The following is a 51,496-nucleotide window of genomic DNA, read 5'->3' on the forward strand; positions in this document are numbered from 1 at the left end:
CCCAGCCTTCGCCGGAAAACCCGTCCTCGTCGAAATCCACGTCACGATAGGTGACATCCACACCGTAAAAGAACAGGGGATAGGTCGTCCAGACGGGCTTGATAAAGCGTGCCTGGGCCATGAAGCCGTCGTAATCGGTATCGTTCAGTTCGCCACTCTCATACCCCACGGACAAGCCAATGGCGTAGGGCGGCAGCTCTGTCGCCGCGTCCTGGGCCTGGGCGGTGCCCACAAGCCCGACACCGGTCAGACTGGCAACACACACTGCAATCCTGATCTTCTGCACGACACTCTCCTCTGCTGCGTGACGCAATAGAGGTAGGCAATGCTCCCGCACTGCGGGACCGGGAAAAACCGCCTAAGGGTTATGCGGGCTCACGCCTCGGCCCAGATCCACTCTTCCGCGCGCTCGCGCACAGCCTCTCGCCGGACCTTCCAGTCAGGCATCACCCGTGTCACCTGGGCCCAATAGGCCGGGGAATGGTTCATTTCGACCAGATGAGCCGCTTCATGGGCACAGACATAATCGATCAGGTCTTCGGGAAACCCCATCAATCGCCAGTTCAGTCGAATGGTGCGATCGGAGGCACAACTACCCCAGCGTCGTTTTTGATCCCGAACGACGACCTTTCGGACGGATTGACCCAGGGCCCGGGCATAGGCTTCCACCTTAGGCGCCATCAGCCGTTCACCCTCCCGCTTGTAGTGGCGGACCAGAGCATTGCGGATCGTCGCGCGACGCAGCGGCCCGGTCAGTTCTCCATCCACCGATACCGTAATGATATCCTCCTGCCGGGTGACCCGCGTGCGCACGCCTCGCTCAACCAGGCGCAATTCAAGCTCACCGCCCAGCCAGGGCAAACGGTCACCCGTCTCAAACGCCAGACGCCGGATCTGGGGACGCGCTTCCCACTGGGCGAGCTTGGCGCAGATCCAAGACGACTTGCTCTGCAGGGCGGCTTCGATCTCTTGCCGCGAGACCCGCTCGGGTGCAGTCACGCTGAGACCGTCCGCCCCGATGGCAAAACCGATTGTGCGCCGCCGTGAACGCTTGAGACGAAAGGCAACCGGCTGCCCGAGTAAGACGACGTGTTCTACTGACATGACGCTGTCAGGGATCTCCTCGCGCTGGCTTGAGCTGATCGGCCAAACATGATGGCTGGTCAGGCCGTCTGGAGACTCCCATGCCTGAACCGCTCAAAAATCTATACTCCCGCGACCTTATCGACCAGATGGGCGCGCACATCCAGCGCGTCCACAGTAACTTTGATGCCCGAGCCTTTGCTCACCAGGCGTCTCACAATCTCGAACAGCTTGAGCTGAAACAAAGATCCGAGCAGATCCGCATCGCGTTGGATGCGCATTTGCCCGCCCGGTTTGAAGAGGCGGTTGAAATCCTCCTGGCCGCGCTTCACCCGGACACAGAGGTCGAGCTCTCCGACAAGAGTATGGATCCGGACGGCATTCGCGGCTGGGCAACCATGCCGCTATCGGATCTGGTCGGGTTACGGTGTGAGGAGAATTTCGAACTGGCCCTGTCGGTCCAAAAAGCGCTGACCTGCCGTTTCAGTTCCGAATTCGGGATCCGACATCTCATTCTCGCCCGCCCGGAACAGGCCATGGCCGAACTCGAAAAATGGGCGCACGACACCAATTATCATGTCCGCCGCCTGGCCTCGGAAGGCTGTCGACCCCGTCTGCCCTGGGCCATGCAATTGCCAGACTTTATCCGAAATCCCGCGCCCATCCTGCCGGTTCTCGAACCACTCAAGGATGACCCCTCGGAATATGTCCGTCGTTCGGTTGCCAATAATCTCAACGACATCGCCAAGGACCATCCCGACACGGTCGCGCAAATCGCCAGCACCTGGATGACCGGGGCGAGCAAGACGCGTGAGAAACTCGTTCGCCATGCCTGCCGCACCCTCGTCAAACAGGGACATTCCGGGGCCATGGCAGCCTTGGGAGTCGGCCCTGCGGAGGTGGAGACGGCTCCGCTCACCATCCATACGCCGGTCGTACCGTTTGGTTCAGCCCTGCGCTTCAGCGGCGCGATACAATCGACCGCGGCCCGGGAACAGACCCTGATTGTGGATTATGTGCTGCATTTCAAGAAGGCCAAGGGTGGTACCGCCCCCAAGGTTTTCAAGTTGAAGACTCTGACCGTCAAACCCGGTGAGCGCGTGGTCCTGGAGCGCAGCCACCCCATCCGTCCGATCACAACCCGGCGCTATTATGCCGGTGTGCAAGCTGTGGAATGGCAGATTAATGGCCAGCCCCAGGGGCGTCACACCTTCGAATTGACAATGACCGACACCGAGACTGGCTAGTCGATTGTCAGGAGGTCGGCGCAGATCGCTTCCAGCCCGGCCTTGTCATCAAGATCAAAGGCGCCGAATTCGGTCGAGTCGACATCAAGGACCCCGGCAAGCTTGCCGTCCTGATCAAACACGGGAACAACGATCTCCGAATTGGAGCGGCTGTCACAGGCGATATGGCCGGGAAAAGCGTGCACATCCTCGACCAGCTGGGTTTCACCGGACTCCGCAGCGGCACCACACACACCCTTGCCAAAGGGGATGCGCAAACAGCCCATCGTGCCCTGATAGGGGCCCACGACAAGTTCACGAGGCTTGTCCTCTGCGACCAGGTAGAAACCCGTCCAGAAGTAACGATTACCGAACATTTCGCGCAGCAAGCAGCTGGCGGTCGCATAACGCGCCGTGCGGCTGCTCTCACCGGCAATCACCGCCGCGATCTGTTTGCGGACATCGGCATACTGCTCGCTCTTGCTCTGGCTCATCGTTTCAATCCTGATCATGAGGGGGTTGGCCTGCGCCCCTGCCGGGGCTGAGCGGGAATGTGGCCTCTCAACGGGCAAGTTCAAGCCCGCTTGGCAGACACGCCTGTGTTACGCGTTGAGTCAGTCAGCACGCTACCAGCGTACAAACCCGCGCAGGGACTGCTGTATCGTACGTTCCAGCATACGGTCCGGTGACGACGCGACCGTGCCATCATCGGAGGGTTCCGTGGTTGGCGGTGCCGTACCACCATGCTGTTCCTGCTGCTTGGCCAGGGCCTCATCTTTTTCAATCCGCGTATTGATCATGCGAATACGCGCGTCGACATATTCGTAGACGCTCTTCATGAGATCATCCTTGAGCGTGACATTCACACCCAGATCATGCGCGTCCTTGGCCGATATCGCCTGACTGTGGGACATCTTGCCAGCAGACAGGTGATCCGCCAGGAAATTCTCGGGCTTGTCCTCAGCCTTGTGGTGCTCGTTGATAATCTCTCGGGAGACCTGTTTGGCATACTCTTCGTATTTGCCGGCCTCGTGCGCGAGCAGGACAAACAGGTCCTGCGTGGCCAGAATACCCTTTTCATCCACCAAATGCTTGTAGGCCTCAGCCGGAAATGATCCGAAAATCGTGTCAATCGGACCCAGCGACGCCGACCGCCCCATGACGATCTTATCGCAGGCCAGGGCAATCATCGTTCCGCCTGACATCGCCACGTAGGGCACATAGGCCACGACACGGTCCTTGCGGATCTTGGACTTGCGCAAATGATCCTTCAGCGCTGTCGCCAGCATCTGAGCCGGACGAGCATATCCCCCCAGCGTGTGCAGGATCACAATGATACGCGAATGCTCGTCGACCTCACGGATGACCGACATGTTTTGAAGCGCTTCATCGAAGGCAATCTGTTGCTCGGCCTGATCCCGACCCACAAAATCATCGCCCAGATCATGGATCAGGTCGATAACCACCGTATTGTGCTTCTCCAGCTTTCTACGGGCATCGTCGAGATCATCTTCTGCCGTGTCGTAATCGCGCTGACGCTTCTCATTCAATGAGAGGTATTTCTTCTTGCGCTTGGCCTGTTGGCCCGCATGGCTGACACTGGAAATGGCAAAGCCGAGCATGACCGACGCGATCACCGCGACGACCACTACACCAATCCAGATTTCGGTCTGGTTGAATTCCGGCATGCAATCCCCCTTGTGCCAGATCCCGGACAAGAAGGCGTCTCACGTCCTGACCGACTCCAGCGTGAGCATATTAACCAAACATCAACCTTGAAAACAACGCGCTGGAGGCCCGAGTGAGCAGATGCAACACACAACCAGCGCGTTCTTTCACACGACTGTGTCTTTTCTGCCAGCGTTCGGGCGAGCATCCGGAGCCCACGCGTTCGTCAAACCGGTCCAATTCGCACCCAATGATTCGACTATACGGCCTTGACTGTACCGTCTGGACGGTTTATGTGCAGTGCACAAGATGTTCACGGACTGACCCTGCTGCCAGTCCGGCGCTCCGAGCGCCTGCTTCCGAGCCGGGCCCGCCTCTGCGTCACAATCAGGACGAAGACTTTCATGAGTGAAACAGACGACAGCCCGGCCCGTTCGACCCCCGATCGGATCCTTGATGCGGCAGAGAATGTTGTCTCCACGGAAGGCGGCGCGCGCCTCACGATTGATGCGGTCGTGACGGAAAGCGGTCTGTCCAAGGGCGGTGTGCTCTACCACTTCCCCAACAAGACCGCCCTGCTCAAAGGCATGATGCAGCGGATGATTGATGTCTTCGCGAAAGACCTCGACACGATCCGCGCCCGGGCTGAAACGGCGGGCGAGCCGATCCTGCCCGCACTGATTCCGGCGATTATTGAGCATCGTTACAATAAACCCGATGTATCCATGGCCATTCTGGCCGCCTCGGCAGAACAGCCCGACCTCCTGGACCCGGCACGCGCCTACGTCTCGGAGTTCATCGGACGCACTGTTGCAACCTGTCCGGACCCGACACTTGGCCTGATTGGCTTTCTGGCCCTCGACGGGCTCCTTTTTTCTCGAATTCTGGGCCTCGATTATGTGACGCCCGAACAGGAAACTGATATCCATCAACGCCTGATCGGCTTGATGCAGGAGATGTATTCATGACCCGCCCCCTTTCTCTCGCTCTGTCTGCGGCATTGGCCCTGACGCTGGCCGCGTGTTCCCAGCCCGAGATTGAAACCGAGACGCCCGCACCGCGCGTGCTTCTCCAGACCATCGCCGACAGTGACGCCGAAACCGAGATCAGCTTCGTTGGCCGGGTCGAGGCCCGCCAGGCCGTGGACCTCGCTTTCCAGGTGGGCGGACAGCTTGCCCGGATTGATATCAGCGAAGGTGATGCCGTGACGGCGGGTCAGGTCGTGGCCCAGCTTGATCGCACCGATTTCGACCGCGCTGTGCGCGAAGCCCGGGTCCAGCTGGACCAGGCGCGCACGGACCTCACCCGCCAGCAAACTCTGTTTGACCGGGGCATTGCCTCCCAGGCCGCACTGGACGACGCGCAGACCGAGTTCGACCTGCGCGAGGTCTCCCTGGCCAATGCCCGCCAGAATCTGGACTACACCTCGCTGCGGGCGCCCTTTGATGGGCTGGTGAGCCGCCGGATTGTCGACACGTTTACTGTCGTTTCTCCGGGGCAGCCGGTGATGCGGATCCAGGACCTGTCTGAACTGCGTGTCTCCGTGCCGGTGCCCGAATACCTGATCGCCAATGTGGATAGCGAGGATGTCGTCCAGAGCTGGGCCACCTTCCCCTTCCTGCCGGGCCAACGCTTTGAACTTGAACCGCGCGAAACCGTGACAGAAGCCGACAGTGCCTCACAGACCTATCGTGTCATCCTGGCCCTGCCCAATGACATGCCAGCCAATATCCTGCCGGGCATGACCGCCTCCGTCACGGCAGAATTCCTGCTCGACGAAAACGAGATCCACATCCAAATCCCGATCAATGCGGTGGCCTATACGCCGGAGGAGACCCCGCAAGTCTGGGTCTATGACGCGGAAACCGGCACGGTTGGCAAACGTGATGTCGAACTCAATGGCCTGGTAGAGGACGAAATCGTGGTCCTGGATGGCCTGGCCCCGGGCGAACGCATCGTCATTGCCGGCATCCACGCCCTGCATGAAGGCATGAGCGTGCGTCCGTTCGAAGAGGAGCGCGACTGATCATGACGTCCTCTGCCTCTCCGGCCATGTCCCTGGCACGGCTGTCCATCGAACGCCCGGTTTACACCTGGCTCATCATTCTCACCTGCCTGTTGGGCGGGCTGAGTGGTTTCTTCGGCGTCGGGCGCCTTGAAGATCCCGCCTTCACCATCAAGGAAGCCATTGTCTTCGCGCCCTATCCCGGCGCCAGCGCCGAGGAGGTGGAGTCCGAAGTTACCGAACTCCTCGAGATTGCCATCCAGCAGATGGCGGAAGTCGATCGCATCACATCAGAAAGTTCACCGGGCCTGGCCGAGATCCACGTGACCGTCGATGACACGCTTGACGGCCATGAATTGCCCGAGGTCTGGACCAAATTGCGGGCCCGCGTGCGCGACGCTGTCAGCGATCTGCCGCCCGGCGCCGCCCCGCCTGTGGTCTATGATGATTTCGGCGACACCTATGGACTGTTTTATGCGGTCACGGCCGATGGGTATTCCGATGAACAGATCCGCGACATCGCCCGTGATCTGCGCCGCGAATTGCTGGTTGTCGAAGGTGTGGCAAAGGTCGCGGTTGATGGTGAGCCGGAAGAACGCATCTTCATCGAGATCTCGCAGGACGAGCTCTCACGCTTCAACCTGTCCTATCAACAACTGCTCTCGGCCGTGAACCGCGAGAATGCGGTGATCATCGCCGGCTCGATCGAGCGCGCCGGGCGTTACATGCGCTTCGAAGTGCCCCAGACGCTCGACGGGATCGAGCCGATTGAAAACACGCTCATCACGCTGGGCAATGACGGCGATACCCTTCGCCTGTCCGACATCGCCACGGTGAGCCGTGCTCCGGCCGAGCGCCCTCAGAACTTCATCTATCATAACAATCAACGCGCCTTCACGATCGGCGTCGCCGGTCAGACTACTGCGAACATTGTGGATGTCGGTCATGCGGTGGATGCCCGCCTTGCCGAGCTGTCGGCTGAATTGCCGCTGGGTATCGAACTCGAGCCGATTTACCAGCAGCACGTCGTGGTGGACAACGCGATCAATGACTTCCTGATCAGCCTCGCCATGTCCGTGGGTATCGTGATCGGCGTCCTGTGTATCTTCATGGGATGGCGCGCCGGCCTGACCGTCGGTTCGGTATTGCTGCTGACCGTTATGGGTACGTTCTTCTTCATGAACATGTTCGCCCTGGAGATGGAACGCATTTCCCTGGGCGCCCTGATCATCGCCATGGGCATGCTGGTGGATAATGCCATCGTGGTGACTGAGGGCATGCTCACGGGCGTTCAACGGGGCAAACGCCGCCTGGACGCCGCTGTGGATGCGGTTCAATCCACGCAATGGCCGCTGCTCGGTGCAACAGTGATTGGCATCATGGCCTTCTCCGGCATTGGACTGTCACCCGATGCCACAGGCGAATTCCTGTTCTCGCTATTCGCCGTGATCGGCATTTCCCTGCTGCTGAGCTGGGTGCTCGCTGTGACCGTGGTCCCGATGATCGGCTTCTATCTGTTCGAGGCCGAACGCAAGAAGGCCATGGAACGCGATGACCATTCCGACATGGAAGCCGATCTGTATTCGCGTGGCATGCTCGGACGTTATGCCGGGCTGCTTTCGCTGGCCCTGCATCACCGGTGGGCTGTGCTCGGCGGCCTGCTCATCGTGACCCTGGCCTGTTATGTCGGCTTTGGTTCGGTGCGTAATTCCTTCTTCCCGAACACCAATACACCGATGTTCTTTGTCGACCTTCAATATCCCGAGGGCACAGACATCCTGACCGTCAACGAGGCCGCACAGGCTGTGGGTGAGTTTGTCGGGGAGCAGGACGAAACCGTCAGTTTCGACACCTTTGTCGGCGCTGGTGCCACGCGTTTCATGCTCACCTACACCGCCGAGCAACCCAGTGCTTCCTACGCCCAGATTATCGTTCAGACCGCCAGTCTTGACGTTATTCCCGACCTGGCGGACCGGATCCTTGAGCATGTGGGTTCAGCCCACCCGGATGCGGAGATCCGCGCCACCCGGATCGTGTTTGGCCCGCCGGCCGGCGCCAAGCTGGCGGCCCGTTTCTCCGGACCAGACGCGAATGTCCTGCGTCAATTGTCAGAGGAGGCCATGGAACGCCTCTATAGCGACGCGGATGTCCAGGATATCCGCACAGACTGGCGCAATCGGACCAGCGTCATCGTTCCCGAGATGATCGAAAGCCGCGCCCGTGCGACCGGGGTCACACGCGAGGATATCGGGGCGGCCCTGGCCTATGCGGCGGATGGCAGCCAGGTGGGGCTCTATCGCGATAATGAGGACCTGATCCCGATCATCGCCCGTGCTCCGGCGGGTGAGCGCGGTTCTTCCCACCAGCTGGGCGATCTCCTGGTCTGGAGCAATGCCCAGCAGGCCTATGTACCGATCAGCCAGGTCGTCTCGCGCTTCACCATCCAGAGCGAGGACGCTCTTATTCAGCGTCGCGACCGGGTGCGCACCATCACCGTGCTGGCCAATCCCCACGACGGCGAGACGGCCATGGAAGGATTTGTCCGCTTTGCCCCCGTGATCGAAAGCATTGATCTGCCGCCGGGCTATACGATGGAATGGGGCGGTGAATATGAAAGCTCAGCGGACGCCAATGAGGCGCTGGGCGGACAATTGCCGGCCACCTTCATCATCATGATCGTGATTTCCTTCCTGCTGTTTGCCAAAGTGCGTCAGCCGTTGGTCATCTGGTCGATTGTGCCAATGTCGCTCAACGGCGTGGCCATAGGTCTTCTGGCGACCGGTGTACCGTTCAGCTTCACCGCGCTGCTGGGGCTGCTGTCCCTGTCAGGCATGTTGATCAAAAACGCCATCGTTCTGGTGGACGAGATCGATCTGCGCATCCGTCGGGGCGATGATCCGTTCCAGGCGGTGCAATTCGGTTCGGCTTCACGTCTGCGCCCGGTCCTATTGGCCGCCAGCACGACCATTCTGGGCATGGCTCCCCTCTTCTGGGATGCCTTCTTCCAGGCCATGGCCGTGACCATTGTGGGCGGTCTGGCCTTTGCATCGATCCTGACCATGATCGCCGTCCCGGTGATCTATGCCCTCTTCCTGGGCATTCGCCCGGCGGGTCAGTCCAAGGCTGAACCCACCCAGGAGGATGCTGCGGCCTGACAGCGCCGTTAAGCTCGGCTCGACATCGTCAGGCTTGACCCCATGGGCCGCAACCGGGACTTATGTTTCATGTCTCTTATTGCGGCCCATAATATCTTTGACCTTCGGCGCATGGCGAAACACCGCCTGCCCCGCATGGTGTTCGACTATATCGATGGTGGCTCGGATGATGAGCGCACCTTGCGCGCCAATAACGACCGTTTCGCCGATTATTCGCTGATCCACCGTGTGCTGGTCGATGTCAGCGAGGTCGAAACCCGAACACGGGTGATGGGCGATGAGATGGCCGCCCCGCTCATCCTCTCGCCCACGGCCGCACAACGTCTATTCCATCCGCGCGAGGGCGAGCTGGCCGTGGCCCGCGCCGCTGCCCGCTACAATCTGGCTTATGGGCTCTCGACCCTGTCCTCGACCCCGATCGAGACCGTGGCAGAGGCGCACACCGGACCCAAATGGTTCCAGGTCTATGTCTGGAAGGATCGCGATCTTGTCCTGCAATCCCTCGAGCGAGCGCGATCAGCCGGCTTTACGGGACTGATCCTCACCGTTGATCTGCCGGTGGCCGGCCATCGGGAACGGGATTTGTACAACCACTTCTCCATTCCCCCCACGATCAATCTATCGACCATCGGCCAGGCCCTCTCGCGTCCGGGCTATCTGCTCGACATGGCGCTTACCCCGCGCATCGCCCCGGCTCAATACATAGACATGGACCTGCAGGGCGAAGGCATCATGGCCTTTCTCAACCGGCAGTTTGACCGCTCCCTCACCTGGGAGGATGTGCGCTGGATGAAAGAGGCCTGGACGGGCGCCTTTGCGATCAAGGGCATCGCCCGCCCGGATGACGCCCGGCGTGCCCTGGATGCGGGTGCGGATGCGGTCTGGATTTCCAATCATGGTGGGCGACAGCTGGATACCGGCCCGGCGACGATCGATCTTCTGCCCGCGATCACAACCGCCGTGCGCGGACAGGCCGAGATCATCCTGGATGGCGGCATCCGCCGCTCAACAGATATCATCAAGGCGCTCGCCCTGGGCGCGGATGCCGTGGCTGTCGGCCGGGCCTATCTGTACGGATTGGGCGCGGCTGGACAGGCCGGGGTCGAGCGGGCGCTAGGCCTCCTCACCGAAGGTCTGGAGCGTGACATGGCCCTGTGTGGCGCCCGTACGCTCGCCGAGATCACGCCGGATCTCATCCATTCCCTGCCGGTGAGGCCAATGAGTTGAGACCGGCCCAACGTCTCAGACACCAGACACCGATAAGGGACATACCGATCACATAAGGTTCCTGGCTGTTGTCATAGTGCGGCAACAGGGCAAATGCCGCCCATTCGGCAATATCGAGAAGAATGACGACAAAATAGGCGATATAGGCCCATCGCCGACGTCGGAGGGTCACCCACCAGGCCGCCAGAATGAGCAAATCCAGCAGGATGAAGCTGATCAAGAACGCGGTGGGCGTCAGATCAACAAAATTTGCAAGATTGACCTGTCCGGCGATCTGGCCGTCATACAGGCCCGACCAGGTCAGAAGAATCAACACCGTCCATGTGGAGAACCAGGCCGTAAAAACGCTCTGGATGACCATGCCGGCCCAATAATATCCGCCACCTGCCATACGACCCCCGAACATAGTCTCATGACGATACCCGATGTCACGGCCAGTGCAATGCTCTTGTCCGGGAAGTGAATGGCGATGTTCGGCACTGATCTGCGGGTTAGAGAGGCTTATCGGCCGCCGAGCCGACGTTCCAGATCCTGGAAATACGTCTGCATATCGCGAATAAGGGCAGAGCGCTGACGCTGGACTTCGCCCGGTCGCATCGCCTCGCCGTCCTGCAATTGCTGGATCCGATGACGAATGGCCGCGCCGTCGACTGCGGTCTCGTCCAGGACATCCGGAAACTGGGCAGAGAGGATCGCGTCAATCTGGTCGAGCTGGCGCAAGGCCAGGTCGAACACCGGGAGGGATCCCTGCCCCTGCCCCAGGGTCTGGAGATGATCGGCCGCCAGACGAAAGACCAGCGTATCGGTCTGTGCCCAAAGATCATCAACACGTGCGGTCTGAGACATGGCGTCCTCCTGAATAGCCACGGTCTGCGGGCCCCAAATCACCCGGTACCAGTGAGCCGCAAGGGGATAAAGCAAGCCTTAAGATGACGCCAAAAACGTCGATGCGACGCGGAAAAACACCTTGGCCTGTCTCGCAGTGCAAAACCGAGACAGGCAATGGTAGGCCCGGAGGGACTTGAACCCCCAACCAAGCGGTTATGAGCCGCCGGCTCTAACCAATTGAGCTACGGGCCCCCGATGCTCTTTGGAGAGGCGAAGAGATAGGCAGTGCACCGGGCGATTGGCAAGGCCCGGCTGCACGCCTTGGTCAGCTTGATCTCTGCTGGACCTGACGCGTCAGTCGTCATCCCGCTGCGCGTCGCCGGTGGATTGCGTGCCTGATTTGCGCGGCCCGATCCGGAAGATGATCAGGTGGGCCAGCACGATCAGCAGCAGGATAATCCACTCGGTCCGGTCCTGCAGCCAAAAATCCGGGCTGGCGATTGTCGCCCGATAGGACGCAGCCATGCGATGAAACCCGCTATCAGGCTCCGGCACCACGGTCGCCACGGTCGTGGCAGCGCCTTCCGGGCTGATGAAATCATACCCCATATCACGCAGGCCTGTGACCAGCTGGTCCAGCTCCTGTGTGTCGAGATACCAGTGATAAAAGAAGCCGGCATAGGCCTCACGCAGCACCAAATTGCGCCGGGCCGTGGCCAGCATCTCGTCTACAGAACGCCCGTGAATACTGCCATCGGGAGCAAAATTACCCAGTGTTTCCGGCAGGATGATATCACCGCGGATGTCCCGCACTGGATAGGGGAAAAACTGTTCGCCATAGATACCATGGCTGTCGCCCTGGCCTTCCGCCTCACCACCGAAATACAGCACGCGCTCGAAACGCACCGGCATGAATTCACTGATGGCCTGATACGCACTCAGGGATCCGGCATAATGCGGGAAGGTGAAGATGAAGGGGCGCGGCAAATCCGCAGCCTCCCAGCCCTCCAGACCCGCATTCATGGTCCGGCGCCAGCGATACAGGGTGTCGTCTTCCACGGGCGCATCCAGAACAAACTTGCCCTGGCCGTCCAGGCTCGCCTTGAAGAATTCATAATCCTGGCCACTGGGACCAAAGGGGTTCATCTGCTGGTCCAGCTGATGCGTGTGGCCATGCATGATCAGCGTGCCCCCGGCGCGCACCATGTCGCGCAAAGCCCGCGCCACATGCGGCCGGTCCTGCAGGGTAAAGCTCTCGCCCACGCCGTTGTTGTACATGCCCTGAGGGTCGCGATACGTATCATACACCGTTGCGGAAAAGGGCAAGGCCGCCTCTTCCATATAGTGGGCCATGACCCGCAATTGTTCGGGATCTGCCTCGGGGCCAATATCCTCGATCCGCAACAGCGCGTAATGACCGCCGTCGGCCTGTGGTGCCAGCGCCCGGGACAGGATGTCAGTAAAGACCAGATAACGATCATCCGTGCCGGCATACGCCATCGGGCTTTCCGCCACATAGGTCAGGGCGCCGGACCGGATCGCCCAGGGGCGGGTTTCTCCGGTGGATGTACGCATTTCCGCCAGAACGTCCACACGGGTCGGGTCTGTCACCTCGATCGCCGCCATGGTGTGTGTGGAGTCAGGATTGCGTGGAAACCGCTCGCCCGCATAGAGAACTTCATTGAAGTCCTCACCCGTCACCTGTTCGGCCAGCCAGCCGGCCTGGGCAAAGGAGTTGGCGACGGGACTGGCAACAGGGGCGGAGGACTGCAGGTCATCGGGACCGCCCTCGATCCAGATCGTCGTCTCTTCAGAGGCCACGACGTCCTCGATCAGCGCCGCCGGCAGCTCGGGCTCCCAGGCGGTGTTGACCACGACCAGGGCGTCATGGGCATCGCGATCATCCGCCTCGTATTCGCTGATCCCCATCAGGGCCGCTTCGGCATGGCGCCCCACCAGATTGGCCACATTCACGGCATGCAGCGCGCCGTATTCGGCACCCTCGCCCGTGTCTGGATAAAGCACGAGCACAGACGACGGATCTGTGGCGTCGGTCTGCACCAGACCGTCCCCCTCATCCGCGATAAGTGCTCCATGCAAGGGATATAAAAATGCTGCCGCCCATAACGCGACCAGGATCAAGATCCTCAACATCATCACTACACCAAGCCCCCTCGGTGCCTTCTGCTCTCATGGCCCATGGTTAAGAATGAGAGAGGCTTCCGGCCAAACCGGGACGCAAATGCGGCGAAAATGGGCCATGCCGGGTCCATTTGGCGGCGCACGCGTTCAGCAAGTATTCAGGCTGCGCTGAGTGTGCTGGACGTCCGTCAAACGGGCACACGCCCGACGCGCAGTCATTGATGCGACACGCCGGATCCTTATAGTTCGTTTCACACGGACCGAAGGGTCCAGATCGTGATCCAAGGAGTTTCCGATGCGACACATCTTTCTCGCCGCTTCCACCCTCGCCCTGCTGGCCGCCCCGGCCTTCGCCGATGAGGATAGTACCCACGGCACACTGACCCTGTCCGCACAGGCCGAACTGGCTGTGGAGCCGGAATTTGCCAGCCTGAGCGGCGGCGTGGAAAGCCGTGGGGACACCGCTGCGGCGGCTGTGCGGGCCAATGCCAATGCCATGGACCAGGTGATGTCCAGCCTGCGTCGCGCCGGGATTGCCGGAAATGACCTGCAGACCACGCGCCTGTCTGTGACGCCCGAGTATGAATGGATCGAAAACCGGTCCCAGCGACGCCTGACCGGCTATGTCGCGCGCAATACCGTCACCGCACGGATCCGGGAGCTGGACGAGACCGGCGATGTCATCGACGCCATGGTCTCCGCCGGTGCCAATACGATCGACAGCCTGACGTTTGGCGCAGACGACGTTGCCGACGCCATGGACGAAGCACGATCGAACGCGCTTGAGCGCCTGCTGGAGAAGGCGAACCTGTTCGCCTCGGCGACAGGACAAGAGCTGTGCGGCATCAATCATCTGCGCGAAGGCCAGGCCCGCACACCCGTCCAGCCCTATGATGACGTCGCATTTCGCGCGGAAGCGAGTTTGATGGACAGCGCCACCCCCATCGCTGCGGGTGAATTGAGCCTGTCCGCCACCGTGTCCGCCGAATTCTGCATCCGGCCCGCTGACTAGGCGCAAACCCCAGCTTCAATGCAAAGAGCCCGGCCAGGCCGGGCTCTTCTTGTATCAGCGTGTTGTATCAGCGTGTGTCACCGCACGAACTCCGTTCACCAAGGCGAACCGGAAAACGGGTCCTGATCGTCGCAGAGACGCGATATCAGGCCGCCTTGGGCTGGCTCACGATCTGATTGTGCTCGTCAAACAGAACGACGGTTGGCTCGAAGACTTCGGCTGCGGCCGCATCCATCCCGGCATAGGCCACCACGATGATCCGGTCGCCGGGCTGGGCGAGGCGCGCCGCGGCGCCATTGATGCCAAACGTGCGGCTGCCGCGCGGCGCCTTGATGGCATAGGTGGTGAAACGCTCACCATTATTGATGTTGAGCACATCAACCTGTTCGTTTTCGAGAATGCCCGCTGCGTCCAGGAAATCCTGGTCGATTGAGATCGAGCCTTCATAATGCAGATCGGCCTGGGTCACGACGGCCCGGTGAAGCTTGCATTTCATCATGGTGAGGTGCATGGCGCACGACTCCTTACTCAACGTGTGCCGTGCACATACGGTGGCTTCGACATTTTTTCAATAATGAACGCTGTGTGACGGCCATGCACAGATGTGGTTCAGCCCTGCGCCCTCACACTCCATTTCAATCCTGACCGGAAGTGTTGGCCAGTTGTCACCTGGTTCTGGTAAGCTACCGGTCATGAAGCGGGATGGGAGGGGTTCATGAGACGAACCTGTGCGTTCATTGTGTCGGTGAGTTTATTGGCGCTGAGCTTGGCACCGACAGGTCTGGCGGCTGTGACCGCCCAGACCTCACAGCAGGACCCGAGCCCCGGCACATCACCCACCACTGGACAAGTGCCCTCGCTGCAAGCTACGCCGATACAGACAACACCGGTACAGATCGACCCCAATCAGGTGCAGGCCCTGCCCTCGCGCACCTTGCAGATTGATCCCGAAGTGCTTCAGCGCTTCCAGGCCGCGCAGAACGAAGAGCCCGACGAACGCGATCCGCGCGCTGTGCCCGTTGACTGGAACCGTGTCTCCACGGACATACAGATTCAGCAGCGCCAGTATTTCAACCCGACGGTGGGCAGCGAGATTCAGATTCGCCCGTTCATCCTTCCGCGTAATCCTGATGCCGGCAATGCACCGGTGGCACGCCTGCCCATCCTTATCCCGACCCTGAGCGCATTGGGCATTCGCCAGGACGCACCGGCCTTCCTGTTTCCCCAGCGCTATTTCTACACCTATTCCGTGAGTGATAACGGCCTGCTGGTGGAGGTTTTCGGTACACGCCTGGCGCATAATCGCGCACCGGACGATCGATCCGGGCGGCGCTTGCGGGTCACCGATGGCGAGGGCCTTCGCGTTGAGCGAACCGAATACGGGTTTGATGTCAGTTTCAACCGCTTTGGTGTCGCCTACACGGTGACCGTTGAGTGTGACATTCCACGCGCCGATACACGCTGTACGGGCGAGACGTATGCCCGAGACCTTGCCCGCACGCTGTATATCGCCGGCGGAACGCCGGATTAGGGAGGCTGAACTTGTCCCGGACTGTCGAAAAATCCCTCGCTGCCATCATCGCCGTCGCGGGTTTCGCGGCCGGTGCCCTGTATTGGCCGGAAGACAACCCGGCGCCCTCCGATCCGGCTCCGCTTCCCGCGCCCGAAGACCCGGTGGAGCCCGAAGAACCTGCGGAACCTGAAGCACCCGCTGAGCCTGAAGCACCCGCTGAGCCTGAAGAGCCTACGGAACCTGAAGCGCCTGCGGAACCTGAGGAGCCTGCTGAGCCCGAAGAGCCCGAAGAGCCTGCGGAACCTGAGGAGCCCGCCGAACCGGCAGAGCCCGCTGAGCCCACCGATCACGCCGGTGACGTCTTCACCTGGCTGCCAGCCGGTGATCTGGTTGAAGACAGTGGCACCGGTCAGACCGTGGCTGTGAATTATGTACCGGACATGCGTTTCCCGATGGAGATCGCTCGGGCCTTTGCCAACAGCCAGGTCTATGGCGCTGGAGGGTATATGGGCCCGGCCGGTGGCCAGTGTGCCGACAGCAATTACAGCTATGCCTGGCGTGACAATTTCTGCGAGACGCGCGGGTATGGCACGCCGATGTGTCCGGCGGGTACGGGCCACCAGGGACAGGATATTCGTCCCGCCACCTGTACCGATGCCGTCCACTGGGCGGTGGCCGCCGATAGCGGCACCATCACCTCGATCGGCTCCTATTCCGTGCGTTTGATGAGCGATGACGGCGTGCGCTACACCTATCTTCACCTGGACAAGAGCGCGCTTGAAGTGGAGGTCGGCGATACGGTCTCAAAAGGCGATCGGATCGGTCTGGTGTCCAATGAGTTTGGCGGGACAGCCACCACTATCCACCTGCATTTCGAGATCCGCATGGCTGTTGATACAGGTGGTGGTGCAATCGAGAATACACATGTGCCGCCATACATGGCTTTGGTTGAAAGTTATCAAAGGCTTATCGATGGAACGGACAGCTGAAACTCCGCTTCGGACAACCGTATTTTAACGTCACTGCGCTAAGCCTCCAGACTGTGTTCTGGAGGATTGGCCGTGGATCGCCGTTACTTGCTGCCGTTTGCATCAGCTCTGTCGTGCCTGGTTTTGTTTGCGTCTGTCGCAGGATATCTGCGCGCACGTGAAAACTATGCAGCCGCCCTGAGGCTGAAAGAGATGGCCGACCATGTCGCCACCACACTCGACACCCGCATCACCACAGACATGGATATTCTCAACCGCATGGCCCTGCGCTGGTCTCTGGCCGGGGGGACGGAGGAAGCCATCTGGCGTGTCGATGCCAACAGCCTGGTGACATCGAGACCCGAAATTCGTGCCATTTCCTGGGCCGATGATCGTTTCCGCGTCCGCTGGACCCAGACCAGCAACGGGGCTTCGGGCGCTCGTGGCATTGATTTACGCTACGAAGAACGGCGCGCAGACGCTGTCGAGCGGGCCGTCGCCACCCGGACATCGCAGACAACACACGCCGTGACCCTGTTTGACGGACAGACGGGGTTTCTCGCCTTCTATCCGATCTTCATTGATGACACACATCAGGGAACGCTGGTCAGCGTGCATGAACTACAAGCCTTGATGGATCTGGTCGTCCATCCCGATATCGCGCCGCTCGCCCAGATCACGCTGCACGAAACCGGGCAGGTGGTGTATTCGGAAGCCGATACGGCCCGGGGCACACTGGCCATCGAGCGCATCATCGAGTTTCCGGGATCGGTGTGGATTCTGGAGGCGCGCCCGACACGCCAGCTCTATCGACAGGAGCACTCCGCCGTTCCACTCATTCTGGTCCTGATGGGATGTGTCACCTCGATCGCGGCCGGCTTCGCCGTTTATGCGCTGCAACGGGCCCGGGCGCGCCGCGATCGCCTGATGAAAGAGAAAGAGGCCGCGCTGGAAGAATTGCAGACCAGTGAGGAACGCTTCTCCCTGGCGGTTCAGGGCTCGGCCGACGGTATCTGGGACTGGAATATCGAAACCGGTGACACCTTCTTCTCACCCCGCTTCAAATCCCTGCTGGGCTATGAAACCGACCGGTTCGGCGCACATATCACGGCGTTTGAGGAAGCCATCCACCCAGACGAGAACGCCCATATCAATCGCCGCCTCGGGGCGCACCTCAAACATGGCGGCGAGTTCGACGAACACTGTCGCCTGCGCTGCGCGGATGGCCGGTTTCGCTGGTTCCGCCTGCGCGGCACCGCGGTCCGCGCCAATGGTCGCGCTGTGCGGATGGCCGGTTCCATCTCGGACATCACGGATCTGGTCGACGCGCGCACCCAGGCTGAGGAAGCCAACACGCTCAAGAGCGAGTTTCTGGCCAATATGAGCCATGAGATCCGCACCCCCATGAATGGTATTCTGGGCATGGCCCGGGCTCTGGAAAACAGCGCGCTGGAACCCGCCGACCGGGACCGGGTTGATCTGATCGTGAAGTCGGGCGACACGCTGCTGCATATCCTCAATGATATCCTGGACCTGACCAAGATCGAGGCCGGACAGCTGGATCTTGAAAACACTGATTTCACGCTCGAACAGATCGCCGAACGGATTGAGGCTCTGTATGCCATCTCCGCCCAGGAGAAAGGCCTCAGCCTGACTGTGCGTCAAACGGATGAAATCGGCCGTGTCCGCGTCGGAGACCCGCTGCGCCTCAGCCAGATTGCCAGCAATCTTCTGTCCAACGCGATCAAATTCACCGATGCCGGCGAAGTGACCCTGGAAATCGGACCGGATCCAAGCGCCAAAGACCCCGCTCACGTCATCATGACCGTCACAGACTCCGGTATCGGCATGACTGCGGATCAGTGCCAGGCGGTGTTCGACAAATTCGTCCAGGCCGACACCTCAACCTCGCGCCAGTTTGGCGGTACAGGTCTGGGCCTGTCGATCTGTCATGGACTGGTGACCCAGATGGAGGGCATGATCGAGGTCGAAAGCCATCCGGGCGAAGGGACGCGCTTCACGGTTCATCTGGAATTCCCGCTCTCAACCGGGGAGGCCGTCCACACCTCCGCACCGGTCAATGATCTCAGCGATGCCGACCTGCTGCGCGAAGGACCGGTACGTCGCATCCTTGCTGCTGACGACAATCTGACGAACCGCCTGGTGGTCAAGGCCTTCCTTGAACCGCTCAATGTCGATCTCGTGGTGGTGGAGAACGGCGCAGAAGCCCTGGAACAGCTCAAGACCAGCGAGTTTGACTGCGTGCTGATGGATATCCAGATGCCGGTTATGAATGGCGAAGACGCCATGCGCGCCTTCCGACAATGGGAAGAGACCGAGGGCCGTCCGCGCACGCCGATCATTGCCCTCACCGCCAACGCCATGGTGCACCAGATCCAGCATTATACGCAGAGTGGTTTCGACGCCCATGTCGAGAAACCGCTGGTCCCTGAAGTGCTTCACCGTACATTGCGCCAGCTCATCCAGCGACGCAGCGTGGTCCAGGCCAGTCGCGGCGCCGCCTAGGCCCTGATAAGGCGGGTCAGGTTTTGGATGGAGCGCGCCGGATCCAGTCGCGATTGCGCATCACCAGAAAAACCGGGACCACGACCAGAACGGCAATCATCAAACTCGTCATAAAGTACGGGGGCAAGACCATTTGCGCCTGGGCTGAAAGCGGAAAAACCCAGCGGCGCAAAACCACGAGGATCAGAGCCAGAATGTAATAGATCAGCAGCGGATAGGTGTTGAAACGGCGCGCGAGCGGGAAGCACATCCATCGAACCAGCCGAAACATCAGCGCTCTCCCATAAGCTGACACACGACCTCACGCCGATGCGGCGCGCAGCGGTGCTCGAACAGATAAATCCCCTGCCACGTCCCCAGGAGCGGACGTCCCGCGTCCACCGGTATACCCAGCGAGGTGGCTGTCAGGGCCGACTTGATATGCGCCGGCATGTCATCGGGGCCTTCTGTTGTATGCCAGAGCCACGCCATGGACGGGTCATCGGCATCGGGCACAAGGCGTTTGAAAAATTCGTTGAGGTCGCGCTTAACATCCGGATCGGCATTTTCCTGGATCACAAGAGAGCAGGAGGTGTGACGCACAAAAACCGTCAGCAATCCCTCGCGAACACCGCTGGTCTCAACCCACTGGCGCACCTCATCAGAAATCTCGTACAGGCCAGGGCCGGAGGTTGATACAGTCAGACGGGTCAGCGGCATGGAGAATCCAGGGGCGGGTCACACAGAGGGCTCATAGCATCATGATGTGGTGGAAGACGCAATGCACCGCCCCGCCCGCAGGACGTGCACGATGACGTCCCAGTGCCCTTGCTCATCAGCCCTCGGCCTGTCTAGCCCTCCTCCCACGCTGAACAGGGGGCATCCGGCTCAAGATGACAGCCCGCCTCGATATAGGGTTTCAGTCGGGTTCCGATGAAATGCTGCCAGACCTGCCGCACGGTGCGGGCAAGGTCTTCATCGATCTCACCATGCATGGACAACTCGACCGTGAAGCGTGTCGATGTGTCGGTGAGTTCGGTCAGGGTCCAGCTGGAGACCAGATCGACCGAACGCCCGGACAGGCCAAGCGGTCCATGCAGCCGCAAGGATTGAGGCGCATCGACATAGATCACCGTGGCATGCAGGGCACCGTCAGAGGAGCCCGCCTCCAGACGTTCATAGAAGCGGCCCCCAAATTCAGCCTCGATATGCAGCTCGGCCGGCTCAAGGGCAAAGGAATGATCCCACCAGGGGGAGACATCACCCGTAGCCGCGTCCCAGACCTCCTCGCGCGGAGCGTTGATGTCGATAAACACCATCGAGCGAAAGCCCTGCACCTCATACTGGGTCAGTTCGGGCGGCGGCAGAACGGCCGTCGCAGCGGCGAAGATGAACGGTGTCAGCATGGGGGTCCCCTCGTCCTGCCAGTCTTCACGCCCGTGCGGCACACGGATCACGCGAACTATATCACCGTCGATGCGATAGAGAATGATGTGGGCGCGAAATTTGTGATGCGCACTCGGCCATCCACAAACGTCAGGCCGACAATGATCCGGGCCGTGACTGATGCGGTGTTCTGCCTGAATGGTGGACGAGGCCCTTCCCGGACTTGGACGCGGACATAGAAAAAGCCGGACCTGACAGGCCCGGCTTTTTCTGGTGTGTCATTGTGCCGGACCCGGTCCGCGCTTTTAGCAATCGCGCTCGCGGATCAGTTATCCAGGAAAGAGCGCAGCTTGCGCGAACGGCTCGGGTGTTTGAGCTTGCGCAGGGCCTTGGCCTCAATCTGACGGATACGTTCCCGCGTCACCGAGAATTGCTGGCCCACTTCTTCCAGAGTGTGGTCCGTATTCATACCGATGCCGAACCGCATGCGCAGCACACGTTCTTCGCGCGGCGTCAGGGACGCCAGAACCCGCGTCGTGGTTTCACGCAGATTGGACTGGATGGCCGCATCGATCGGCAGGATCGCATTCTTGTCCTCGATGAAATCGCCCAGATGTGAGTCTTCCTCATCACCGATCGGCGTTTCCAGAGAGATCGGCTCCTTGGCGATCTTCATCACCTTGCGCACTTTTTCCAGCGGCATGGCGAGTTTCTCGGCCAGTTCTTCCGGCGTCGGTTCGCGACCGATTTCGTGCAGCATCTGGCGCGATGTTCGGACGATCTTGTTGATCGTTTCGATCATGTGCACCGGAATACGGATCGTCCGGGCCTGATCCGCGATGGAACGCGTGATGGCCTGACGGATCCACCAGGTGGCATAAGTCGAGAATTTGTAACCGCGACGATATTCGAACTTATCGACGGCCTTCATGAGGCCGATATTGCCTTCCTGGATGAGATCCAGGAATTGCAGACCGCGATTGGTGTATTTCTTGGCGATGGAAATCACGAGGCGCAGATTGGCCTCCACCATTTCCTTCTTGGCGACACGCGCCTCGCGCTCACCCTTTTGCACCGAGCGCACGATACGGCGCAGATCTTCAATAGGAACACCGGCGCGCTGGGTCAGCTCGGCGATCTCATCACGAATGGCCAGCGCATCCGTGGCTTCACGCTCAATGAAACGATCCCAAGCCTTGGACGTCCCGCCCATGGAGTGCGGCCAGTCCGGTGCCAGCTCATTGCCAAAATAGCTGTCGAGGAATTGCGCACGCGGCACACCATGCGCATCCGCCATGCGCAGGAGCTTGCCTTCCAGAGACATGCGCTCCTTGTTGATGGTGTAGAGCTGCTCAACGAGCGCCTCGATCCGTGCATTGTTGAGATGCATGGTCGACAGGCTGGTCACAATCGAATTGTGGAAGCCTTCATACTTCTCGCGGCTCTGTTTCGTGAGGTCCTTGCCCTCGATACGGGCGGCCACGAGCTTGTCCTGCAGCTTGCGGAATTCAGCAAAATCGCGGGCGATGCTGTCGAGCGTCTCCATGACGCCCTCGCGCAGCTCGGCTTCCATCGCGGACAGGGAGAGAGACGCACCTTCGTCGTCATCATCCTCATTGTCCTCGCCGTCTTCGTTCTCGCTGTCGCTCTCACCGTCTTCACTGTCGGAATCCGATTCGTCGTCAGACTTTTTCTCATCAGACGGAGCCGCACCGGGCGCAGCGCCGGGGATCACACCCTCTTCGCCCTCTTCACCCTCAGTGTCTTCGCCTTCCTCACCGGCCTGCTGACCGCCATAGGTGGCATCCAAATCGATGATGTCGCGCAGGAGGACCTGGCCTTCTTGCAGCTCCTCACGCCAGACCATGATGGCTTCGAAGGTCAGCGGGCTTTCGCACAGCCCACGGATCATGGCATTTCGACCGGCCTCGATCCGCTTGGCGATGGCGATCTCGCCTTCACGAGACAGGAGTTCGACCGATCCCATCTCACGCAGATACATGCGCACCGGATCATCGGTCCGGTCGGCAGATGCATTGGTGTTCTGGCCGGTAACAGCGGTCTTGGCGGTGGTCGCAGCGACCTCGCGGCTTTCGCTCTCTTCAGGAGCCGCCGCGTTGGAGTTGTCGTCGTCCTCGGCCTCGGACTCATTGTCGACGACATTGATGCCCATTTCGGACAACTGGGCCAACACGTCCTCGATCTGCTCGGAGGAAAACTCCTCGCTCGGCAGTACGGCGTTCAGCTCATCATGGGTCACATAACCGCGCTTCTTGGCGGTTTTGATCATGTTTTTGACCGACTGATCCGTAAGATCGAGCAGGGGTCCGTCCTGATGTTCCGAAGCGTCGTTGGCTTCTGCCGGTTTGCTCATTTATTCGCCCTTGTTCACACTGTTGCGCCGCAGCGTGATTGTCAGTTTGTGGATTCATCCGGTCGGCTTATCTCGCGTTTATTGGCCTCAACCAGCAAACGCACGCTTTCCGAATCATCCTTCCCGATTTCCTCGAGCAGCCGGGCGCGGACTTCATCGCGCCGCTGACGGCTCTCACTCTTTTGAATATAGGCGTCTGCCAAGCGGGTCCAAGCCTCGGACCTGACCTCCAGCAAAGCGTCTGCCCCACCCATGGCTGCCAGCATGGGCTGTTTATCCTTATCCAATTGTTTTAGTGCCGCAGTGAAACCTCGTGCTTCAAGTACTGCACGAACCTCCGCCACGGACACATCCTGCCCAGAAGAGCAGGCGTCTAGAACGGCGTCACGCAGGCTGTCAAGCGTTCCGAAGGAAAGTTCTGACAGCTTCTCCATCTGATCATACGCCAGATCGGGCCATTCCACAGCGGCGCGTAGCAGTAGACGCCCATTGGGATGAAGGCGATCGCCGGTCTGGGACCGTGTCTTGAGCAATTCCGGTGTCGCACCGGCCGGCAAACCCCGCGGCTGCCATTTGCCTCCAGCGCGCTGAAACCCGCCCCCACCGGACCGGCTTGCCGGGCCTGCCCCGGTCTTGCGGGGTGGCGCCGTGCCAAAGAGCACATCCATGCGCTGATCAAACTCGCGTTTATACTCCGCCTTGATATCCCCGTCCTCGATCTTGGCCAGGAGGGTGCGGACGCGACGACGAAAACCGGCCCGGCGGTCGGGATCATCAAGCGGTTCAAACGCCACCTCACGCTCCCACAGCATGTCGGCGAGCGAACGTGTCTGGGAGAGCATGCTGCGCAGCGCCTCTGCCCCCTGATCGCGCAGGACATCATCGGGGTCCGCGCCATCGGGCAGGAACACAAATCGGATAGACCGCCCCGCCTTGAGCAGTGGCAGCGCCCGGTCTGCAGCCGAAAACGCGGCCCGACGCCCCGCACTATCGCCGTCAAAGCACAACACCGCCTCGCCCCCGGCCCGCCACAATAATTGCAGCTGCCCCTCCGTGAGCGCTGTTCCCAGCGGCGCAACGGCATGCCCCAATCCCGCCCGCGCGAGCGCGATGACATCCATATAGCCTTCCGCGACGATCAGGCCGCGAATACTCTCGGTCGGATTGGACGCCGCCCGCCGCGCTTCCGGATAGCGATACAGGCAATCGCCCTTGTGGAAGATCGGTGTCTCTGGCGAGTTGAGATATTTCGCCCGGACATCCTTGGACATCGCCCGCCCACCGAATGCCACCAGGCGGCCTCGCGGATCGTGAATGGGAAACATCACACGTCCGCGGAAGCGATCATAAGGTCGGCCGCCATCATCCGGTGCGATCAGCAGGCCGCACTCCACCAAATCCTTGATCGGCGCCCCCGCTGTCGTCAGCTCGTCTTTCAGGGCACCACGACTGTCCGGCGCAAAGCCGATACCAAAACGTTTCCAGTCCGCAGGCGACAGCCCACGCCGTTGAAGATAGGCCCGTGCCTCCTCGCCGCGGGGCGACATGAGGCTGCGCTGAAAGAAAACCTGCGCGGCGTCCATCCATTCCACCAGGGATCTGCGACGCTCGGCCTTCTCCGCAGCTTTGGGGTCCGCCGCGGGCAGCACAATACCGGCTTCACCCGCCAAGCGCTCGGCCGCCTCCATGAAGGACAAACCCTCGATTTCCTGCAGCCAGGAGAAGACATCACCATGCTTGCCCGAGGCAAAACAGTGGTAGAATTTCTTTTCGTCATTCACGAAAAAGGACGGCGTCTTTTCCTTTTTGAAGGGTGACAGCCCCGCGAACTCCCGACCCTGACGCTTGAGCGCGACCGTTCGCCCGATCAGATCGGACGGCCGGACACGGGCCTTGATCTCGTCAATGAAGTCTTCACCTAAACGCATGCGTCTCTTGGGATCATCGGACAAACCCCGAGTGTGCGCGCAAAAGCGCCCCGCGTCACTAGGGGGATGTCAATCAGCTCACCGCGCAGACACCGACAGGAGACACGGCCCTGCCCGTCCGCACGGTCAAAACGGATCAGGTCAGGCCGTCGCCGTCAGCAGAACTTTGAGATTGGCGCCCGCCTTGCCGAAGTCCATGCGACCGGTATAGCGGGTTTTGAGCTCACCCATCACCTTGCCCATGTCCTTGAGGCCCGACGCCCCTAGCTCGACCACCACGGACTTGGCCGCCTCGGCAATCTCGCCATCATCCATCGGTGTGGGCAGGTATTCACGGACGATCTCCGCTTCCTGACGCTCACTTTCGGCGAGATCAAACCGGCCGGCCTTTTCATAGGTCTCGGCACTTTCCTCGCGCTGTTTCACCAGTTTCTGCAGGATCGCCAGGATCTCTGTTTCCTCGCAGCCGGTGCAGCGGTCTTCCGCGCGCGCCGCGATATCGCGATCCTTGATCGCCGCGTTAATCAGACGCAGCGTGCTCAAGCGGGCGGTATCCTTGGCCTTCATGGCCGTCTTCATTTCGCTGCAGATACGCTCTCGAAGCGACATGTTCAAATCAACCATTTCTGGCGCCCGAGGCGCCCTTCCTAAATACAACCCAAATGGGATGGAGGAAATTTCGCTGACAGTTCAGACCTTGGCGATTTTTGTGGCCGGTTCAAGATGTCCGGCCTCAAATGTGATCGCGTCCAACCGTGTGGTTCAGTTCAAAATCCGTTCGTGGTTCCACGTTATCTCGTGCCGGCTCAGCAAAACATCTCGTGCGGGCACAGCAAAACTCGCCTGCACCGATCTGCCTCAGCCCGCTCTGCGGGACCCTGGCACCAAGATATGACCATATCTTCAAATTCAGGGCCGCGGAAATATGCCTTTGTGGAAAAAGAATCAAGTCCCGTGATCAATACGTAATGATTTGATTGACCCGGCGTCGGGAGTCCATTAGAGACGCGGCCGTTTACCCGCAGCCCAGCGGAATCATCCGAGGAGATATTCATGAGCACGACCGGAACTGAAACCCCGACAGGCATTCTCGTTCTGGCCGACGGCAGCGTGTTTTATGGCCGCGGCACCGGTGCCCAGGGCATGACCACCGCCGAACTGTGCTTCAACACCGCGATGACGGGGCACCAGGAGATGCTCGCCGACCCGTCCTACGCCGGACAGGTCATCTGCTTCACCTTCCCGCATATCGGCAATGTCGGTGCCAATGAAGAGGATGAAGAAGCCGCGTCCGACCCCGCCCGCAAAGCCGCCGTGGGCATGGTGTCGCGCGCCGACATCACGCCACCCGCGAGCTGGCGCGCCACCTCGACCTTTGATGAATGGCTGCGCACACGGGGCATTATCGGCCTGACCGGTGTCGATACCCGCGCCCTGACCCGCCATATCCGCGAACACGGCATGCCGATGTGCGCGATCGCCCATGATCCTAATGGCCAGTTTGATCTGGACGCTCTCAAAGCTGCAGCGGCCGGCGCGACACCGATGGAAGGCCGCGAACTGGCCGCTGACGTGACACGCGCCAGCGAGGACAGCTGGACCCAGGCCGGCTGGTCTATCTCGGAGGGGTATGCCACGGGACCGGAAGAGGGGCCGCACGTCGTAGTGCTCGATTATGGCGTCAAGGCCAATATCCTGCGCCTTCTGGCCGATGCCGGGGCCCGCGTGAGCGTTGTGCCCGGCTCAACCTCGGCCGACAGCGTGCTGGCGCACAAGCCGGACGGGATTTTGGTCTCCAACGGGCCGGGCGATCCGTCTGCAACCGGTGAATATGCTCTCGCAACACTGAAAACGCTGATCGATAGCGATCTGCCGATACTGGGGATCTGTCTGGGTCACCAGATGCTGGCCCTGGCAATCGGTGCCAAGACGATCAAGATGGCCCAGGGTCATCATGGAGCGAACCATCCGGTGAAGAATCACGAGAGCGGCCAGGTCGAGATTGTCTCGATGAATCACGGTTTTGCTGTTGATGGATCCAGTCTTCCCGCCAATGCCGAGGAAACCTTTGTCTCCCTGTTTGACGGCACCAATTGTGGCTTCAAACTGACCGACAAGCCCGTCCAGGCCGTGCAGCACCACCCCGAGGCCAGCCCCGGCCCACAGGACAGTTTTGGTGTGTTCAAACGGTTCGTTGCATCGCTGAAAACACCCGCCGAGGCCTGAGACACAGATATCCCGCCGCCAGGCCGACCAGGCGGCGCGGAGCGGTGAGCGAAGCGAACTCCCGTAAGATCGAAGCCATGGCGCGCCGGGGAGGGTTTAGTTCAAACCCCACAGCCTTGAGCGCGTTCCATGTGAGCATCGACCCCGACACCGAAAGCGGCGACAAACTCGGGTCGAGCGGAGCGGGAACAATGAAAGACATGGCGGACCGGGCAGGTTTTCAACGCTGCGGCCCGGGCCAGGACTCCACATTGTCGGATGAACCGCTAAGACTGATCGCATGATGGATCGTCGCCAGTTTCTCTCCACCGCGTCTTTGACAGCCGGGCTTGCCAGCCTGGGGGCCTGTTCCCGCACACCGCCGCCAGAGGGATTGCTGCGTGTGGCCATGGACAATATGCCCGACCATCTCGATCCGGCACGGGGTCAGTTCGCGGCCTCGGCCCTCGTCTACAAGCAGATCCACGCCCCCCTGACCGATTATTCCGCCGATGGTGGTGTGGGCCCCGGCCTCGCTCAACGCTGGTTCGTCAGCGAAGACGGGCTGACCTGGCGTTTTGAATTGCGTGATGATCTGCGCTGGTCGGATGGAGTCGCCATCACGGCCGAAGATATCGTCTGGTCGGCCCGGCGCCTGGTTGATCCAACACAGAGTTTCGCGGCCCTGGGTGATTTTTTCACCGTGCAGCATGCCGCGGCGGTCCTGGCGGGCGAAAGATCCTCCGAGGATCTGGGTGTTCGCGCCATCGACAGCCGAACAGTGGATTTCCAGCTGTCCGCCCCGCTGGGTCTGTTCCCGGTCCTGATGCGCGAATTCTATCCCTTCCCCCGCCATATCATCGAACAGGTCGGCGAAGACTGGGCGCGGCCGGAATACATTGTGACGTCTGGTCCCTATCGACTGGCGCAACAATCGCAATACGGCCTGCGCCTGATCAGGAACAGCGCCTATCACGCCGCCGACCAGGTCTCCATTCCTGCCATCCAGGCCGACGCGGTCATTGATGCCAATGCCCGTGTCCGCCTCTTCCGGGCCGGTGAATACGATCTGGTCGCCGCCCCGCCGTCCAATCTCATTCCGCAACTCCAGAACCAGCTGGGCGACGGGTTTGCCAGTTTCGATGCGCCGATCCTGCGATATCTGAAACTCAATCACGCACGCGAGGATGTGGCACAGCTGGCCTTGCGCAGAGCCTTGTCTCTCTCGATTGATCGCGCTTTTCTGGCCGAGACCGTTTTTTCAGGCACTGCCGCGCCAACACAGGGTGTGCTGGCGGGAGATCGCGCCGCCGCGCCCGATCTCGACCAGGCCCGCGACCTTCTGGAAACCGTCACATTCGATCGTCCGCTGGAAATCCGCGCCACGACCGGCGACAGTGAACGCCTGGCCGTCGCACTCGCCGCGGACTGGGAGCGGATTGGCGTGGCCACGGATATTCTCGTCTCCTACCCCACCGATCTCTACCAGGCAGTCGATGCCGGCGCGTTCGATATCGCGGTGTCCAGCTTCAATCGCGGACTCAAGTCTGACCCGTTTTTCATGCTGGATCCGTTTGAACCGGGTGGATTCGCGGCCAATTTCGGCTGGAATGATCCGATGTTTGCCGAGCTGATGCGAACGGCCCGCCGTCAGTCAGACCCGGCCAGCCGAGCGGAAATCTATGGGCTGGCGGACTCCCGCTTGCTGGAAGAACAGGCGATCATCCCCCTTGTCCATGAACGGGCCCACTGGTTGATCGCGAACCGCCTTGCGGGCACACGGCCGGACGTCCAGCCCCAACTCTGGCGGGATCTGAGCTTGAACGAGATGGGCTGACCGGATCACCGTTCATCGGAGATTGGCCCGGCTTCCTCCCTCACCCGTCAACAAACCACCCGAAAAAAGACAGGCGCGAAAAAAGACAGGCCGGATACAGACAGGCCGGATACAGACAGGCCCGGGCAAAACCCGGGCCGTCCAGTCCGTGCTTCTTCCAAAGCCTAGTCAGGCTGACGCAGGGTCCGCTCCATGAGCTCCAGTGACCGCTCCAGCAAGATCTGGCGCGATTGCGAAAGCACAAAGAAGTGCGTCTCGCCGTCCAGCTCGATGAACTCATAATCCGGTGCATCGCGCCCCATCGCCCGGGTCAAGACCTCGGACTCCTCGATCGGGACCACTGAATCCTCCGTGCCATGCAGAACGAGGGTCGGCATGGTCAGTTCAGACGCGCGACGGACCGGAGAGACTGCGCTGGCCGCCTCCGTATCCCAGAGGATATTGCCCATATACTGTTCCCAGAAGTGATAGGCTGTAAACTCACCCACATTGCGTTCCTCACGCAGCATAGTGGACGGGTTCGTTACTGGAGCGAAGGCAATGACACAGGCCACATCCTGAGGCGCTGTTATGCCCGCCATCAGCGCGGCATATCCGCCATACGACCCGCCTGCGACGCAAAATTGGCCGGAACGAGCAATCCCGGCGGCTTGGAGCGCTCGCCCGCCGTCCAGGATATCTTCGATCATCCGTCCGCCGAACTCACCGAAGCCGGCCTCACGGAAACCCCGGCCATACCCGTCAGACCCACGGAAATTCGGTTGAATGACCACATAACCCTGAGCGGCATACGCCTGGGCCCACCAGTCGAACCCCAGGCTGTCGCGAGCCGCCGGACCGCCATGCGGGAGAACGACCATGGGCAGAGCCTCCTGGCCCTGCTGCCAGCCTGCGGGTGTGGTGACAATGGCCTCGATGTTCAGGCCATCTGCCGCCTGATAGACAAAACTGCGCCGCTCCGGAAGCGCGACCTCTGCCAAACCCGGATAGGTGTCCCCCACAGGCGAGAGAGCTCCGGCTGAGCGCTGATAGAGGAAGTACGACTTGGGACGCGCCGACTCATCTGTGCTGATCAGAACCAGATCACGGTCTGCGGAATAGGTTTCGAGGCGCACAGGCACACCCAAAACGCCTTGCAAAGCGCTGACATCATTCCGAAAGCCCTCATCGATAAAGGACTGGCGGGAGACGCCGTTCATTTCGCCCTCGAAACCGACCAGGTAGTTTTCGCGGTCAAAAATCGGCGCTGTCAGCAAGTTGATTTCCGGCGTGGCAAACGCCGTCACATCGCCTGTCTGGAGATCCAGGCGACGATATCCTCTGTTTTCGCCCACCTGGAAGAACACCAGCAGACCCGATTCATCGGTCATTCCCATGACCGACGGCGCATCACTTTCGTGAACACCGGCATACAGAAGCTCGCCTCGTTCCCGGTCCCGCCGGATTTCAAACTCGCGATTGACCGGATCAAAGAGAATGACAGCACGGGTCTCACCATAGGCATCAATCACACGACTATAGAGATCATTGGTATCGAGATGGCGCACATCGCCGGAGTCGAGATTGACGCGAAACAATTGGCTTTCAAATGTTTCACGGCTCGCCATGCGAGACCCCAGAGACACTTCCGGGCGACGCAGGAACCGCATCTCGACGAGCACGTTTTCGGGATCATCCAGATCGAGCGAAGCAATATTCGAGGTATCCGTGCTCCAGCGTTGCCCCCGCATCAAAAGGGTATTCTCTCCAGTCTCCGGCCGTATCGCCATAGCTCGCGTCACCGTCATCGAACGCATGCCCTCAGACGTGTTGATTTGTTGCTGGAAGGCCAGACTGACAAGGAAGTGGTCATTCGATGCAAAATACGCATCCACGACCCAGCTTTCGGCTGGAACCGGGATCACATAACTCAGCTCACCCGTCGTCAGGTCATTAATGCAAATGGATGCATTGCCTTGCGACACACACCGTGTCGAAAGCCAGCGACCATCTGCCGACAGGCTGGGCTGGGAGATCTCCGGCAAGGCGGCCCAAATCTCGATACTCTGAGCCTTTGCCCCGCTAGCCAGGACAAGCCCCAAGCTCACAACCAGACCACTCAACAATGCACGCATAACACCCCCACTCGGCAAGACTATTTCGCCGCTCGTTTTACGCGAACGTGTTCTTGATAGCAATTTCAGGAAGAAACAAACTGCCTGGCACCGGGTCTGCTCTTTCGGCAAGGCCCGCGAGAACATGCGTCGGAAATATGTTCGCCTTGGTGGGAGGTTATAAGCAATAACACCCGCGCGCGCAGATAGGCTCTCGCCTTCCATCCGAATCCGCGCTAGGTACCCCGCTCAGCACCAAAACCAAGCGCAAACTGACCCAACCGGGCTCCCCGGGCAGGGTGCAGGCGCGCGCACGCACGCGAGCAGGACAGCCATGCCCAGACGTACAGACCTGAACTCCATTCTGATCATTGGCGCCGGACCGATCGTGATCGGTCAGGCCTGTGAGTTTGACTATTCGGGTGTCCAGGCGGTCAAGGCACTGAAGGAAGAAGGGTATCGGGTTATTCTGGTCAACTCCAACCCGGCCACGATCATGACCGACCCCGAGCTGGCGGACGCAACCTATATCGAGCCCATCACACCGGAAATGGTGGCCAAGGTGATCGAAAAGGAACGCCCTGACGCCCTGCTGCCGACCATGGGCGGACAGACCGCGCTCAATTGTGCGCTCGAACTCGACAAGCGCGGCGTGCTGGATCTGTTTGGTGTGGAAATGATCGGCGCAAAGGCCGATGTCATCGACAAAGCCGAAAACCGCGAACGCTTCCGCGACGCCATGGACAAGATCGGCCTGGAAAGCCCGCGTTCGCGGGTGGTGCACTCGCTGAGCGAGGCCGAAGCCGTGCTGGGTGAAATCGGTCTGCCGTCGATCATTCGCCCGTCCTTCACGCTCGGCGGCACGGGCGGCGGCATCGCCTATAATCTCGAGGAATATCGCGAGATCTGCCATTCCGGCCTGGAAGCCTCGCCGGTCACCGAAATCCTGGTTGAGGAGTCCATTGTCGGCTGGAAAGAATTCGAGATGGAAGTGGTGCGTGATCGCAATGATAACTGCATCATCATCTGCGCCATCGAGAATGTGGATCCGATGGGCGTGCACACTGGCGACAGCATCACTGTCGCTCCGGCGCTGACCCTCACCGACAAGGAATACCAAATCATGCGGACGGCATCGATTGCGGTGCTGCGCGAGATCGGTGTCGAAACCGGGGGCTCCAATGTCCAGTTCGCCGTGAACCCGGCCGATGGCCGCCTCGTCGTGATCGAGATGAACCCGCGTGTCTCCCGCTCCTCGGCCCTGGCCTCCAAGGCCACCGGTTTCCCGATCGCCAAGGTCGCCGCGAAACTGGCCATCGGATACACGCTGGACGAGATTGCCAATGACATTACGAACGGCGCAACCCCGGCGAGCTTTGAACCGACCATCGACTATGTCGTGACAAAGATCCCGCGTTTCGCTTTCGAGAAATATCCCGGCGCCGAACCGACCCTCTCAACCTCGATGAAGTCTGTGGGTGAGGTCATGGCCATCGGCCGGACGTTTACCGAGAGCATGCAAAAAGCCCTGCGCGGTCTGGAAACCGATTTGGCCGGCTTTGATGAGGTCGAGATTGCCGGTATCGACGAGACCACGACCGTTGAAGCCCGCAAGGAGGCGGTGAAGGCCGCGCTGACCATGCCGACCCCGGATCGTCTGAGGGTCATCGCCCAGGCCCTGCGCGAAGGCCTTTCGGTCGAGGAAGTGGCGGCCACCTCCCTTTATGAACCCTGGTTCCTGCGTCAGATCCAGTCGATCATCCATGCCGAGGAAGACGTCTCCACCCTAGGTCTGCCGGACACGGCGCAGGGCTGGCTGGCCCTGAAGTCCATGGGCTTTTCCGATGCCCGCCTGGCCCAGGTCAGCGGCAAGACCGAAACCGAGATCCGCAAACAGCGCCAAGCCCTGGACGTGCGCCCAGTCTTCAAGCGGGTCGATACCTGCGCGGCCGAATTTTTCGCGGCCACGCCTTACATGTACTCGACCTATGAAACGCCGAGTTTTGGCGGCCAGCCCGATTGCGAGAGCGATCCCTCTGATCGCAAGAAAATCATCATTCTGGGGGGCGGCCCCAACCGGATCGGTCAGGGTATTGAGTTCGACTATTGCTGCTGCCACGCCGCCTTTGCCTTCGCCGAGATGGGCATTGAATCCATCATGGTGAACTGCAATCCGGAAACAGTCTCCACTGATTATGATACGGCCGATCGTCTGTATTTCGAGCCGCTCACCCTGGAAGACACCCTGGAACTGATCGCCAAGGAACAGTCCAACGGCACGTTGATGGGCGTTGTCGTCCAGTATGGCGGCCAGACCCCGCTGAAACTGGCCAATGCCCTGGAAGAGGAAGGCGTTCCGATCCTGGGCACCGCACCGGATGCGATTGACCTGGCCGAGGACCGCAAGCGCTTCAAAGACCTGCTCGACAAGCTGGGTCTGAAACAACCGCCCAACGCCATTGTGCATTCTGAAGACGAAGCCCGCGCCGAAGCCGAAAAACTGGGCTTCCCGCTGGTTCTGCGCCCGTCCTACGTGCTCGGAGGCCGGGCCATGGAAATCGTCCGGGAGATGGACAGTTTCGAACGCTATATGCGTGAAGCGGTCAATGTATCGGGCAATAGCCCGCTCTTGCTCGATCGTTATCTGACCGATGCGGACGAGGTGGATGTGGACGTCATCTGTGACGGCAAGGACGTCTGGGTGGCCGGTGTCATGCAACACATCGAGGAAGCCGGCGTACACTCCGGCGACAGCGCCTGCTGCCTGCCACCCTATTCCCTGTCCGAAGACATGGTTGCCGAGCTCAAGCGCCAGGCCATCGAGATGGCGCTCGCGATTGGCGTGAAAGGCCTGATGAATGTGCAGTTTGCGGTGAAGGACGGCACGATCTTCGTACTCGAGGTCAATCCGCGGGCCTCGCGGACAGTTCCCTTTGTGGCCAAGGCCATCGGGCAACCGGTCGCCAAACTGGCAGCCAAGGTCATGGCGGACGCCCCGCTGGCCGAGTTTGGCCTGGAAGACCCAGCACCCAAACATGTCTCCGTGAAAGAGGCAGTCATGCCGTTCGCCCGCTTCCCGGGCGTGGATCCGGTCCTCGGCCCGGAAATGCGTTCCACGGGTGAAGTCATGGGGATGGACACCCATTTCGAAGCGGCCTTTGCCAAGGCCGAGCTGGGCGCCGGCACCATCCTGCCGCGCACGGGCGGTGTTTTCATCTCCCTGCGTGAAGGCGACAAACAGGCGATGATCGAACCCGCCCGCGTACTGGTCATGTTGGGCTTCACCCTCCTGGCCACGGCAGGCACGGCCAAGACCTTCACCGATGCCGGTGTTCCCGTGACAATCGTCAACAAGGTGTTTGAAGGCCGACCCCACATTGTCGACCTGATGAAAAACGGCGATGTCCAGCTGATCTTCAACACCACGGAGGGACGCCAGTCCCATCTGGACAGTTACTCGATCCGCCGCACAGCGCTGGAAATGAAGATCCCGTGCTACACGACCGCCTCTGCGGCCCGTGCAGCCATACTGTCCATTCGACGCATTGGTGAAGGCGCGCTTGAACCGCAGGCTCTGCAGACCTACTCTTGATGCCCTCAAGGGTGAGCGCTAGCCTGTTGGCCTTCCCGTAGAAAGCGAACGAATGAACAAGATTCCTATGACTGTCGCGGGTCACAAGGCCCTCGATGAAGAAATGAAGCGTTTGAAAACTGTCGAACGGCCGGCCGTGATCGCCGCCATCGCGGAAGCTCGCGAGCATGGCGATTTGTCAGAAAACGCAGAATACCATGCCGCCAAGGAGCGTCAGGGTTATATCGAAGGTCGCCTGGCCGAGCTGGAAGACAAGCTCGCGCGTGCGCAGATTATCGATGTCGCGACGCTGTCGGGTGAGACCGTGAAGTTTGGCGCCACCGTCACCGTGCTCGATGAAGACACGGAAGAAGAGGCGACCTATCAGATCGTGGGCGATGATGAGTCGGATGTGAAATCCGGCAAGATCTCGCTCTCCTCACCGATCGCGCGTTCCTTGATGAACAAGGAAATTGGCGATGTGATCGAGGTGAACGCACCGGGCGGTCTGAAATCCTACGAGATCACCAACGTCGCCTGGGTGTAATCGACCTTTGCGGGTCAAGCAGATATGGGAACGGCCGGAGCTGGGGGCTCCGGCCGTTTTTCATTCCGGCTCGTTGGGGGGCAGGCAAACCGTTCAACACACTCCCGGAATGAAACCTGTGTCCGCTAGCAGCGGGAATAGGTGAGATACTCAGACGGATCGAGACGCTGGCCGCGATAGCGCACTTCCACATGAACATGCGGTCCGGTGGAGGCACCGGTATTGCCGACATGACCAATCTTGCCACCGGCCTCGACGGTATCGCCGGCCTCGACCTTGAAATCCTTCATGTGGGCATAGACCGTCTCCCAGCCTTCACCGTGATCAATGACCACGGTATTGCCCCAGCGATCATTGCCGTTGAGACCCATTTCCGCATGGGTCACCAGACCTCCGCCAGCCGCAAAAATCAGCGTGCCTTCCGGGGCGGCAATATCACAGCCCGAATGGAAGACCGGGGCATCAGCCGGACGCGAGGGGCGCGGTCCGTAAGAACTGGTGATTCGACCGTCTGTGATGGCAGCCGACAAATCCGGAGCACGTTCAGGCACTACCGGCGGCTCTGAACGCGCCACAGGTGCAGGTTCGGGCGCAGGCTGCGGTGCATTCACGGGGGCAGGCTGCGGTGCAGGCGCGGGTGCAGGCTCAGGCCTTGAAACGGGCTGGGGTTGCGGAGCGGGTTCACGGGACACGTCCGGAGCCGGTTGTGCCACGGGGGCCGGGCTTTGCGGACGTGCTGGCTCTATCTGTGGCTGATCATCCGACAGCGCGCGAGGCTCGACCAGGATATTGTCACCGCTGACCAGCAAGGCGCCCTCCGACCGGTTCTCGACTCGCGCATTACGCCTGGCGCGAGCGTCGCGTTCCGCACGGGCTTCGGCCTCGGAGACATCTCCACGACCAGCGCGGGGCTCACGCGGGACCTCGTCCTCCAGCAAGACCAGTGGCGTCCAGACATTGGCCCGTTCTGTCCAGGCCGCCTGAGCCAGGGAGACAGGCACCAGAAGGGCTGCACCACCGGCCAGAAGAGCCGGTATCGCCCAACGACGCGCGGTGGATTGGTTGAGGATGGCCCGAATACGACGCTCGCGCTCGGCCCGGCGATCAGGGCCAAAGGCCGAGACCGGGCGCGCTCCGGCCTGCATCATCAGGATCAGGGTCGAGGCATAGGACTTGCGTTCACGCGGACCGAGGATATCCAGCGCTTCGGCATCACAAGCGCGTTCGCGGGCTTCATCCAGTGCGCTTTCGATCCAGTGCAGCGGCAGGTGGAACCAGAGCACAAGCTTGAGAGCTGACCCGATCAAACGATCACGTTCATCGCCACGGCGCAGATGCACCAGTTCGTGGGTCAGGGTCAGGCGAAGGGCATGCAGATTGCCCAGCAGGGATTGCGGGACCAGGACCACAGGCCGCCATCCGGAAATACAGGGCGAAGTCAGGGCCGGACTGATACGCAATTCCGGTGACCAGATCCCGACATGTTCGGCAATCTGGTCAAGACGCTGGCGTTCAAACGGCTGGGCCAGACGGCTTGTTGACACCATGCGTTCGCGCCAGGCATGGCGGCGCAAGGCCAGGAGGCCCGCCCCTGCAAGACCAAGCAGGAAGAGACCGACGGCCGGATAACGCCAATCCACACGGGACCAGCGCCATCCGGCTTCAAACGTCACCCCGCGATCAATGTATTCTGCCGGTTCCTGACGATCATACTCGCCATGCGCCATCGGCGCGACGGACGGCTCGATCCGTTCAGGTGTGAACGCAATGACCGGAGCCAGAAGGAAAGGCAGGATCACGACCAGGCGGGCCATACGCCAGGCCAGAACGTCATGACGCCCCAGCTTGGACTGAGCCGCCCGGACGAGACCATAAGCCACCAGGCCGGAGAGGAGGGACAAGCTGGTGGCAAGCAGAAGGGCGTTGAGAATGATCATGCCTCACCCTCCTCTTCCAGCAGGCGGCGCAAAGCGCTGGCTTCCTCATCGGAGAAGAGTTTGGAATTGGCAAAAGCGGTTACGGGCAAGGGACCGTCGATCTCGAGAACCCGCTGGGTGAAGTCGCGGATCATCCGCCCCATCAACGACACTTTGTCGGCCTTGGCTGCGAACACAGCGAGGCCATGGGTATCAGATTTCTCAACCAGACCTTTCTCAACCATACGAACCAGCAGGGTGCGCGTGGTGGAATAGGACCACCCGGTCTCGGTTTCTACCCGGGCATGAACTTCGCGGGCACTGAGCGTGCCATCGGCCCACAAATGCTTCAATACGGCCAGCTCGGCCTGGGAAGGCGCTTGATCGGACATGAGTGTTGTCGCTTTCGTGCTACGTCTGTCGCAGAGCGTTACATCCGTCACACGGACGGGTCAAGCGTCGCGAACTTACAATTTCGTCAGGTCGCGCATGCGCCATGTCTTGACCCGCACCGGACAAGGTTTTCTAACCAAGGCATGGAACGCAACTCTGCCCTTCCCGCCAAAGCCCTGGCCTGGATCGTCTCGGATGGTCGGCGCGGCATCGAGAATCAGCCCCTCGGTCTGGGTGAAGCGCTCGCCCGTCAGTTCGCGACGCACGGCTGCACACTCGACCTCGACACTGTGCATGTGCACAAGGACGGTCGGGTCAGCCTGCCTTCAACTCCGCCCGACCTCTGGCTCGGCTGTGGTCGGGCAGCGCTCAAACAAGCCCGACGACACCGCCGCATCTTTCCGTCGACCTATTTTATCTATGTTCAGGATCCACGACACAGCCATGACTTGTTCGACCTGATCATCGCGCCCTCGCATGACCGGCTGCGCCATGACCGGGCGATCTCGATGCTGGGCTCGCCCAACCGGGTAACACCGGATCGCCTGCGTGCGGTGGAACCCGACTTCGTCGAGGCCATTGCCGCTCTGCCGGACAAAAAGGCCGCTGTGCTGATCGGGGGGCCCTCCAAACGCTTCCGCATGCCGTCTCAAACCGAGACTTATCTTGTCCAGCGCCTCAAAGGCCTGCTGGATCAGGGGCTGGGCTTGATGGTCACCGTGTCCCGGCGCACACCGCAAACCATTCGCCAGCAGCTGGCCCAGGCCCTGAAAGATCGCGCGGATGTCGTCTTCCACGACGGGACAGGTACAAACCCATATTTCTCCTTCCTGAGCGCCGCGGACTGGATCTTCGTCACCGAAGAGAGCACGAACATGCTGGTCGAGGCGGCGGCAACCGGCGCTCCGGTCTATGCCCTCTCCCTGCCCGGCGAGGCCGGGAAGTTTTCCCGACTGCATGCGGCATTGTCGGCACACGGGGCGATGAAGCGCTATCTCGGAACGCTGGAACACTGGAGCTACACGCCCCTTAACGAGACACCACGCATCGCGGCGCAGGTGCTCGATCGCTGGACGCGTTTCCGACAAACTCTGACAGATGATGAAATGGATATCTCGACATGACCGATCCGATTGTGACCCGCCACGCCAATATCGCGCTGGCCCGACAGCCCATCCCGGCTGATCTCACCGCATGGGCCGAAGCCGGAGTGGTGCATGTCGTCAACAATCGAACCCATCCGGAACTCGACCAGCTAGGTTTCGACATGGCCGCCAGCGTCGCAGAGGCCGGCATGGGGTATGATCATCTGCCGCTGGGCGGACCGGCGGGCGCCAATCCCGAACACACGGTGCGCCTGGGAGAGGTGATCGCAGCCGCGGGCGACCGGCCGGTGGTGATCCATTGCCTGTCGGGCACGCGATCGGCCCATCTTTATGCCGCACACCTGATCCACACTCGGCCAGATGCTGAGAACCCGCTTGAGGGGCTGGAATGGCCGGGCGGACTGGACATGAACCTGGTCAACGCCCTGCTCCCGAAAGCGTGACCGCTGACATGTGTGTCATGCCTGCGGTATTTTGATCGCGCGCTCCTATATACTCATCACTGACGAATCGAAGGTGCGACCCCGCACCGCTTCATCCTGGGAATTTGCCATGTCTGAGACGCGCCATTCGCGCTTGATCATCATTGGTTCGGGCGCGGCCGGATACACCGCCGCCATCTATGCAGCCCGCGCCATGCTGAAACCGACCCTGATCGCCGGCCTGCAGCCGGGCGGTCAGCTGACCATCACCACCGATGTCGAGAACTATCCGGGCTTCGCTGATGTCGTCCAAGGCCCCTGGCTGATGGAGCAAATGCGCGAACAGGCAGAGAAAGTCGGCACCGAGATGATTTCCGACATCATCACCGAGGCCGATCTGTCGCAACGCCCCTTCGTGCTCAAGGGTGATACTGGCACCACATACACAGCCGACGCGGTGATTATCGCTACCGGTGCCCAGGCCAAATGGCTCGGCCTGCCGACGGAACAGAAATTCCAGGGCTTTGGCGTGTCCGCCTGTGCCACCTGTGACGGATTTTTCTATCGGGGCAAGGAAGTCGTCGTTGTGGGCGGCGGTAATACCGCAGTTGAAGAAGCGCTCTTCCTGACCAATTTCGCGTCCAAAGTGACACTGGTGCACCGCCGCGACAGCCTGCGGGCCGAGAAAGTCATGCAGGAGCGCCTGCTCAAGCACGAAAAAGTCGACGTGGTTTGGGACAGCGTGGTCGAGGAAGTGCTGGGCGATGAAGATCCGCTCGGGGTGACCGCCGTGCGTGTGAAGAACATCAAGACCGACGAGATCACCGACATTCCGGCCCACGGATTTTTCGTCGCCATTGGTCATGCTCCTGCGACGGAACTCTTCACGGAGCAGCTCGAAACCAAGGACGGCGGATATCTCGTCACCGAGCCGGGCACACCCAAAACCTCTATCCCGGGTGTCTTTGCGGCCGGCGATGTGACGGATGATATCTATCGCCAGGCTGTGACCGCAGCCGGCATGGGCTGTATGGCTGCGCTGGACGCCGAACGTTATCTGGCTTCGATCGAATAGATCGCGACAGAAAACACACGCCCGCCTCTCATGATCAGGCCCGAATCCCGCGCGGTTCGGGCCTTTTTCTTGCGTTCGCAGGAGCCCGTTCACCCGAGGCGTTTCAACCCTCGCTTTCCCTCCTGACGAATACGCCTGAACCGTCTAGTGTGGCCGGGTCTGCATGTGTCGAGGTTATCATGTTCCATCTGCGCTTTATCGGGCTTGCCGTCAGCCTGCTTGCCCTGTCCCTCATCGTTCTATCGGTCTTGAGTCAGGCTCAGGCCCAGACGCAGACAGGGGCACAGGACGAGGCGAGCGGTTTTCAGGCCGAGGCCGATGCGATTGCCGCGCGCTGGACCGAGACACTCAATAGTCGCTATCGCGAACTCGCCGCCCTTGACGAACAGGCTTTCATCACCGGCTGGGCAGAGGAGATCGACGGGTGGAAAACACAATTGCGCGCACTGGAACTCGAACATGATCGTTCGGCCGAGGCTTACATCACGCGTATCCATTATGAATGGGCCATCGGTCGTCTGTTCTACGGCCCGATGCATGGACGCCTGACGCAGGATCGAGCCTTTCGTCCCAGTTCCACCTATGATGCCTATCTCGACGAGGTGGATCTGGGGCGGGCAGACCTGCTCGAACTGGACGAGTATCGCAGCTTCATCGAACGACTGCGCGATTACTGGGCCGATACACGCTTTGACGAAGATGTGCCCGGCACCGTGCAATTCCTGACGGCCAAGCTGGAGTCGGGCCACCGGTTCAGCCATCCCGATATCCAGTGTTACCTCAACACCCAGTCTCTCAGACTCTGGGTGGAGGAAAATGCCGCCGATGGCCTGCAAACCGAAGCCGAAGACCATCGCGCCGCCTGCCCGGGCGAGGCATCTGACGACATCCTGGCGATGGTCGCCGCCGAACGCGCCGAGCGGGACGGTCATATCATCGAGACCTTCAAGACCGTCGACGGATATGATCTGGAGATTCATATCTACCTGCCCGACGACTGGAACGCGGGGGATGACCTTCGTCCCGCCATGGTCTGGGTCCACGGCGGTGGCTGGTTTTTCGGGTCCTGGAGCTGGTGCGGGCCCTGTCGTTTCTTCAAGGATCGCGGCCATGTGGTGGCGCAGATTGAATATCGCACACGGGGACGTTTTGGTGTGCGGGCCGGAGACAGTCTCGCCGATGTGACAGATGCGATCGCCTGGCTCCGCGAGAATGCCCAGACCTATGGCATCGACGCGTCCCGGATCGGCGTGTCGGGTTTTTCCGCTGGCGCGCATCTCTCCGTCGCAGCGGCCACTCTGGAAGCGCCCACCTCGCCCTCGCGACCGGATTTGGCCCTCTCCTTTTCCGGCTGCATGGACATGACCGATGACGGCTACATGATCTCGATCGCCGGAGGTTGGCCTACCGCCCGCTCGCTGTCCCCCTTGCACATGATGGAGGGTCCGCTACCCCCGCTGTTTATCGCCCATGCCCATGAGGATACGGACTGTTCCTTTGAGACGGCCACGGCCTTTGCCCAAGCCGCCCGCGCCCAGGGCACGTCTGTCGACATGATCGATTTCCCCGAGGCCGGTCATTTCTTCCTGCGTGATCCGGATCGCGCAAACCTCACCCGTACCCGGGTCAACGACTTCCTGGACCAGCACGGCTATTGATCACGCGGACCGTTCTTCCCAACTGAGCGGGTACGGTCGCGCGCGCTGGACGCCAGGCTGTCCTGCGAGGCATCATCGGATCATGAGCGACACCCCGCCCTCTTCCGGACTTCCCAAACCCACCCCGCGTTGGGTGCGCCCCTTTTGGTTCATCTTCGGCGTCATCTGTGTCGGTTTGGCTTTTTTGGGGGCCGCGCTGCCTCTTTTACCCACAACACCCTTTCTCCTGCTCGCGGCCTATGGCTTCGCCCGGTCGTCCAAACGCCTGCATGACTGGCTGATGGCGCACAGGCAATTCGGTCCGCTAATCCGCGACTGGCGCGACCATGGTGCCATCCGGCCTCGCACCAAATGGATCTCCGTCGCCGTCATGGCACTGATGCCACCAATTGCCTTTCTGGCCGGTGCGCCCCTTTGGACGCTGAGCGTTCAAATACCTGTGCTCCTTGCCAGTGGCGCCTTCATCCTGAGCCGTCCCGATCCACCGCCCTCCGCGTAATGAATCAATAGGGCATTCCCGCAAGTCCAGTTATGTAAGTCTTGATGGCACAGTGATTCTTCAGGACAGGGACCTTGGATTATGGATTGGGACAAGCTGAAAACCTTCCACGCGGCGGCCCAGGCCGGGTCACTGACACGGGCCGCAGATCTGCTTGGCCTGTCGCAATCGGCCGTCAGCCGTCAGATCGCAGCTCTGGAAGATGATCTGGGAGTCACGCTGTTTCACCGTCATGCGCGTGGTCTGATCCCGACAGAGCCTGGCAATCTCCTATTCGAAGCGTCCAAGGACATCTCCCGGGCCGTCGCCATTGCAGAAGCCAATGTGCATGACGCCCGCGACGAACCTTCCGGCGGGCTTCGCGTGACCGGACCCACGGCCTTTGGTGCCATCTGGCTCACGCCCCGCCTCGGACAATTCCACAAGGACTATCCGCAAATCCGCCTCCAGTTGATTCTCGATGATCATGAGATTGATCTGGCCGGACTGGAGGCCGAGGTCGCCATTCGCCCCTTCGCCTCTAGCCAGAATGATCTGGTACAACGCAAGCTAATGAGTGGCACCCAGCACCTCTACGCCTCTCGCGACTATCTCGATGCTCATGGCATCCCGACCAGTGTGGAAGACCTCGACCACCATCCAATCATCCACTATGGCCCGCCCCATCTTGCGCCCATCCCGGGGCTGGACTGGGCGGCCCATGTCGGTCGGGGTGAAAAACAGGAGCCCCGTCGCGCCGCCATGCAGGTCAATACGCTCTATGGCGTGATGAAAGCGGTCGTATCAGGCATGGGAATTGGCGGTCTGCCGGACTATGCCGCCCGGGAAAACCCGGCCCTCGTGCGTATCCTGCCCGAAATCGACGGCCCCAGCTTCGATTTCTACTTCGTCTATCCAAGCGAGCTGCGAGGCTCCCGACGTATCGCCGCCTTCCGGGATTTTCTCATCGAACAGGCGCGTCTCTGGGAGAATTAACCCCTCTCAGTTGCATGGCGAAAATGTGTCATCGTCCCGTTTTTGCATAGCAACCTTGCCATCATGTCTCTGGTGCTGCGCCGCAGCAGAGGGCATAAACCCCACCAGACGCCGCGGCGACGCGGCTCGTTCTTCTCATATCCGTCTCCTCCCCGAACGGTATGTGAATGGCGTCCGATTGTGCCTCCCCGTGATCCGGCGCCTGTAAATTTTGCTTCCGAATTCTCCCCTCTGAGAAGCAAAATCTGTTTAGCCCCGACCACCTCCCCGGTCGGGGCTTTTTTTTGCCTGAAATCGACGCCGCAGCACAAAACACCCCCGCCCGAATCGGACAGGGGTGTCGCTGATAGGTAGGATTTCGCATCCAAGAGGACGGGCCCTGGGGCCGTCATCGAGTCCGCTAGAGGCTGGAGCGCAGCATCCAGGCGGCTTTTTCATGCGCTGTCAGACGGGGCGTCAGCACGTCGGCACTGGCTTCATCGCCAGTCTCTCCGGCCAGGGCAAGCGCCTGGCGAATCGATGACACCACGGCTTCATGACCCGCGACCAGATCTGCAATCATGGCATCAGCCGTATCAGCCGTGCCTTCCGCGGTCAGACTCGCTGCTTCGCTCATCTCGGCATAGGACCGTGGTGCCGCCACACCCAGCGCCCGGACCCGTTCCGCCAACTCGTCGGTCGCGGTCCACAATTCATTGTACTGCGTTTCAAAGAGCGTGTGCAGGTCATGGAAACGCGGACCCGTGACGTTCCAGTGATAGACATGCGTCTTGAAATACAAGGCGTAGGTGTCTGCCAGAACGGTGGTCACGGCGTTTGCCATCGCGTCGCGCTGGCCGGCATCAAGACCCATATTGATATTCATCATACACCTCCGTTTTGACCCGGACGGTCCAGGTCCTGTGTTACAGGGCGACCGAACGCCGCCCCGTTGAGGAGGGTTATGCATGAGCCCGCGGACACTGGCCAATCGAGTTTAAGCGTCCGAGCGATAGATTTTATCTATCTTCAAACGAGGGACGCACAAAAACGCTGGATACGCTTGCCGGCCTCGATCAGGCTCTCATCATCCGTTGCGTAGGAGATGCGGAAGCCCGGGGCCTGTCCGAACGCGACGCCCGGCACGACGGCCACGGCTTCGGCCTCAAGGAGAGCCGCACAGAAATCCGTATCCGTCTTAATCTCGCTGCCATCCGGCGCTGTCTTGCCGATCAGCGCCGTGCAGTCGGCAAACACATAAAAAGCGCCTTCCGGTTTGGGCGCGACCAGCCCGCCCGCATCATTGATCGCAGCGAGCACCAGGTCCCGGCGACGCTTGAACGCAGCATTGCGCTCTTCCAGGAAAGAGTGATCGCCATTGAGCGCTTCGACAGCCGCCCACTGGCTCACGGAACATGGATTGGACGTGGTCTGGGACGCCACCTTGCGCATCGCGGCGATCAGGGCTTCGGGCCCTGCCGCATATCCGATCCGCCAGCCCGTCATGGAATACGCCTTGGACACACCATTCATGGTGAGCGTGCGTTGATAGAGACGCGGCTCGACCTCAGCGATCGTGGCAAAAGTATAGTCGTCATAGACGAGGTGTTCGTACATATCATCCGTCATGATCCACACATGCGGATGATCGAGCAGGACATCGGCCAGGGCCTGGAGTTCGTCCGCGCGATAGCCCATTCCCGTCGGGTTGGACGGGGAGTTGAGGATGAGCCAGCGGGTCTTCGGCGTGATAGCTGCCGACAGTTGTTCCGGTGTGATCTTGAAACCCGACTCGATCGTGGTGGTGACCGGTACAGGCACGCCGCCCAGCATGCGGGCCACTTCCGGATAGGTCACCCAATAGGGGGCCGGAATGATAACCTCATCACCCTCATTCAAGCTGGCCATCAGGGCGTTAAAGATCACCGGCTTACCGCCCGTTGAGACGTGCACCTGTGACGGCGTGTAATCGAGACCATTATCCCGCTTGAACTTTTCGACAATCGCCTGTTTGAGCTCGGGAATGCCATCAACCGCAGTGTATTTGGTTTCACCGCGTTCAATCGCTGCAATCCCGGCCGCCTTGATGTGTTCGGGCGTGTCGAAATCCGGCTCGCCGGCGCCGAGCGAGATCACATCCACACCCTTGGCCTTGAGATCACGCGCCTTCTGGGTCACGGCCATAGTGGCGGACGGCTGGACACGTGACAGGGCGTCGGACTGCTGGAAGCTCATGATCTGCTCCTCGAATTGAAAGGGTCATGCCGGATGGCTGGTCGCGACCCTAATCCGCAGCGCCTCCTGCGCCAATCCCGAAACCGGTGCGATACACAGCTCATTCGTGAAACACGCCATGCCTTTTTGTCGACTGAGTACGGAGCCAGCCGCCCCGAGCCCGTGCCCGTGCCCCTGCCCGTAAATCGCCTTATTCCGTCTTCGCATGGCCGCAAACACGCCCTTCTCCCCCCTTGATCGAGGATCAGTGTCACAGATGAAGACAACGGGGGAGTTGAGATGAAACGCGCACATTCATCATCGACGACACAGTCACTCCTGGCCCTGGCCCTGGCGGTTGGAGCCTTTACAGCCTGCATCATCCTGTGGGCGGACACACAGACGATCCAGTCCGGCGACACACTCGCCGCCTCCAACCCGCTCTATATCGACGGATTAGGAGACGCACGATGACAATCGGACTGGTCAGCCTCGCCGGCGCTGCCATCTGGGTCCTGCTGCAGGACGGCGAGCGTCTCTGGTAAGCCCTTGCGGGCACGGTTTTACCGGATCGGCACCCTCCCCGGGCCTGGTCCGGACCCGATGCGGCATCCCGCCCGACACGGGATGGGCCGCATCACATCTTGAGCTTCAGCGGGCCTGCCCATTCGGCGCGCTGAACCTGGAATGACCGGGCTGTTTCATGGCCCTGGACCGCGTTGTGGTCCGCAGCCCGGTCATTCCGCATCTTTTCCCGCCGACATCCACATGCGTGCAACTTGCCGTCCTCACGGCGACTTACCACATCGTCATTTCGCACCCGCTGGCCCTCATGCCATGGTGGCATCCGGCTGCGGACACGGGTATGCGAGGCGTGGGACGCGGGCCAGGGAAGGGCATGCTCAGATCGGCGTGGATGAATTGGGAAGAGGCCAGGCGCCGGCAAGTCATTGCCGGGGCAGCGGCTTTGCTCGCCCACATCATCATGCTCGCCCTGATCTTGATCCTGCCCCGACACGCCCTGCCCCGCGGTGTCGCAGTGCCAGCCGTCCAGGTCACGTTGATTGAGACACCCCAGCGCGACACGGCCCAAGAGACACCTGAAGAGCCGGTCGACGATCCGGTCGAAGAACCGGAACCGGACACACCCGAGCCCGAGACTCCCGAGCCTGAAACTGCCGAAGCAGAGAGCCCTGTACCTGAGACTCCGGAACCGGTCCCGTCGGACCCTGAACCCCAGATCCTCGAAGACACGCGCGACCTCCCGGACACATCCCAATCCCGGGCTACTCCGCCTGCCGCCCCGGCACCGGCCGCCGCCTCGCCGGTCATCAATCGCCGGGCCGAAGACGAGCGTCAGCCCGGAGAAACCCACGAGGCCTATCTCATCCGTCGCTGGACCGCGATGCGCGATGACGCGCCCCTGCCCCAGGGTGCGTTCAACGGAGATTTGCGCATGGTCTTGCGCGATGCCTATTGCATGACCAGTTCTGCCACGACCCGGGCGCTGGGCGATTGCCCCGAGGGCGCCCATCCCGACGGGCTGCCCATGCTGCAATATGCCGGTGACCATCATAATATGGCGGCGCTGCAGGCCGCATTCGGTCTGGATCTGACGCCGGAACAGATCCGCGAACTGTTTGCGCGTGAAGGTTTGCGCCCGCTGGATCTGACCGGTCAGGACGCTCTGCCGGTGGGGTCGCCCGCCTATCTCTCGCCCTCTGACGAAATGGGCGGACGTCTGCCCACGCTGGACCCGGACCCCGCTTTCGGGGATTGATCCCGTCTGCAAGCCATGCCTAATGACGGCATGAATTTCCTCTCCGATACCACAGCCCCCGCCCATCCCGCGCTGATCGACGCCCTGGCCCGCGCCAATACCGATTTTGTGCCCAGCTATGGCGCCGACACACTCAGCGCGCGGGTTGAAACGCGGTTGAAAGAGATCTTCGAGACCGATCTCAAATGCCTGTTCGCCATTTCGGGCACGGCGTCCAACGCGCTGGCCCTGTCCGTGCTCTGCCCGGGACACGGGGCGATCCTGTGTCATGACGAGGCGCATATTCATCGCGATGAACGCGGCGCACCGGAATTCTATACCGGCGGCGGCAAGCTCATCCCCTTGCGTGGCGATCATGCAAAGATTGATGGCGAGGAGCTGGACCGGTATCTCACCGAGATCCCGGAGGGTTTTGTGCATACCGCGCCGGTCCGCGCACTCTCCCTGTCCAATCTGACCGAGAGCGGCACGGCCTACTCCCCCGACGAGGTCCGCGCACACACCGCCCGCCTCGCCGGTCGGCCCGCCTTTGCCCATATGGATGGCGCACGTTTCGCCAATGCCCTCGTCAACCAGGGCTGCACCCCCGCCGCCCTCACCTGGAAAGCCGGCATTGATGTCCTGTGCCTGGGAGCCACAAAAAACGGCGCGCTGGGTGCGGAAGCCGTGATCCTGTTCCCCTCCGTCATGGACCGTTTTGAAGAGCTGCAGGTCCGGCAGAAACGCGGCGGGCATATGGCACCGAAAATGCGCTTTCTCGCGGCCCAGTTCGATGCCTGGCTGGAGGATGATCGCTGGCTGGACCTGGCCGCCCATGCCAATCGCCAGGCCAGTGATCTTGCCGCCCTGCTCGCAGCCCAGCCCGGTGTCACGCTGGCCCATCCGGTCGAGGGCAATGAAATTTTTGTGCGCCTGCCGGAAAATCTCGCCGGAACGCTGCGCGAGGCCGGGGCCCAATTCTACACCTGGCCCGATGGATCCTCGCGTTTCGTGACCAGTTGGGCCACGCAGGACAACGATATCGCCGCCCTGCGCGACGCATTGAGCTAAGCCCGGCCACGCCCTTAATCGCGATAGCCAAACTAGAACAAAACATGTACATTTACGTGTGTCGGCCGCGATGACCCGCTCCGGTTTATCGCGATCAACGACATGCAGATCCGTGCACGGTCATTGGGCGGTGCTGGCACTGGACGGTGCTGGCGCTGGACGGTGCTGGCGCAGGACGGCGCGGGCACTGGACGGTGCTTGCACTGGGCGGTGCGGGCCCGAGCGTCAGGAGGGCGTGTGGCAGCGAGAGGCGTGAATAATCGAGCCGGGCGGGACGTCTTGTAAGAGCGGGAAAACTCGGGAGAGCGGGAAGTCTGGGAAGAGCAGGTGGACCGAACGCGATTGGTCGACCGGAGACACCGAAGGGTTCGGCCAGAAGGGTTCGAACAGATGCGGTCGGACAAAAAATGGGAGATCGGCATGGCCGCGACAGGGATATTGATCCGGCTGGACCGGGTACGATTTGACGAATTTGGTCGGCTCATCCTGGCGGATGCGACCGCAAGGCGCGGGCTGGACAGCCTGTTTCGCCGGGCCGATGCCCTGGCCTGCCGGTCAGGATGCGGCGCGCCGCTGAGCTGCGATACGGCGCTGATCTGCCGGGAAGAGCTCACCACTCTGGGGCCCGAACTTTTGATCAATAATGCGGATTTCGCGACCATTATCCGAAAGCGCAAGGCGGTGGGGGCCCGCGATACGGTGATCGTGTTCGAGGCTTATCAACGCCTCGTGCCGGGGACACCCGACACACAGGCTCCGGGTGCGAACGCTGGCCCGGTATAGCGGACGGCCTCGGGAGAGTGGACGGGCGTGCCGACTGGCTCAGTATAACGGACAGGCTTGGGAGGCGCGCAGGCTGGGGGCCGAGCGATAGTTCGCCTAGCAGGCTTCGCTATCTTCCTTGTCGGTGGAGCGACGCCACGGTCCGCGATAGCGCGGATCCTGACGGCGGCGGCGATCGGGACCGAAATAGGTGGAGGCTTTGACAAACCGGCGCGGGCGTTCAATCAGCGCGCTGATACGGTGATAGAGATCGACCGGACGCACGGGTTTGGCCAGGTATTCATTCACACCGGCATTGATCGCCTCGAGCACTTTCGAGCGATCCGTATGACCGGTGACCATGATGATGGGCAGGTATTTATTGGCACTGTCCGATGCGGTGCGCACAAGGCGGGTAAATTCCAGCCCGTTCAGATCGCCCAGCATGTAATCGACCAGGGCGAAATCCGGGTTCACATCCCGCATCGTCTCGAAAGCATCGGCCGCATCGCGCACTTCCACAATCGTGCGCACGCCGAACCCCTGCAGAATCGTCCGCAGAATGGTCGACATATGGGCATTATCCTCAACGATCAGGACGCGGATACGGTCGAAACTGCCGGACATGGTTTTCCTGGGCGCACGGGCGAATGAACAAGTTCACGACCATCATGCCCGGCAGGGCTTAACCGAGTGTTGACTCTGTTTGCCCGCCTCAGGCGCGGCTTTCATCATCCAGGTCGTCGGCGAGCCAGGCCCGGATTTACTCCGTTTTGGCCCGGAAGGCGTGCAGATCCGCCTCCCGATAGAGAAGGAGCGGGCAGGTCGCAAATTCGCGCGACGTGGGGGTCTGATCCACACTGACCAGATGACCGGTCTCGTCCATAATCGGTCGCACATGATGACAGCGCGCCCCCTGTGTTTGCAACGCCGCCGCCAAAGACCAGTGTCCAAAAGCCAAAGCGGGGTCCAGCGCCGTTCCCAACCTGTCACTCAGTTGATCGAGTGGTGCACCCGCATTGATCAAAATCTGCACCACCTCGCCATGTCCGTTCCCTGCCGCCATCAAGAGCGGGAATGTACCTTTGTGTTCGTTGACCTGACGGACCGTCTCGCCCCGCTCGGCCTCGGAAAGAGCCGCCAGAATGCGTTCTACCACCCCGAAATGACCATTCTGCGCCGCCATCAACAGCGGGAATGTACCTTTGTGTTCGTTGACCTGACGGACCGTCTCGCCCCGCTCGGCCTCGGAAACAGCAGCCAGCAAGGCCGCCACCACCTCCACATGACCATTCTGCGCCGCCATCAAGAGAGGGAAGCCCCCATCCACCGGAGCGACCTGCCGTACCGCCTCGCTGCGTTCAGGCTCGGGAATGGCCGCCAGCAAATGCTTCACCACCTCCGCATGACCATTCTGCGCCGACATCAAAAGCGGGAATGTACCTTTGTGTTCGTTGACCTGACGGACCGTCTCGCCCCGCTCGGCCTCGGTAAGAGCCGCCAGAAGGCGTTCTACCACCCCCACCTGACCATTCTGCGCCGCCATCAAAAGCGGGACTGTACCTTTGTGTTCGTTGACCTGACGGACCGTCTCGCCCCGCTCGGCCTCGGAAAGAGCCGCCAGAAGGCGTTCTACCACCCCCAAATGACCATTCTGCGCCGCCATCAAAAGCGGGAATGTACCTTTGTGTTCGTTGACCTGACGGACCGCCTCTCCCCGCTCGGCCTCGGCAAGTGCCGACAACAAGGCCTCAACCACCACCGCATGACCATACTGCGCCGCCATCAAAAGCGGGACTGTACCTTTGTGTTCGTTGACCTGACGTACCGCCTCTCCCCGCTCGGCCTCGGGAAGTGCAGTCAACAAGGCCGCCACCACCTCCGCATGACCATCCTGCGCCGCCATCAAAAGCGGGAAGCCGCCGTTGTCGTGGCATTGCTGTACGGCCTCGCCCCGCTCGGCCTCGGAAAGAGCCGCCAGCAGGCGCTCCACCGCCTCCGCATGACCCTCCTGCGCCGCCATCAAAAGCGGGAAGCCGCCATTGTCGTGGCATTGCTGTACGGCCTCGCCCCGCTCGGCCTCGGAAAGAGCCGCCAGCAGGCGCTCCACCGCCTCCGCATGACCCTCCTGCGCCGCCGCCAAGAGCGAGAACAGGCCATTTTCGTGGCATTGCTGTACGGCCTCGCTACGCTCATCTTCTGGCAGTACCGCAAGCAAGACCATCACCACCTCTGCATGACCATTCTGCGCCGCCATCCCTAGCGGGAAGGTACCGTTCTGCATATTGACCTGACGTACCGCTTCACCCCGCTCCGCTTTGGGCAGTGCAGCTAGCAAATGCTCCACAATAATCGCATGACCATTCTCCGCCGACATCAAAAGCGGGAAGGCAC

General features: G+C 60.9%; 44 protein-coding genes, 1 tRNA gene and 1 pseudogene (1 of these 46 running past the window's edge). 23 read left to right on the forward strand and 23 right to left on the reverse strand.

The window, feature by feature from the left end:
- Positions 1 to 286, reverse strand: partial view of a hypothetical protein gene (locus RMQ97_RS10735; RefSeq protein ID WP_413660875.1) — the start only. Its footprint begins 362 nt before the window's first position; the window shows 286 of its 648 coding nt (coding positions 1–286); it begins with the start codon at positions 284 to 286; the stop codon falls past the left edge of the window.
- A gap of 89 nt (positions 287 to 375) precedes the next feature.
- Positions 376 to 1,104, reverse strand: coding sequence for a M48 family metallopeptidase (locus tag RMQ97_RS10740; protein ID WP_413660876.1), 729 nt, complete (start codon positions 1,102 to 1,104; stop codon positions 376 to 378).
- Between the two features lie 80 nt (positions 1,105 to 1,184).
- On the opposite strand from RMQ97_RS10740, the gene RMQ97_RS10745 reads away from it, so the two are divergent.
- Positions 1,185 to 2,330, forward strand: coding sequence for a DNA alkylation repair protein (locus RMQ97_RS10745; protein ID WP_413660877.1), 1,146 nt, complete (start codon positions 1,185 to 1,187; stop codon positions 2,328 to 2,330).
- Here the strand turns inward: RMQ97_RS10745 and RMQ97_RS10750 are convergent.
- Positions 2,327 to 2,803, reverse strand: a complete 477-nt coding sequence (locus RMQ97_RS10750; RefSeq protein WP_413660878.1) for a GAF domain-containing protein — start codon at positions 2,801 to 2,803, stop codon at positions 2,327 to 2,329. The two genes, RMQ97_RS10745 and RMQ97_RS10750, sit on opposite strands and share 4 nt — an antisense overlap.
- A 132-nt stretch (positions 2,804 to 2,935) precedes the next feature.
- A complete protein-coding gene (locus tag RMQ97_RS10755) occupies positions 2,936 to 3,997 on the reverse strand; it encodes an SDH family Clp fold serine proteinase (protein ID WP_413660879.1) in 1,062 nt (353 codons plus the stop codon).
- Between the two features lie 384 nt (positions 3,998 to 4,381).
- Here RMQ97_RS10755 and RMQ97_RS10760 point away from each other — a divergent pair, with 384 nt between their 5' ends.
- From RMQ97_RS10760 to RMQ97_RS10775, 4 genes are all read left to right on the forward strand, one after another.
- Positions 4,382 to 4,945 (forward strand): TetR/AcrR family transcriptional regulator, encoded by a 564-nt coding sequence (locus RMQ97_RS10760; RefSeq protein WP_413660880.1) that lies wholly within the window; start codon positions 4,382 to 4,384, stop codon positions 4,943 to 4,945.
- A complete protein-coding gene (locus tag RMQ97_RS10765) occupies positions 4,942 to 6,003 on the forward strand; it encodes an efflux RND transporter periplasmic adaptor subunit (protein WP_413660881.1) in 1,062 nt (353 codons plus the stop codon). The genes RMQ97_RS10760 and RMQ97_RS10765 overlap by 4 nt, the downstream gene beginning before the upstream one ends.
- Positions 6,004 to 6,005: 2 nt before the next feature.
- Entirely contained in the window at positions 6,006 to 9,137 is a 3,132-nt protein-coding gene (locus tag RMQ97_RS10770; protein WP_413660882.1) for an efflux RND transporter permease subunit, read from the forward strand.
- Between the two features lie 69 nt (positions 9,138 to 9,206).
- Positions 9,207 to 10,364: an alpha-hydroxy acid oxidase gene (locus RMQ97_RS10775; RefSeq protein ID WP_413660883.1), complete on the forward strand. Its 1,158-nt coding sequence runs from the start codon at positions 9,207 to 9,209 to the stop codon at positions 10,362 to 10,364.
- Here the strand turns inward: RMQ97_RS10775 and RMQ97_RS10780 are convergent.
- From RMQ97_RS10780 to RMQ97_RS10795, 4 genes are all read right to left on the reverse strand, one after another.
- Positions 10,330 to 10,770, reverse strand: coding sequence for a hypothetical protein (locus RMQ97_RS10780; RefSeq protein ID WP_413660884.1), 441 nt, complete (start codon positions 10,768 to 10,770; stop codon positions 10,330 to 10,332). The genes RMQ97_RS10775 and RMQ97_RS10780 overlap by 35 nt on opposite strands.
- Positions 10,771 to 10,865: 95 nt before the next feature.
- On the reverse strand, positions 10,866 to 11,210 hold the full coding sequence (locus tag RMQ97_RS10785; RefSeq protein WP_413660885.1) for a hypothetical protein: 345 nt from the start codon (positions 11,208 to 11,210) through the stop codon (positions 10,866 to 10,868).
- Positions 11,211 to 11,367: 157 nt separating this feature from the next.
- A tRNA-Ile gene (locus RMQ97_RS10790) sits at positions 11,368 to 11,444 on the reverse strand.
- A 102-nt stretch (positions 11,445 to 11,546) separates the two neighbouring features.
- Entirely contained in the window at positions 11,547 to 13,292 is a 1,746-nt protein-coding gene (locus RMQ97_RS10795; protein ID WP_413660886.1) for a DUF2334 domain-containing protein, read from the reverse strand.
- A 337-nt stretch (positions 13,293 to 13,629) separates the two neighbouring features.
- Here RMQ97_RS10795 and RMQ97_RS10800 point away from each other — a divergent pair, with 337 nt between their 5' ends.
- Positions 13,630 to 14,346 carry an SIMPL domain-containing protein gene (locus RMQ97_RS10800; RefSeq protein ID WP_413660887.1) on the forward strand — a complete coding sequence of 239 codons (717 nt, stop codon included), beginning with the start codon at positions 13,630 to 13,632 and terminating at the stop codon, positions 14,344 to 14,346.
- 145 nt (positions 14,347 to 14,491) lie between these two features.
- Here RMQ97_RS10800 and panD read toward each other — a convergent pair whose 3' ends face one another.
- Positions 14,492 to 14,857, reverse strand: a complete 366-nt coding sequence (panD, locus tag RMQ97_RS10805; RefSeq protein WP_413660888.1) for an aspartate 1-decarboxylase — start codon at positions 14,855 to 14,857, stop codon at positions 14,492 to 14,494.
- 204 nt (positions 14,858 to 15,061) lie between these two features.
- Between panD and RMQ97_RS10810 the strand changes: the two genes are divergently transcribed.
- The 3 genes from RMQ97_RS10810 to RMQ97_RS10820 all read left to right on the forward strand — a co-directional run bounded on the left by RMQ97_RS10810 (position 15,062) and on the right by RMQ97_RS10820 (position 19,353).
- The gene (locus RMQ97_RS10810; RefSeq protein WP_413660889.1) at positions 15,062 to 15,877 is read left to right on the forward strand and encodes a hypothetical protein; all 816 of its coding nucleotides are present in this window, start codon (positions 15,062 to 15,064) and stop codon (positions 15,875 to 15,877) included.
- Positions 15,878 to 15,888: 11 nt separating this feature from the next.
- Entirely contained in the window at positions 15,889 to 16,848 is a 960-nt protein-coding gene (locus RMQ97_RS10815; RefSeq protein WP_413660890.1) for a M23 family metallopeptidase, read from the forward strand.
- A 72-nt stretch (positions 16,849 to 16,920) separates the two neighbouring features.
- Complete coding sequence (locus RMQ97_RS10820) at positions 16,921 to 19,353, forward strand: ATP-binding protein (protein WP_413660891.1); 2,433 nt, start codon at positions 16,921 to 16,923, stop codon at positions 19,351 to 19,353.
- Positions 19,354 to 19,369: 16 nt separating this feature from the next.
- Here RMQ97_RS10820 and RMQ97_RS10825 read toward each other — a convergent pair whose 3' ends face one another.
- The 7 genes and pseudogenes from RMQ97_RS10825 to RMQ97_RS10855 form a co-directional block, all read right to left on the reverse strand.
- Positions 19,370 to 19,624: a hypothetical protein gene (locus RMQ97_RS10825; protein ID WP_413660892.1), complete on the reverse strand. Its 255-nt coding sequence runs from the start codon at positions 19,622 to 19,624 to the stop codon at positions 19,370 to 19,372.
- The gene (locus RMQ97_RS10830; RefSeq protein ID WP_413660893.1) at positions 19,624 to 20,052 is read right to left on the reverse strand and encodes a secondary thiamine-phosphate synthase enzyme YjbQ; all 429 of its coding nucleotides are present in this window, start codon (positions 20,050 to 20,052) and stop codon (positions 19,624 to 19,626) included. The genes RMQ97_RS10825 and RMQ97_RS10830 overlap by 1 nt, the downstream gene beginning before the upstream one ends.
- A 131-nt stretch (positions 20,053 to 20,183) precedes the next feature.
- Positions 20,184 to 20,738 (reverse strand): SRPBCC family protein, encoded by a 555-nt coding sequence (locus RMQ97_RS10835; protein ID WP_413660894.1) that lies wholly within the window; start codon positions 20,736 to 20,738, stop codon positions 20,184 to 20,186.
- A gap of 30 nt (positions 20,739 to 20,768) precedes the next feature.
- Positions 20,769 to 20,918: pseudogene (locus RMQ97_RS10840) on the reverse strand (hypothetical protein); the annotation flags it as partial.
- A 125-nt stretch (positions 20,919 to 21,043) separates the two neighbouring features.
- Positions 21,044 to 23,092 carry an RNA polymerase sigma factor RpoD gene (rpoD, locus tag RMQ97_RS10845; protein ID WP_413660895.1) on the reverse strand — a complete coding sequence of 683 codons (2,049 nt, stop codon included), beginning with the start codon at positions 23,090 to 23,092 and terminating at the stop codon, positions 21,044 to 21,046.
- Positions 23,093 to 23,133: 41 nt separating this feature from the next.
- A complete protein-coding gene (gene dnaG, locus RMQ97_RS10850; protein WP_413660896.1) occupies positions 23,134 to 25,020 on the reverse strand; it encodes a DNA primase in 1,887 nt (628 codons plus the stop codon).
- 141 nt (positions 25,021 to 25,161) lie between these two features.
- Entirely contained in the window at positions 25,162 to 25,629 is a 468-nt protein-coding gene (locus RMQ97_RS10855; protein WP_413660924.1) for a GatB/YqeY domain-containing protein, read from the reverse strand.
- A 444-nt stretch (positions 25,630 to 26,073) separates the two neighbouring features.
- On the opposite strand from RMQ97_RS10855, the gene carA reads away from it, so the two are divergent.
- The gene (carA, locus tag RMQ97_RS10860) at positions 26,074 to 27,246 is read left to right on the forward strand and encodes a glutamine-hydrolyzing carbamoyl-phosphate synthase small subunit (protein ID WP_413660897.1); all 1,173 of its coding nucleotides are present in this window, start codon (positions 26,074 to 26,076) and stop codon (positions 27,244 to 27,246) included.
- A gap of 280 nt (positions 27,247 to 27,526) precedes the next feature.
- The gene (locus RMQ97_RS10865) at positions 27,527 to 29,062 is read left to right on the forward strand and encodes a peptide ABC transporter substrate-binding protein (RefSeq protein ID WP_413660898.1); all 1,536 of its coding nucleotides are present in this window, start codon (positions 27,527 to 27,529) and stop codon (positions 29,060 to 29,062) included.
- A gap of 164 nt (positions 29,063 to 29,226) precedes the next feature.
- Here RMQ97_RS10865 and RMQ97_RS10870 read toward each other — a convergent pair whose 3' ends face one another.
- Positions 29,227 to 31,176 carry an alpha/beta hydrolase family protein gene (locus RMQ97_RS10870; protein WP_413660899.1) on the reverse strand — a complete coding sequence of 650 codons (1,950 nt, stop codon included), beginning with the start codon at positions 31,174 to 31,176 and terminating at the stop codon, positions 29,227 to 29,229.
- A gap of 313 nt (positions 31,177 to 31,489) precedes the next feature.
- Here RMQ97_RS10870 and carB point away from each other — a divergent pair, with 313 nt between their 5' ends.
- On the forward strand, positions 31,490 to 34,747 hold the full coding sequence (gene carB, locus RMQ97_RS10875; RefSeq protein WP_413660900.1) for a carbamoyl-phosphate synthase large subunit: 3,258 nt from the start codon (positions 31,490 to 31,492) through the stop codon (positions 34,745 to 34,747).
- Positions 34,748 to 34,799: 52 nt separating this feature from the next.
- Positions 34,800 to 35,273 carry a transcription elongation factor GreA gene (greA, locus tag RMQ97_RS10880; RefSeq protein ID WP_413660901.1) on the forward strand — a complete coding sequence of 158 codons (474 nt, stop codon included), beginning with the start codon at positions 34,800 to 34,802 and terminating at the stop codon, positions 35,271 to 35,273.
- A gap of 125 nt (positions 35,274 to 35,398) precedes the next feature.
- On the opposite strand, the gene RMQ97_RS10885 is transcribed toward greA, so the two are convergent.
- Both RMQ97_RS10885 and RMQ97_RS10890 read right to left on the reverse strand, forming a co-directional pair.
- Positions 35,399 to 37,210 (reverse strand): peptidoglycan DD-metalloendopeptidase family protein, encoded by a 1,812-nt coding sequence (locus RMQ97_RS10885; RefSeq protein WP_413660902.1) that lies wholly within the window; start codon positions 37,208 to 37,210, stop codon positions 35,399 to 35,401.
- Complete coding sequence (locus RMQ97_RS10890; protein WP_413660903.1) at positions 37,207 to 37,581, reverse strand: BlaI/MecI/CopY family transcriptional regulator; 375 nt, start codon at positions 37,579 to 37,581, stop codon at positions 37,207 to 37,209. Before RMQ97_RS10890 ends, RMQ97_RS10885 begins: the two co-directional genes overlap by 4 nt.
- A gap of 144 nt (positions 37,582 to 37,725) precedes the next feature.
- Here RMQ97_RS10890 and RMQ97_RS10895 point away from each other — a divergent pair, with 144 nt between their 5' ends.
- From RMQ97_RS10895 to RMQ97_RS10920, 6 genes are all read left to right on the forward strand, one after another.
- Entirely contained in the window at positions 37,726 to 38,706 is a 981-nt protein-coding gene (locus RMQ97_RS10895; protein WP_413660904.1) for a mitochondrial fission ELM1 family protein, read from the forward strand.
- Positions 38,703 to 39,131, forward strand: coding sequence for a beta-lactamase hydrolase domain-containing protein (locus RMQ97_RS10900; RefSeq protein ID WP_413660905.1), 429 nt, complete (start codon positions 38,703 to 38,705; stop codon positions 39,129 to 39,131). Before RMQ97_RS10895 ends, RMQ97_RS10900 begins: the two co-directional genes overlap by 4 nt.
- 109 nt (positions 39,132 to 39,240) lie before the next feature.
- Positions 39,241 to 40,185: a thioredoxin-disulfide reductase gene (gene trxB, locus RMQ97_RS10905; RefSeq protein WP_413660906.1), complete on the forward strand. Its 945-nt coding sequence runs from the start codon at positions 39,241 to 39,243 to the stop codon at positions 40,183 to 40,185.
- 179 nt (positions 40,186 to 40,364) lie between these two features.
- A complete protein-coding gene (locus RMQ97_RS10910; protein WP_413660907.1) occupies positions 40,365 to 41,843 on the forward strand; it encodes an alpha/beta hydrolase in 1,479 nt (492 codons plus the stop codon).
- A gap of 82 nt (positions 41,844 to 41,925) precedes the next feature.
- Positions 41,926 to 42,342 carry a YbaN family protein gene (locus RMQ97_RS10915; protein WP_413660908.1) on the forward strand — a complete coding sequence of 139 codons (417 nt, stop codon included), beginning with the start codon at positions 41,926 to 41,928 and terminating at the stop codon, positions 42,340 to 42,342.
- Between the two features lie 81 nt (positions 42,343 to 42,423).
- Positions 42,424 to 43,317 carry a LysR family transcriptional regulator gene (locus RMQ97_RS10920; protein WP_413660909.1) on the forward strand — a complete coding sequence of 298 codons (894 nt, stop codon included), beginning with the start codon at positions 42,424 to 42,426 and terminating at the stop codon, positions 43,315 to 43,317.
- A 400-nt stretch (positions 43,318 to 43,717) separates the two neighbouring features.
- Here RMQ97_RS10920 and RMQ97_RS10925 read toward each other — a convergent pair whose 3' ends face one another.
- Both RMQ97_RS10925 and RMQ97_RS10930 read right to left on the reverse strand, forming a co-directional pair.
- Positions 43,718 to 44,182 (reverse strand): Dps family protein, encoded by a 465-nt coding sequence (locus RMQ97_RS10925; RefSeq protein WP_413660910.1) that lies wholly within the window; start codon positions 44,180 to 44,182, stop codon positions 43,718 to 43,720.
- 143 nt (positions 44,183 to 44,325) lie between these two features.
- Positions 44,326 to 45,531 carry a pyridoxal phosphate-dependent aminotransferase gene (locus RMQ97_RS10930; RefSeq protein WP_413660911.1) on the reverse strand — a complete coding sequence of 402 codons (1,206 nt, stop codon included), beginning with the start codon at positions 45,529 to 45,531 and terminating at the stop codon, positions 44,326 to 44,328.
- A 279-nt stretch (positions 45,532 to 45,810) separates the two neighbouring features.
- Here RMQ97_RS10930 and RMQ97_RS10935 point away from each other — a divergent pair, with 279 nt between their 5' ends.
- The 4 genes from RMQ97_RS10935 (at position 45,811) to RMQ97_RS10950 (ending at position 49,123) form a co-directional block, all read left to right on the forward strand.
- Entirely contained in the window at positions 45,811 to 45,984 is a 174-nt protein-coding gene (locus RMQ97_RS10935) for a hypothetical protein (protein WP_413660912.1), read from the forward strand.
- 424 nt (positions 45,985 to 46,408) lie between these two features.
- Positions 46,409 to 47,290 carry a hypothetical protein gene (locus RMQ97_RS10940; protein ID WP_413660913.1) on the forward strand — a complete coding sequence of 294 codons (882 nt, stop codon included), beginning with the start codon at positions 46,409 to 46,411 and terminating at the stop codon, positions 47,288 to 47,290.
- Positions 47,291 to 47,305: 15 nt separating this feature from the next.
- The gene (locus RMQ97_RS10945; RefSeq protein WP_413660914.1) at positions 47,306 to 48,340 is read left to right on the forward strand and encodes a threonine aldolase family protein; all 1,035 of its coding nucleotides are present in this window, start codon (positions 47,306 to 47,308) and stop codon (positions 48,338 to 48,340) included.
- Positions 48,341 to 48,730: 390 nt separating this feature from the next.
- Complete coding sequence (locus RMQ97_RS10950; protein WP_413660915.1) at positions 48,731 to 49,123, forward strand: hypothetical protein; 393 nt, start codon at positions 48,731 to 48,733, stop codon at positions 49,121 to 49,123.
- Positions 49,124 to 49,219: 96 nt separating this feature from the next.
- On the opposite strand, the gene RMQ97_RS10955 is transcribed toward RMQ97_RS10950, so the two are convergent.
- Entirely contained in the window at positions 49,220 to 49,729 is a 510-nt protein-coding gene (locus RMQ97_RS10955) for a response regulator (RefSeq protein ID WP_413660916.1), read from the reverse strand.
- A 136-nt stretch (positions 49,730 to 49,865) separates the two neighbouring features.
- A partial coding sequence (locus RMQ97_RS10960) for an ankyrin repeat domain-containing protein (RefSeq protein WP_413660917.1) occupies positions 49,866 to 51,496 on the reverse strand: 1,631 nt, incomplete at its 5' end.

Source organism: Maricaulis sp. D1M11, from assembly GCF_047308265.1.
Classification (GTDB): domain Bacteria; phylum Pseudomonadota; class Alphaproteobacteria; order Caulobacterales; family Maricaulaceae; genus Maricaulis.

Coding starts and splice junctions, on each gene's coding strand:
- RMQ97_RS10740 (WP_413660876.1), bottom strand. CDS start 1,104: ATGTCAGTAGAACACGTCGTCTTACTCGGGCAGCCGGTTGCCTTTCGT.
- RMQ97_RS10745 (WP_413660877.1), top strand. CDS start 1,185: ATGCCTGAACCGCTCAAAAATCTATACTCCCGCGACCTTATCGACCAG.
- RMQ97_RS10750 (WP_413660878.1), bottom strand. CDS start 2,803: ATGAGCCAGAGCAAGAGCGAGCAGTATGCCGATGTCCGCAAACAGATC.
- RMQ97_RS10755 (WP_413660879.1), bottom strand. CDS start 3,997: ATGCCGGAATTCAACCAGACCGAAATCTGGATTGGTGTAGTGGTCGTC.
- RMQ97_RS10760 (WP_413660880.1), top strand. CDS start 4,382: ATGAGTGAAACAGACGACAGCCCGGCCCGTTCGACCCCCGATCGGATC.
- RMQ97_RS10765 (WP_413660881.1), top strand. CDS start 4,942: ATGACCCGCCCCCTTTCTCTCGCTCTGTCTGCGGCATTGGCCCTGACG.
- RMQ97_RS10770 (WP_413660882.1), top strand. CDS start 6,006: ATGACGTCCTCTGCCTCTCCGGCCATGTCCCTGGCACGGCTGTCCATC.
- RMQ97_RS10775 (WP_413660883.1), top strand. CDS start 9,207: ATGTCTCTTATTGCGGCCCATAATATCTTTGACCTTCGGCGCATGGCG.
- RMQ97_RS10780 (WP_413660884.1), bottom strand. CDS start 10,770: ATGTTCGGGGGTCGTATGGCAGGTGGCGGATATTATTGGGCCGGCATG.
- RMQ97_RS10785 (WP_413660885.1), bottom strand. CDS start 11,210: ATGTCTCAGACCGCACGTGTTGATGATCTTTGGGCACAGACCGATACG.
- RMQ97_RS10800 (WP_413660887.1), top strand. CDS start 13,630: ATGCGACACATCTTTCTCGCCGCTTCCACCCTCGCCCTGCTGGCCGCC.
- panD (WP_413660888.1), bottom strand. CDS start 14,857: ATGCACCTCACCATGATGAAATGCAAGCTTCACCGGGCCGTCGTGACC.
- RMQ97_RS10810 (WP_413660889.1), top strand. CDS start 15,062: ATGAGACGAACCTGTGCGTTCATTGTGTCGGTGAGTTTATTGGCGCTG.
- RMQ97_RS10825 (WP_413660892.1), bottom strand. CDS start 19,624: ATGTTTCGGCTGGTTCGATGGATGTGCTTCCCGCTCGCGCGCCGTTTC.
- RMQ97_RS10830 (WP_413660893.1), bottom strand. CDS start 20,052: ATGCCGCTGACCCGTCTGACTGTATCAACCTCCGGCCCTGGCCTGTAC.
- RMQ97_RS10835 (WP_413660894.1), bottom strand. CDS start 20,738: ATGCTGACACCGTTCATCTTCGCCGCTGCGACGGCCGTTCTGCCGCCG.
- rpoD (WP_413660895.1), bottom strand. CDS start 23,092: ATGAGCAAACCGGCAGAAGCCAACGACGCTTCGGAACATCAGGACGGA.
- dnaG (WP_413660896.1), bottom strand. CDS start 25,020: ATGCGTTTAGGTGAAGACTTCATTGACGAGATCAAGGCCCGTGTCCGG.
- RMQ97_RS10855 (WP_413660924.1), bottom strand. CDS start 25,629: ATGTCGCTTCGAGAGCGTATCTGCAGCGAAATGAAGACGGCCATGAAG.
- carA (WP_413660897.1), top strand. CDS start 26,074: ATGAGCACGACCGGAACTGAAACCCCGACAGGCATTCTCGTTCTGGCC.
- RMQ97_RS10865 (WP_413660898.1), top strand. CDS start 27,527: ATGATGGATCGTCGCCAGTTTCTCTCCACCGCGTCTTTGACAGCCGGG.
- RMQ97_RS10870 (WP_413660899.1), bottom strand. CDS start 31,176: ATGCGTGCATTGTTGAGTGGTCTGGTTGTGAGCTTGGGGCTTGTCCTG.
- carB (WP_413660900.1), top strand. CDS start 31,490: ATGCCCAGACGTACAGACCTGAACTCCATTCTGATCATTGGCGCCGGA.
- greA (WP_413660901.1), top strand. CDS start 34,800: ATGAACAAGATTCCTATGACTGTCGCGGGTCACAAGGCCCTCGATGAA.
- RMQ97_RS10885 (WP_413660902.1), bottom strand. CDS start 37,210: ATGATCATTCTCAACGCCCTTCTGCTTGCCACCAGCTTGTCCCTCCTC.
- RMQ97_RS10890 (WP_413660903.1), bottom strand. CDS start 37,581: ATGTCCGATCAAGCGCCTTCCCAGGCCGAGCTGGCCGTATTGAAGCAT.
- RMQ97_RS10895 (WP_413660904.1), top strand. CDS start 37,726: ATGGAACGCAACTCTGCCCTTCCCGCCAAAGCCCTGGCCTGGATCGTC.
- RMQ97_RS10900 (WP_413660905.1), top strand. CDS start 38,703: ATGACCGATCCGATTGTGACCCGCCACGCCAATATCGCGCTGGCCCGA.
- trxB (WP_413660906.1), top strand. CDS start 39,241: ATGTCTGAGACGCGCCATTCGCGCTTGATCATCATTGGTTCGGGCGCG.
- RMQ97_RS10910 (WP_413660907.1), top strand. CDS start 40,365: ATGTTCCATCTGCGCTTTATCGGGCTTGCCGTCAGCCTGCTTGCCCTG.
- RMQ97_RS10915 (WP_413660908.1), top strand. CDS start 41,926: ATGAGCGACACCCCGCCCTCTTCCGGACTTCCCAAACCCACCCCGCGT.
- RMQ97_RS10920 (WP_413660909.1), top strand. CDS start 42,424: ATGGATTGGGACAAGCTGAAAACCTTCCACGCGGCGGCCCAGGCCGGG.
- RMQ97_RS10925 (WP_413660910.1), bottom strand. CDS start 44,182: ATGAATATCAATATGGGTCTTGATGCCGGCCAGCGCGACGCGATGGCA.
- RMQ97_RS10930 (WP_413660911.1), bottom strand. CDS start 45,531: ATGAGCTTCCAGCAGTCCGACGCCCTGTCACGTGTCCAGCCGTCCGCC.
- RMQ97_RS10935 (WP_413660912.1), top strand. CDS start 45,811: ATGAAACGCGCACATTCATCATCGACGACACAGTCACTCCTGGCCCTG.
- RMQ97_RS10940 (WP_413660913.1), top strand. CDS start 46,409: ATGCTCAGATCGGCGTGGATGAATTGGGAAGAGGCCAGGCGCCGGCAA.
- RMQ97_RS10945 (WP_413660914.1), top strand. CDS start 47,306: ATGCCTAATGACGGCATGAATTTCCTCTCCGATACCACAGCCCCCGCC.
- RMQ97_RS10950 (WP_413660915.1), top strand. CDS start 48,731: ATGCGGTCGGACAAAAAATGGGAGATCGGCATGGCCGCGACAGGGATA.
- RMQ97_RS10955 (WP_413660916.1), bottom strand. CDS start 49,729: ATGTCCGGCAGTTTCGACCGTATCCGCGTCCTGATCGTTGAGGATAAT.